The sequence below is a fragment of the Nitrospina sp. 32_T5 genome, assembly GCF_052156635.1.
Classification (GTDB): domain Bacteria; phylum Nitrospinota; class Nitrospinia; order Nitrospinales; family Nitrospinaceae; genus Nitrospina.
Genome location: NZ_JBQKUO010000001.1, coordinates 1 through 56748, shown reverse-complemented (window position 1 = coordinate 56748; position 56748 = coordinate 1). Strand labels below are relative to the sequence as shown.

General features: G+C 58.3%; 49 protein-coding genes and 1 other RNA gene (1 of these 50 only partly in view). 28 read left to right on the top strand and 22 right to left on the bottom strand.

Annotated features, from left to right (window positions below):
* A protein-coding gene (locus ACTRW9_RS00250; RefSeq protein ID WP_442427857.1) for a hypothetical protein crosses the window boundary here: on the top strand, positions 1–761 show its 3' portion. Its footprint begins 115 nt before the window's first position; only the last 761 of its 876 coding nucleotides appear in the window; its start codon lies beyond the left edge, outside the window; it ends in the stop codon at positions 759–761.
* 21 nt (positions 762–782) lie between these two features.
* Here ACTRW9_RS00250 and ACTRW9_RS00245 read toward each other — a convergent pair whose 3' ends face one another.
* The 4 genes from ACTRW9_RS00245 to recG all read right to left on the bottom strand — a co-directional run bounded on the left by ACTRW9_RS00245 (position 783) and on the right by recG (position 7199).
* Entirely contained in the window at positions 783–2213 is a 1431-nt protein-coding gene (locus tag ACTRW9_RS00245; protein ID WP_442427856.1) for an esterase/lipase family protein, read from the bottom strand.
* Positions 2214–2319: 106 nt separating this feature from the next.
* Complete coding sequence (locus ACTRW9_RS00240) at positions 2320–4512, bottom strand: M1 family metallopeptidase (RefSeq protein ID WP_442427855.1); 2193 nt, start codon at positions 4510–4512, stop codon at positions 2320–2322.
* A gap of 15 nt (positions 4513–4527) precedes the next feature.
* A complete protein-coding gene (locus tag ACTRW9_RS00235) occupies positions 4528–4899 on the bottom strand; it encodes a NusG domain II-containing protein (protein WP_237099058.1) in 372 nt (123 codons plus the stop codon).
* Between the two features lie 86 nt (positions 4900–4985).
* Complete coding sequence (gene recG, locus ACTRW9_RS00230) at positions 4986–7199, bottom strand: ATP-dependent DNA helicase RecG (RefSeq protein WP_442428482.1); 2214 nt, start codon at positions 7197–7199, stop codon at positions 4986–4988.
* 106 nt (positions 7200–7305) lie between these two features.
* Here recG and ACTRW9_RS00225 point away from each other — a divergent pair, with 106 nt between their 5' ends.
* Complete coding sequence (locus tag ACTRW9_RS00225; protein WP_442426387.1) at positions 7306–9519, top strand: RelA/SpoT family protein; 2214 nt, start codon at positions 7306–7308, stop codon at positions 9517–9519.
* 23 nt (positions 9520–9542) lie between these two features.
* Here the strand turns inward: ACTRW9_RS00225 and rpmB are convergent, their stop codons facing one another.
* Positions 9543–9770: a 50S ribosomal protein L28 gene (rpmB, locus tag ACTRW9_RS00220; protein ID WP_005009135.1), complete on the bottom strand. Its 228-nt coding sequence runs from the start codon at positions 9768–9770 to the stop codon at positions 9543–9545.
* 181 nt (positions 9771–9951) lie between these two features.
* Positions 9952–10281: a flagellar biosynthesis anti-sigma factor FlgM gene (flgM, locus tag ACTRW9_RS00215; RefSeq protein WP_442426386.1), complete on the bottom strand. Its 330-nt coding sequence runs from the start codon at positions 10279–10281 to the stop codon at positions 9952–9954.
* A gap of 260 nt (positions 10282–10541) precedes the next feature.
* On the opposite strand from flgM, the gene ACTRW9_RS00210 reads away from it, so the two are divergent.
* Both ACTRW9_RS00210 and ACTRW9_RS00205 read left to right on the top strand, forming a co-directional pair.
* A complete protein-coding gene (locus ACTRW9_RS00210; protein WP_442427854.1) occupies positions 10542–10973 on the top strand; it encodes an NUDIX domain-containing protein in 432 nt (143 codons plus the stop codon).
* Between the two features lie 14 nt (positions 10974–10987).
* A complete protein-coding gene (locus ACTRW9_RS00205; protein WP_442427853.1) occupies positions 10988–11908 on the top strand; it encodes a M28 family peptidase in 921 nt (306 codons plus the stop codon).
* A gap of 9 nt (positions 11909–11917) precedes the next feature.
* Here the strand turns inward: ACTRW9_RS00205 and ACTRW9_RS00200 are convergent, their stop codons facing one another.
* Together ACTRW9_RS00200 and ACTRW9_RS00195 are read right to left on the bottom strand one after the other, a co-directional pair.
* Positions 11918–13282 carry a tetratricopeptide repeat protein gene (locus ACTRW9_RS00200; RefSeq protein WP_442427852.1) on the bottom strand — a complete coding sequence of 455 codons (1365 nt, stop codon included), beginning with the start codon at positions 13280–13282 and terminating at the stop codon, positions 11918–11920.
* Between the two features lie 190 nt (positions 13283–13472).
* Positions 13473–13889: a DUF4399 domain-containing protein gene (locus tag ACTRW9_RS00195; RefSeq protein WP_442426382.1), complete on the bottom strand. Its 417-nt coding sequence runs from the start codon at positions 13887–13889 to the stop codon at positions 13473–13475.
* A gap of 436 nt (positions 13890–14325) precedes the next feature.
* On the opposite strand from ACTRW9_RS00195, the gene ACTRW9_RS00190 reads away from it, so the two are divergent.
* The 9 genes from ACTRW9_RS00190 (at position 14326) to ACTRW9_RS00150 (ending at position 23998) form a co-directional block, all read left to right on the top strand.
* Positions 14326–15237, top strand: coding sequence for an Mrp/NBP35 family ATP-binding protein (locus ACTRW9_RS00190; RefSeq protein WP_442426381.1), 912 nt, complete (start codon positions 14326–14328; stop codon positions 15235–15237).
* A 293-nt stretch (positions 15238–15530) separates the two neighbouring features.
* Positions 15531–16526, top strand: a complete 996-nt coding sequence (locus ACTRW9_RS00185; RefSeq protein ID WP_442427851.1) for a DsbA family protein — start codon at positions 15531–15533, stop codon at positions 16524–16526.
* A 138-nt stretch (positions 16527–16664) separates the two neighbouring features.
* Entirely contained in the window at positions 16665–17135 is a 471-nt protein-coding gene (locus ACTRW9_RS00180) for a protein-disulfide reductase DsbD domain-containing protein (RefSeq protein WP_442427850.1), read from the top strand.
* A 51-nt stretch (positions 17136–17186) separates the two neighbouring features.
* Positions 17187–19820 (top strand): CBS domain-containing protein, encoded by a 2634-nt coding sequence (locus ACTRW9_RS00175; protein ID WP_442427849.1) that lies wholly within the window; start codon positions 17187–17189, stop codon positions 19818–19820.
* Positions 19821–19898: 78 nt separating this feature from the next.
* Positions 19899–21236 (top strand): NCS2 family permease, encoded by a 1338-nt coding sequence (locus ACTRW9_RS00170; protein WP_442427848.1) that lies wholly within the window; start codon positions 19899–19901, stop codon positions 21234–21236.
* Positions 21237–21335: 99 nt separating this feature from the next.
* The gene (locus ACTRW9_RS00165; protein WP_442427847.1) at positions 21336–21872 is read left to right on the top strand and encodes a hypothetical protein; all 537 of its coding nucleotides are present in this window, start codon (positions 21336–21338) and stop codon (positions 21870–21872) included.
* Positions 21873–21887: 15 nt separating this feature from the next.
* Positions 21888–22460 carry a hypothetical protein gene (locus ACTRW9_RS00160; RefSeq protein ID WP_442427846.1) on the top strand — a complete coding sequence of 191 codons (573 nt, stop codon included), beginning with the start codon at positions 21888–21890 and terminating at the stop codon, positions 22458–22460.
* 29 nt (positions 22461–22489) lie between these two features.
* On the top strand, positions 22490–23692 hold the full coding sequence (locus ACTRW9_RS00155; protein ID WP_442427845.1) for a WD40/YVTN/BNR-like repeat-containing protein: 1203 nt from the start codon (positions 22490–22492) through the stop codon (positions 23690–23692).
* 45 nt (positions 23693–23737) lie between these two features.
* Complete coding sequence (locus ACTRW9_RS00150; RefSeq protein ID WP_442426374.1) at positions 23738–23998, top strand: MoaD/ThiS family protein; 261 nt, start codon at positions 23738–23740, stop codon at positions 23996–23998.
* A gap of 98 nt (positions 23999–24096) precedes the next feature.
* Here the strand turns inward: ACTRW9_RS00150 and ACTRW9_RS00145 are convergent, their stop codons facing one another.
* From ACTRW9_RS00145 to ACTRW9_RS00130, 4 genes are all read right to left on the bottom strand, one after another.
* A complete protein-coding gene (locus tag ACTRW9_RS00145) occupies positions 24097–24342 on the bottom strand; it encodes a hypothetical protein (protein ID WP_442426373.1) in 246 nt (81 codons plus the stop codon).
* A 53-nt stretch (positions 24343–24395) separates the two neighbouring features.
* Positions 24396–25991 (bottom strand): S41 family peptidase, encoded by a 1596-nt coding sequence (locus tag ACTRW9_RS00140; protein ID WP_442427844.1) that lies wholly within the window; start codon positions 25989–25991, stop codon positions 24396–24398.
* Between the two features lie 7 nt (positions 25992–25998).
* A complete protein-coding gene (locus ACTRW9_RS00135) occupies positions 25999–26622 on the bottom strand; it encodes a DsbA family protein (protein ID WP_442427843.1) in 624 nt (207 codons plus the stop codon).
* Between the two features lie 77 nt (positions 26623–26699).
* Entirely contained in the window at positions 26700–28049 is a 1350-nt protein-coding gene (locus tag ACTRW9_RS00130; RefSeq protein ID WP_442427842.1) for a multiheme c-type cytochrome, read from the bottom strand.
* 204 nt (positions 28050–28253) lie between these two features.
* Between ACTRW9_RS00130 and ACTRW9_RS00125 the strand changes: the two genes are divergently transcribed.
* On the top strand, positions 28254–29108 hold the full coding sequence (locus tag ACTRW9_RS00125) for a PHP domain-containing protein (protein WP_442427841.1): 855 nt from the start codon (positions 28254–28256) through the stop codon (positions 29106–29108).
* A gap of 37 nt (positions 29109–29145) precedes the next feature.
* Here ACTRW9_RS00125 and ruvB read toward each other — a convergent pair whose 3' ends face one another.
* The 4 genes from ruvB to ACTRW9_RS00105 are packed head-to-tail and all read right to left on the bottom strand — an operon-like array spanning position 29146 to position 32121.
* Positions 29146–30186: a Holliday junction branch migration DNA helicase RuvB gene (gene ruvB / locus ACTRW9_RS00120; RefSeq protein WP_442428481.1), complete on the bottom strand. Its 1041-nt coding sequence runs from the start codon at positions 30184–30186 to the stop codon at positions 29146–29148.
* A 10-nt stretch (positions 30187–30196) separates the two neighbouring features.
* Positions 30197–30793 (bottom strand): Holliday junction branch migration protein RuvA, encoded by a 597-nt coding sequence (gene ruvA / locus ACTRW9_RS00115; RefSeq protein WP_442427840.1) that lies wholly within the window; start codon positions 30791–30793, stop codon positions 30197–30199.
* Positions 30794–30797: 4 nt separating this feature from the next.
* Positions 30798–31307 (bottom strand): crossover junction endodeoxyribonuclease RuvC, encoded by a 510-nt coding sequence (ruvC, locus tag ACTRW9_RS00110; RefSeq protein ID WP_442427839.1) that lies wholly within the window; start codon positions 31305–31307, stop codon positions 30798–30800.
* Positions 31308–31365: 58 nt separating this feature from the next.
* Positions 31366–32121 carry a YebC/PmpR family DNA-binding transcriptional regulator gene (locus ACTRW9_RS00105; protein ID WP_442426365.1) on the bottom strand — a complete coding sequence of 252 codons (756 nt, stop codon included), beginning with the start codon at positions 32119–32121 and terminating at the stop codon, positions 31366–31368.
* Positions 32122–32320: 199 nt separating this feature from the next.
* On the opposite strand from ACTRW9_RS00105, the gene ACTRW9_RS00100 reads away from it, so the two are divergent.
* From ACTRW9_RS00100 to ACTRW9_RS00085, 4 genes are all read left to right on the top strand, one after another.
* Entirely contained in the window at positions 32321–33034 is a 714-nt protein-coding gene (locus tag ACTRW9_RS00100) for a 4Fe-4S dicluster domain-containing protein (RefSeq protein WP_442427838.1), read from the top strand.
* A complete protein-coding gene (locus ACTRW9_RS00095; protein ID WP_442427837.1) occupies positions 33031–34710 on the top strand; it encodes an FAD-binding protein in 1680 nt (559 codons plus the stop codon). Before ACTRW9_RS00100 ends, ACTRW9_RS00095 begins: the two co-directional genes overlap by 4 nt.
* Before the next feature lie 75 nt (positions 34711–34785).
* Positions 34786–35091, top strand: a complete 306-nt coding sequence (locus ACTRW9_RS00090) for a hypothetical protein (RefSeq protein ID WP_442427836.1) — start codon at positions 34786–34788, stop codon at positions 35089–35091.
* Positions 35092–35103: 12 nt separating this feature from the next.
* Complete coding sequence (locus ACTRW9_RS00085; RefSeq protein WP_442427835.1) at positions 35104–35640, top strand: nuclease-related domain-containing protein; 537 nt, start codon at positions 35104–35106, stop codon at positions 35638–35640.
* 15 nt (positions 35641–35655) lie between these two features.
* On the opposite strand, the gene ACTRW9_RS00080 is transcribed toward ACTRW9_RS00085, so the two are convergent.
* Entirely contained in the window at positions 35656–35847 is a 192-nt protein-coding gene (locus ACTRW9_RS00080; protein WP_442427834.1) for a hypothetical protein, read from the bottom strand.
* A gap of 211 nt (positions 35848–36058) precedes the next feature.
* Here ACTRW9_RS00080 and ACTRW9_RS00075 point away from each other — a divergent pair, with 211 nt between their 5' ends.
* From ACTRW9_RS00075 to ACTRW9_RS00045, 7 genes are all read left to right on the top strand, one after another.
* Positions 36059–36628 (top strand): hypothetical protein, encoded by a 570-nt coding sequence (locus ACTRW9_RS00075; protein ID WP_442427833.1) that lies wholly within the window; start codon positions 36059–36061, stop codon positions 36626–36628.
* A gap of 261 nt (positions 36629–36889) precedes the next feature.
* Complete coding sequence (yajC, locus tag ACTRW9_RS00070) at positions 36890–37285, top strand: preprotein translocase subunit YajC (protein ID WP_442427832.1); 396 nt, start codon at positions 36890–36892, stop codon at positions 37283–37285.
* A gap of 17 nt (positions 37286–37302) precedes the next feature.
* Entirely contained in the window at positions 37303–38859 is a 1557-nt protein-coding gene (gene secD / locus ACTRW9_RS00065; RefSeq protein ID WP_442426357.1) for a protein translocase subunit SecD, read from the top strand.
* An 18-nt stretch (positions 38860–38877) separates the two neighbouring features.
* Entirely contained in the window at positions 38878–39786 is a 909-nt protein-coding gene (gene secF, locus ACTRW9_RS00060) for a protein translocase subunit SecF (RefSeq protein WP_442427831.1), read from the top strand.
* Positions 39787–39928: 142 nt separating this feature from the next.
* Positions 39929–40672 (top strand): zinc ribbon domain-containing protein, encoded by a 744-nt coding sequence (locus ACTRW9_RS00055; RefSeq protein WP_442427830.1) that lies wholly within the window; start codon positions 39929–39931, stop codon positions 40670–40672.
* Positions 40666–41043: RNase P RNA component class A (gene rnpB / locus ACTRW9_RS00050), an RNA gene on the top strand. Before ACTRW9_RS00055 ends, rnpB begins: the two co-directional genes overlap by 7 nt.
* Before the next feature lie 194 nt (positions 41044–41237).
* The gene (locus ACTRW9_RS00045; protein ID WP_442427829.1) at positions 41238–42248 is read left to right on the top strand and encodes an ankyrin repeat domain-containing protein; all 1011 of its coding nucleotides are present in this window, start codon (positions 41238–41240) and stop codon (positions 42246–42248) included.
* Between the two features lie 60 nt (positions 42249–42308).
* Here ACTRW9_RS00045 and ACTRW9_RS00040 read toward each other — a convergent pair whose 3' ends face one another.
* From ACTRW9_RS00040 to ACTRW9_RS00025, 4 genes are all read right to left on the bottom strand, one after another.
* Entirely contained in the window at positions 42309–43709 is a 1401-nt protein-coding gene (locus ACTRW9_RS00040; RefSeq protein ID WP_442427828.1) for an alpha/beta hydrolase, read from the bottom strand.
* Between the two features lie 202 nt (positions 43710–43911).
* On the bottom strand, positions 43912–45687 hold the full coding sequence (gene aspS / locus ACTRW9_RS00035; RefSeq protein WP_442427827.1) for an aspartate--tRNA ligase: 1776 nt from the start codon (positions 45685–45687) through the stop codon (positions 43912–43914).
* Between the two features lie 107 nt (positions 45688–45794).
* The gene (locus ACTRW9_RS00030; protein WP_442427826.1) at positions 45795–47264 is read right to left on the bottom strand and encodes a 4Fe-4S dicluster domain-containing protein; all 1470 of its coding nucleotides are present in this window, start codon (positions 47262–47264) and stop codon (positions 45795–45797) included.
* Between the two features lie 44 nt (positions 47265–47308).
* Complete coding sequence (locus ACTRW9_RS00025; RefSeq protein WP_442427825.1) at positions 47309–47812, bottom strand: hypothetical protein; 504 nt, start codon at positions 47810–47812, stop codon at positions 47309–47311.
* A gap of 376 nt (positions 47813–48188) precedes the next feature.
* On the opposite strand from ACTRW9_RS00025, the gene ACTRW9_RS00020 reads away from it, so the two are divergent.
* Positions 48189–50015, top strand: coding sequence for a radical SAM protein (locus ACTRW9_RS00020; protein ID WP_442427824.1), 1827 nt, complete (start codon positions 48189–48191; stop codon positions 50013–50015).
* A 140-nt stretch (positions 50016–50155) separates the two neighbouring features.
* Here the strand turns inward: ACTRW9_RS00020 and ACTRW9_RS00015 are convergent, their stop codons facing one another.
* Complete coding sequence (locus ACTRW9_RS00015) at positions 50156–52015, bottom strand: hypothetical protein (RefSeq protein ID WP_442427823.1); 1860 nt, start codon at positions 52013–52015, stop codon at positions 50156–50158.
* 245 nt (positions 52016–52260) lie between these two features.
* Here ACTRW9_RS00015 and ACTRW9_RS00010 point away from each other — a divergent pair, with 245 nt between their 5' ends.
* Together ACTRW9_RS00010 and ACTRW9_RS00005 are read left to right on the top strand one after the other, a co-directional pair.
* Positions 52261–54900 (top strand): tetratricopeptide repeat protein, encoded by a 2640-nt coding sequence (locus ACTRW9_RS00010; RefSeq protein ID WP_442427822.1) that lies wholly within the window; start codon positions 52261–52263, stop codon positions 54898–54900.
* 400 nt (positions 54901–55300) lie between these two features.
* Positions 55301–56521 (top strand): hypothetical protein, encoded by a 1221-nt coding sequence (locus tag ACTRW9_RS00005; RefSeq protein WP_442426345.1) that lies wholly within the window; start codon positions 55301–55303, stop codon positions 56519–56521.
* Positions 56522–56748: the final 227 nt, after the last annotated feature.

Sequence of the window (56748 nt, the reverse complement as noted above, 5' to 3'; positions counted from 1 at the left end):
CCTGCGGCGCCGCGTGCTACGTGCGATTCAACCCGTGGCTGACCCGCGGCCGCGAATGGGGCGGGTTCGTCGATGTCAAAACCAATGCGGCTGAGGTATACCACCGCACCGCCGGCGCCGAACGCAGGTGGGCGCACAAACGTTCGCAACCGTTTTCCATCTTCCTTTCCAGTTCCACCGAACCCTGGCAGGCTGTGGAAAAAACCTATCGCATAACCCGGTCGCTATTGGATGCCCTTCTCGACGCGCCGCCGGATGAATTGATCCTGCAAACCCACACCACGGGCATCCGCGAAGACCTCGCACGCGTTCAGGCGCTGTCGAAGCTTTGCCGACTTCGTGTGCATGTATCCATAGAAGGCGATACCGGGCGTTTGCCCGGAATGCCGCCGCCTCCATCCAGACTGGAAGACCGTATTCGTCTGTTGCGGGAGTTGTCGGATGCGGGCATCGATGCGGTGGCCTGCATGGCTCCTCTATACCCTGTAAACGATCCGGATGCGTTTTTTGAAAAGCTGGCAAAGACGGGAATCGTGGGGGTGGTGATCGATCACTTCATAGAGGGTGACGGCACACCGGACGGGGCGCGGACTTTGAAAACCCCGCTTCCCATCGCCATGGCACGGGTGAATCCGGACTCCATATATAAGGAATACCGCGACCACATGGCGGCCATCGCTGTTCGCTACCTGCCGGTCGGTATCTCGTCCGAAGGATTTGCCGGAGAATACCGCCGGACCCTGCCTTCCCCGGGGAGTTGATTCTTCCTCGGGGTTCCGCTCTCAGTGTTTGCGCGGTTTCACGCCGATGTGCACGTAGTTGTTGAACCGGTTGACGCGCAGTTCGATGAACGTCGTCGTGTTCTCGTAGAAGAAATTCTTCGGTGGTTTCAACGTGCCGCTGGTGTCATGGATGACGATGTTCTCGAGGTCCTTGTTTTCGTACTGGATTCCATCGTCCACCTTCGGCACGTGCACGCGCATGCTGAGTGCGGGCTTGGCTCCCAGTGCTTCCTCCGCTTTATTTAAAAATGCACGGATTTCCTCCAGGTCCACCAGGAACCGCCGGAAGCTGGCGTCGGTCTGGTTGGTGTGGAAGTTGGCTGTCAGGATTTCGTGCACCTCCTGGCTCAGGTCCTGTTCCAGTTTGTCCATTTTGGAATCGTCGGCGAGCCCTTTCTTCGACAGGCGGTGAGGACGGAAAATGAAAAACTCCACCGTGAAGTCCTTGATCGAATCGCCCAGGTCGTCCACCGCGTGCAGAACGAACTGCTGGAACCGCGGCTTTTGTGTTTTCTGGTAACAGCTTTCCGTGTACTGCTCGAGGTCTTTGATGAATTTTTCGAAATCCTTGGATGTCTTCGTGGTGAGCGCCCTCAGGATGAGCCCGCCGACCATCCCCTTGTCGCCGGTCTTGGGGGAGGTGGGTTCGACGATGGAACCATGGTCCACGCCCGCAATCACGCCGAAACCGAAATCGTCCGGCGGATTCTGGTACGCCCAGTCGTGGTGCTGTCTCGCCGGGTCCTTGCCGGAATGGGAAAAGTCGAGCACCAGCTTGGCGGTGTCGAGAGAGGTGCCGGCGATGACCACGGTGCCGTCGGTGCCCGGTTTGTTCACCCAGCCGCGCAGGCCTTCGTAGTCTTTCAAGCCGACGAGGATGGTCGTCTGGATCTGCTTGCGGTTGTAATAAGGTTCCTCCCGCAACACATCTTCGTGCGCCAGGTCCCACTGGTAGGGACTGGCCAGCTCCAGGCCGTTCAGCAGGTTGCGCCCGACTTCCAGCATGTCGCCGATCTTCCACCTTCCTTTAAACAGGCTCCCCATGAACGATTTGCCGCGGTGCGCCAGCGGCGAGCCGAAGTTCGCCGGGGCCAGCATGACCAGCCGTTTCACCGGGCACTGGTCGATGCGGTCGTGGTAGTACTGCCAGATCCAGTGGCGGATCACCAGCCCGCCGGTGGAATGCACGATCACGTTCACGTCCTTCAGCTTGTTGCCGTCAGCGTCGATGAGGCCGTTTTCGATCATCTGGTCGTTCAGTCCGTCCACCACGTCGTTGAAGGTGATATTGTCTTCGCGCGATTCGTAATCGGCGTAAAGGATGGTCTGCACCGTGCCGACCTTGTTGTCGACCAAAAACTGTTTGAGTTTTTTGAACGAGTTGGAGCAGTCGCTCCAGCCGTGGATGATCAGGGTGGTGTCTTTGGCCATGGTGGAGTCCTTTCCGGAACAGTTGAAACGGTGAGGGGCGCCGCTTTGGAATGCGGAAATTATACTTCAGGAAACGGGGAAGGCCAAATTTAGTTGGCCCGTGCGGTCATTCCGGCCGGGTGGGGGTGAGTGGCGGGCGCGGCGGAAGGGTGTAGTCGCCTGTAACGAAGGTGGTCATCAGGGCACTGCGGTCGCCGGGCCAGACCCCTTTTTCCTGGTTGTCGGGGGCGAAACCGGAGAACACGAGGTACCCGTACTTCCCGTAGTGAGGCAGTTTGCGAATGAGTCCCGGAATCGCGGCGGCGGTGTGCGGGATCACCCAGGTCACGGAGTGCCCGGGGTTTTGCGGGTTCGGCAGGGTGAAAATAAAACTGTTCTCTTCATACATATACAGTTTGCCGTTCACGGTGATGCCGAGTTCTCCAGGATAGACGCCGAACTCCGCCAGCTTCGGCAGGAGGGCCTGAGCTTTCAGGTTGTGGCGGCCGAACACCCACGTGGCAGCGCTGCCACTGAAATCGTAAACCTGGTCGAGCACCATGTCGGACAGGTTGTCCACCGAGGTGGCGAACTCGTGAAAGCCTTCGATGAGGTCACGCGACGACACGCTGGGCATCACCGCCACGGCCTTGCCGTCGCCGTAGGTCTGGCCGATGCTGGCGGGCACTTCCCTGCGGTCGAGTTTGCGGAACACGTCGTAATACGGATCGAGCATGACTGCCTTCGGTTCGCCGTCCACGAACACGGTGACGTGTTGCACCGGTTGGGGATCGATGGACACCAGTTCGATCTTCGGTTGGTCTGCGCCTTCGTACCACACCGCCACCGGCAGTTGAAACGCGAACAGGGGGCGGGCCTGCTTCTGTTTAATTTCCAGCGTCAGGCGGTAAGCGTCGGGAAACGGTTCCACCGTGGTGTGGACCAGTTCCAGTTCCGGTGCGCCCTTCTCCTCGATCCACTGACGGAAGAACGTGTCGAGGTTTCTCCCGTGATACAGTTCGAAGTGAGCGCGCAGGTGTTCGAACCCGGCGCGGTGAAATCGTTGTGTGAAATAAAAATCCGCCAGCGCTTCCAGGAAGATCCTGTCGCCCACCTCCAGCCTCAGCATGTTGAGCACCATCAGCAGTTTGCCGTAGCCGATGGCCTGCGACGCCATGCTGTGCCGTGACATGAATTTCGCGATGGGGATTTCATTCTGCGTGTTGACGTAGTTCAGGTACTTGATTAGCTGCTGAAAGCGGTAATCAGGCCCATGGCCGTCCAGCTGTTGCAGGAGGTGGTCGGCGAGGTAGGCGGTGAGCCCCTCCGACCAGTTGCCGCCGGTCGCATCCACATACACGCCGTTGCCCCACCAGTTGTGCAGGATCTCGTGCGGGAACGAGGTGTGCAGGATGAACGGGAAACGGATGATGCGCGAACCCAGCAGGGTGAACGACGGCATGCCGTAACCGGTCTGCACCGAATTCTCCACCAGCGCGAACTTGACGAACGGATACTCGCCCAGCAGGCGGTCGTAAAAGCGGATGTAACCTTTTGCCGCATCGAGGTACTTCTGCGCCAGTGTTTCGTCCGGAGAGCGCAGGAAGGCGTAGAGGGTGACGTCTTCGTAGCGGTCCTTGTACTCGATGTAGCGGTCTGCGACGATGTAGATTTCCTGCATCGGGTCGTCGCACTGCCACAGCGTGTGGCGCGGACCGTTGTGCGTGGTCTCGCGGATGCGTTTGCCCTGGCTGATGACTTTCAGGTCGCGGGGCGTTGCCACGCCGAGTGCGAAGGTCATGAGCGACTCGCCCGACTTGCTTTCCAGCCGCGGATAAAAGTAACTCTCGGAAGAAAGAAAAATCCCCGTATCTTTTTCACCCTCTTCACCGGGCACGGCTTCCCTCCCTGAATCGCTTTCCGGCCGCAGGGGGTCGTGATACCGTCCTTCATAACGAAACAGCACCTGCAGGAAATCCGGCCACTTCTTCCCATCCGGCTTTTGGATGACGATGTGCTGGCGCGGCGGCAGGTCCCCGGCGGCGTCCTCCACCTTCGTCACCTCGGTCTTCCATTCGCCCTGGTGCGGGATTTCGACTTTAATGATGTTGTAAGCCGCGTGCAGGGTGAACGTCAGCGACTCGCCGGACAGCGAGTTGGGGTAGAGGGTGAGGGTGTCCTCGATCCGGGCGTGATGCCGATCCGGGTCGAGCGTCACCGACAGCTTGTGATTGATGGGCCGGTGGAACGACTGGGCGAATGCGGAAACGCTTGCCGAAAGGCAGACCAGAATGAGGGTGAAAGTGAGAAGACGTTTCATCTATAAGAATCAGGATCAGGACACCACGGCGTCGATGCCCCGGTAGGTGCTTCCGAGAATGCGCACCACCACGCGGTTCGGCAGGCATGCGGCGATGCGGTCGGCATACTGAATGTACCCGGACTTGATGCACAGTTTGCGACTGCAGGGCGATTTCAGGATGCGCGCCTTGCCGTCCTGAATCTGCACTTCCGTCTCACCCAGCGGACCTTCCACGTGGACGAGCTGGTTTTTCTTGAGAGGCAGGCGCTTCACCTCCTTCTGGCTCACCTCGATGACCACCCAGTCCCCGGCGGTGCGGGTGTAGTCGATCCCCGAAAACAGGGCGAGGTTGGCCGCGAACAGGCAGGCGATGAGAATTTTGTCGGCGCGGGTCGGTTTCAGCATGATTCGGTGTTCAATCGGTTAGTCCGTTTAAGTGTATCACGGGCCGGGTCAGGGGAAAACCGCGAGAAAGGGGGGCTTGGTGTCTTTTAAAGAATATTGAGCAGGTCCAGCCGTCCGCCCAGCTTGTCTTCCAGGGTTTGACGAAGCGGCTGGTGGCCGGGATCCTTCAGCCAGGGATCGCGGTCGATCAGCGCGAAGGCTTCCTTGCGCGTGGTCTGGATCATGCGAAGATCGCGCACCAGGTCGGCGAAGCGAAGCGTCGGCATCCCCGCCTGCCGTGTGCCCAGGAAGTCACCGGGACCGCGGATCTTGAGGTCCTGCTCGGCGATGACGAAGCCGTCGCCGGATTTCAGCATGGCGTCGATGCGCGCCTCCGCGTCTTCCGACAGGGGCGGGTAGGTGACCAGCAGGCAGTGCGAGGCGTGGCCGCCGCGTCCCACCCGTCCGCGCAACTGATGCAGTTGAGCCAGGCCGAAGCGTTCGGCGTGCTCGATCAGCATCACCGTTGCATTGGGAACGTCGATGCCGACCTCGATCACCGTGGTGGCGACCAGAATATCCACCCGGCCTTCGTTGAACGCGGCCATGATGGCCTGCCGTTCCTCTTTTTTCAGCTTGCCGTGGATGAGCGCCAGCCTGAGATCAGGAAAGCGCTGTTCGAGGTCGGCGTGCACCTCCTGCGCCGTTTTGAGCGGCATCGTCTCCGACTCCTCGATCAACGGACACACCACGTACGCCTGCCGATCCTGTTTGATTTCGCCGCGTAGAAACTGATACGCCTCGTCCCGGTGCTTTGCATCATAACTGCGCGTGACAATGGGCTGGCGGCCGGGCGGCATTTCATCCAGGATCGACACGTCCATGTCGCCGTACAGGGTGAGGGCGAGCGAACGCGGGATGGGCGTCGCGGTCATGATGAGCACGTGCGGGGCGGTGCCCTTCTTGCCAATGGCTTCGCGTTGCAGAACACCGAAGCGGTGCTGCTCGTCGATCACCACCAGGCCGAGGTCGTGGAAATCCACATCCTTTTGAATGAGGGCGTGGGTGCCGACGGCGATCTGGGTTTGACCCGTGCGGATGCGGTCCTGTATGGCCTGCTTCTCCCCCGCGGGCAGGGCGCTGGTGAGGAGGTCGAGTTTCACTCCCAGTTTTTCGCAGTAAGGCAAAAGGTTCAGGTAATGCTGTTCCGCCAGCAGTTCCGTCGGCGCCATCATCGCTCCCTGCAAATTGTTGTCCACGGCAGTGAGGAGTGTGGTCAGGGCGACCAGGGTCTTGCCGCTTCCCACGTCGCCGTGCAGAAGGCGGTGCATGGGGCGGGGTTTTTCAAGGTCGTCCATGATTTCGCCCAACGCCCGTTTCTGCGCTCCGGTGTATTCGAATTGCAGGAGCTTGACGAAGCGGTGGATCAAGTCGCCGCGGGTGGCCAGGGGGCGGCCGGGCACCTCCTGCCAGGCGTGTTTGCGTTTGAAAGCGAGGCCGACCTGCAGGAGAAACAGCTCCTCGAACACCAGACGGACCTGTTGCCGCGTGCGGAACAGGTGCAGGTGATCGGCGCGCGTGCCGGGGGGCGGAAAGTGTGTGTCCTGGTAGGCCTGCACGCGCGGAGTGAGTTTGTTGCGCTTCATCACGTCGGCGGGCAGGTATTCCTCCAGCAGCGGCGCGTAGAGGTCGACCAGGGTTTTCATGATGGTGCGCAGGGATTTCTGATGCAGGCCTTCGGTGGTCGGGTACACCGGAACGATGCGCCCCATTTCGAGCGTGGCCGGGGCGTTGTCTTCGGTGATCTCGACGTCCGGGTGGATGATTTCCAGCCCGGCTCCGAGGTAGGTGTTGTCTTTCGCCTTGCCGGAGACGATGCAGGTGCGGCCGATGGCGAAACGTTCCTTCATATAGGGCTCGCGGAACTGGAACCACTTGCCGCGCAGGGTGCCGGTGTCGTCTTCGAAGATGACCTCGAACACCTTGCGCCTCCGCCCCAGCCGTATCGTCCCGGCGTTCAGGATGGTGGCGCGAAAGGTGGCGAACTCGCCGGGCCTGAGCTCGCCGATGGTCTGTACCCGGCTTCGGTCCTCGTAGCGGTGAGGCAGGAGGGCGAGACCGTCCTCGACGCAGGCGATCCCCAGTTTTTCCAGCAATCCCGCCCGCTTGGGCCCGACTCCCTTGACATACTGGATGGAGTCGGAAAGCGACGGTTTTGGAGGTGCAGATTTGTTCTCGGCCATCGTGATAGTGCGGTTCTGAGTTTGGAGGAACGTGTCCGGCTGTTTGCGGCATCGTACCTTATGAAAAGGCTTCCTTATAAATGTTAATTGACTGGACCCCACGCCGGAAGTATCTTAAATAAATGTAAAAGCAATGATTATAAGCTCTTTGTAGGGGTTCCCGTCCGGGAAATCTCAACCGTGTATGCGTAAACTCAGCGAAATCACAGAAGCCGTCCAGGCCTACCATTCCACGGCCAACGTGGACATCATTCTCGACGCATACATTTATTCTGCCAAGGCCCACCGCGGGCAGAGCCGCCGTTCCGGCGAGGCGTACCTGTCGCATCCGATCGAAGTCGCCTACAACCTGACACGGCTGAAGATGGACGAGCGCACCGTCGCCGCCGGGCTCCTGCACGACACCATTGAAGACACCCTGGCCACCTCCGATGAGATTCGCGAACTGTTCGGCGACGAGATTTATGGACTGGTGGACGGGGTGACGAAGATCGGCGAGATCGAGTTTTCCAGCCACGAGGAAAAGCAGGCGGAGAACTACCGCAAAATGATCCTTGCCATGGCGCGGGATATCCGCGTGGTGATGATCAAGCTGGCCGACCGCGCCCACAACCTGCGCACACTGGGTTCCCTCGACGCCTCCCGTCAGAAACGCATCGCCCGCGAGACGCTGGACATTTACGCGGCGCTGGCCAACCGCCTTGGCATCGGCTGGCTCAAGGCCGAGCTCGAAGACGGGTCGTTCAAATACCTGCATCCCGAACAGTACCAGGCCATCGTCAACCGCATGCACAAGGGGCAGGAAGAACGCGACCAGCTGGTGAAAAACGTGTACACCCTGCTGGAAAAGGAACTCAAGACCGCCGAACTGGAAAGCGCCGTCACCGGACGTTCCAAGCATTACTACAGCATCTATAAAAAGATGGTGACCCAGAAGATCGACCTGGAAGACGTGTACGACCTGATCGGGGTGCGCGTCATCACCGACAGCGTGAAGGACTGCTACGCCGTGCTCGGGCTGGTGCACTCATTGTGGCGACCGATCCCCGGCAAGTTCAAAGATTACATCGCCATGCCCAAGCCGAATATGTACCAGTCCCTGCACACCACGGTGAACGGTCCCAACGGTCAGCGGGTGGAGGTGCAGATTCGCACGAAAGAAATGCACCGGGTGGCGGAAGAGGGCATCGCCGCGCACTGGCAATACAAGGATGGGGGAGGGCTGGCGAAAAACCTCGACGACCATTTGAGCTGGGTGCGGCGCCTGCTGGAAGACCAGAAAGAAATCAAGAACCCGAAGGACTTTTTGAGTTCCTTCAAGGTCGACCTGTTTTTCCAGGAGGTGTACGTATTCACACCGGAAGGCGACGTCATCGCCCTGCCGCGTGGGGCGACACCGGTCGACTTCGCCTACCAGGTTCATACCGACATCGGCAACCACTGCCTCGGCGCCAAGGTAAACGGCAAGATGGTGCCGCTCCGCTACAAACTGAAAAACGGCGACCGCGTCGAAATCCTGACCTCCCAGCAACGCCACCCCAGCCGCGACTGGCTGGGTTTTGTCAAAACCTCGAAAGCCCGCAACAAGATTTCCAACTACATCAACAGCCGCGAACGCCAGCAGAGCCTGGAACTGGGGCGGGAGATTCTTGAGGCGGAGGTGCGCAAATACGGGTCGGCGACGGGAGACCTGTTAAAAGGCAAGGCGTTGGACGAGGCTGCGCATGCCTGCGGCTACAACACGCTGGACAGCCTGTTCACGGCCATCGGGTTCGGCAAACTGCCGGCGCACCAGGTGGTGGAAAAGCTGCTGCCGAAAGAAACGCTGGAGGAGTATCGCAAAAAATCCACCACCGTCAAGGTGGCACGCAAACCTACATCGAAAGATAAAGACATCGGCATCAAGGTCAAGAACTTCGGCGACCAGATGATGATCCGTATTGGAAAATGTTGCAACCCGGTTCCCGGTGACCCCATTATCGGTTACATAACGCGCGGCCGCGGCATCTCCGTGCATCACAAGGAGTGTCCCAGCGTCGAGGCCCTGACCAACGAAACCGAGCGCATGATCGAAGTGGAATGGGATACCGTCCACAAGACGCCGTTTCAGACGCCCCTTGCCATCGTGGGGGAGGACCAGCCCGGTTTGCTTGCCACCATCAGCAGTTTGCTCGCGTCACTGGATGTCAACATCACCCGGGCGAATGTGGTGCAGGCGACGCACAAGCGTGCGTTTTTCGAGCTGGATGTGGAGATCTTCGACCTCAGCCATCTCAAGAAAATACTGGAAGCGCTGAAAAAGACGAAGGGCGTGATTCACGCGGAGCGCGTGAAGGAGTTCAAGAAAAAGGGTACGGACAAAAAACGGAAAGTGGGGGAAATCGGGAAGCAAAACTAGACGGGAAGGGGTCTTCCCGTCGTTCAGCCGGTGGCAGCCGTCTGGGCAGGCCGTTTGCTGGCCGGGACCTTCATTACCTTGCCCGCTTTCAGGCAACGGGTGCACACCTTCATCGTTTTAACCGCGCCTTTATGCACCACACGCAGTTTCTTGAGATTGGGAATCCACCGGCGCCGCGTCTTGTTATTGGCGTGGCTCACGTTGTTGCCGACCAAGGGACCCTTGTCACAGATTTCACATCGCTTGGACATACCATGCTCCTGACTTACAGCCGTTAAATAAAAGAACGTAAGTTACCACAGGCCCCGGAGAACGGCAAGGGGAAGATTCCAAAAAACAGGGAGGTGACCTGGATTTTCCTTATCCTGACCCCCGGGACACAAAAAAAGCCCGGCTTGGCGGCCGGGCTTTAAAACGAGGACAAGTTGGGGCTTATTCCAGAAACTTTGATTCGGTCAGGATTTCCTTCAAAATGCTTTCGGCCAGCACCTCGCTGTCCACATGAAACGTGCCGTTATCCACTTCGGATTTAATGCGGTTGATCTTTTCCGTCCGCACGTCGGGAGAAGTCTTGGCCACATCCAGAGCTTTCTGGATGGTTTGCGCTTTGGCGGAGAAGGCAATCTGTTCTCCCCCGGCGCTGGAAGCACGGGAGGAGGCGGTGGATGTGGGATCCGCCGGGTTGCTCTTGACGTTGGGTCCCTTCACCTTCTCCGGGGATACCTTGTTTCGGATTTTGAAATCGTCGCCCTGGATTTCCATGATAATCTGCGCTTTCCAGAATTTTTGAGTTGTTTTCCGGGGCCTGCCTGCGTGTTGTTTTGCCCCGCAGTATTATTATCGGTATCCGGTGAATAAACTTAAGGGCTTTTTTTGAGGGGCTGGGAGAAAACCCTTTTGTTCATTTAAGATATCTGTATTATAAAGGGTTGTCAAGGCACGACCCGGATCGGAAACATTCTTTACGATATGCCGAAATTTTTCTGGAGAGCCGGGAAGTTTGTTTATAGCTGCGAGTTTCAATGAGTTATAAAAACCCAGCTGTGGCGGTGGATTTGATCATCGAAGTCGAAAACCGGGGTATTGTCCTGATTGAGCGTAAAAACCCGCCCCATGGGTGGGCCCTGCCCGGTGGATTCGTCGACTACGGAGAGTCATTGGAAAACGCCGCCATCCGTGAGGCCCGCGAGGAAATCCAGCTGGATGTCCGCCTGCTGGGGCAGTTCCACAGCTATTCCCGTCCAGACCGCGATCCCCGCATGCACTGCATTTCAACGGTATTCCTGGCCCGCGCGGCAGGGGAGCCCAAAGCCGCGGATGACGCGCGAAACTGCGCCTTGTTTCCGCATGACCGCCTTCCGGATGAATTGGCGTTCGACCACGCGGAGATTCTGCGGGATTACCTGTCCAACCGCTGGGGTACCTCCCACCCGGCAGATCCCGAACCTTCCTGATCCCGAGGCATGGTATGCGGCGATCACTATGGTTGGGGGGATTTTTCATGCTGATAATGGCCATTCTGCCCGCCCGGCTTCCGGGTGAACCCGATCCCGTTCAAAAATACCGCCCCATTTTATGGGATCACCTGACGGCGTTGTGCGAAATCGGGCCCCGCTATCCCGGAAGCGAGGGGCACGCCAAAACCCGGGCCTACATCAGGAAGTTGGCGGAGCGCTATGCCGATTCATGGAAGGAGCAGGCTTTTGTCGCGCGGGTGGGTTATGCGGAAGAACTGCCGCTTTACAATTACGAACTCACCTTCAAGGGCACGGGAGACAAGCCGCCCATCCTGTTGGGTGCGCATTACGACACACGTCCTTTTGCCGACGAGGAATCCGATCCCCAAAAAGAAGCCCGGCCCATTGTGGGGGCCAACGACGGCGGGTCCGGAACCGCGGTTCTTTTGGCGATGGCGCAGTACTTTCATGAAAACCCGCCGGAGCGCACGGTCAAGCTTGTGTTCTTCGACGGAGAAGATTGGGGGCGGAGGGGGTCCGATGAGTATTTTCTGGGATCGACCTACTACGCCGAGCAGTTGAAAAAGGAAGACAAATCCACCTGGCCTGCGCGGGTGCTCGTTGTGGACATGGTGGCGCAGAAAAACCTCAAGATTTTTAAAGAGCAGTATTCTTTCCGCAGTTCCCCGAGTTTCATTGAATTCGTGTTCGACACGGCCAGGGAACTGGGTGTGGACCAGTTTGTCCCCATGCTCCGTTATTCCGTACGGGACGATCACCTGCCTTTCATCTACATGAAAATTCCTTCCGTGCTGTTGATCGATTTCGATTACCCGCACTGGCATACCCTGGAGGACACGCTGGACAAATGTTCCGCGGACAGCATGCTGGCGGTGTTCCGGGTGGTATTGGAAACGGTCAGGCGGGTGTGAAGCGTGGGCTCAGGGCCGGGAGTCGAGGGCTTCCAGCTTGTTGCGGGCGTCTTCGTTCTGCGGATCGATCTGCAGGATGATGCGCAATTCGCGCCTGGCTTTCTCTTTGTCGCCCTGTCTGGAATGGATGTCGTGCAGGCTCCAGTGGAGAGAGAGGAAATCGACACCCATGCCCACGGCGGTGTGATACGCCCCGATGGCCTTGTCCCATTGACCGAGACCAAAATAGGCGTTACCGAGGTTGAAGTGCGCGACACCGAATTCCGGGTCCAGCGACAAGGCGCGCTTGAGAAACGGCACCGCTTCCTCGTAACGCTCTTTTTTGTTGAGCGCCGCCCCCAGATTGGATAGGGCCTGAATGAAGTTCGGGTGGATGTGGATGGCTTCGCGGAATTTTTCGATGGCCTTGTTCACGTCCCCCCGGCGGAAATACTGACCGCCCAGGTTGGACAGCGCTTCCGGAAACCGCGGATTGAGTTTGAGCGCTTTTTCGTATTCGGCAATGGCGGCATCCATCTGCCCCAGCCCGCGATACGCCACGGCGAGATCATAACGGGCGGGCACGAAACCGGGATCGATCTTCAACGTTTTTTCAAACAGGCCGATGGCCGCTTCCGCATCGCCCAGCGCGTACAGGGTGAAATTGCCCCGGTAATACAACACCTCCTTGGTGTTCTTGTCGCGCTCGCGCAATTCATCGAAACTCAGAAGCCGGTTGTCCTGCAGGAAGGGTTTGACGAAGTCGATGGGCACGGCGAGATTGAGCGCACGGCCTTCCAGCGTGGCGATGCCGACCACCTGGTTGTCCCGGTTCACCACCGGTCCGCCACTGAACCCGGGCTCAAACGGGGTGGTGGCATAAATGAAGGGGTGATCCGGAAGGGCCTGCGGATGCACGCCCAGTACAAAGCCGTAGGTTTGCACCAGGACCCCGTGCAGTCCCTGCTCCACCATTTCCACCGCATGCGAAGGGTATCCCAGGGCGCTCAGGTAATCGAAGGTTTTCAGGCTGTTGGAATTGCCGATCTCCAGGGTGGAATACAGGTCGCCTTCCAGTTTCAGCGCCGCCACATCGCGCAGACGGTCCACGTTCAGCACCCCTTTCACGGTCACCTGGGTTCCATCCGGGAACACCGCGCTCATGCTGGCCGCATCGATGAGAACATGGTAATTGGTGAGCACGGTGCCGTCCGGCCGCACAATGAACCCACTCCCCGTGGACACCGTTTCGCCCTGTTGGTTTTTGGCAATCAACATGACGATGGCATTGCGATTGACCTCGTGCGCAGCGGTTGGCGCCACGGTGGACAGGCATAGCAATACCGCGAAACATGCCGTGAGCAGGAATGAAACGGGTCGGGAAAAAGAACGCATAGAAGACCGGTCTGCCGCTGGGTGAGCGGCGTTTGATGGCTGACTAAAGGTTTGAAAACCCAACTTGAATGAATAAATTGTATCGGCTGGGAATAGCGATTACAACCGATTTCAGGAGGAAGGGAGCAGAAACAAAACACCCCCAGGCACCGCAACCCCAGGTGGGGTGGCGGGCATGGGGGTGGAGGTGTTACTGAACGTTGACAATCACCGTCGCGGTGATCGGAGGATTGTACGGGACATGATTTCCCTGGGCGAACAAGCCCCGGATGACATGCATGCCCGGCTCCAGGCGGATCTCCTTGCAGGTGGAACCATCACCCATATGGATGTGCTGGGCGTCCTTGCCGATGGGCTGGCTCAGGTCTTTGGGAAGGTCGGTATCCACCAGAATGTGGTGATGCCCTTTGCCTTCATTGACCCCCTTTTTGGCGGGTTCCACGGTGACGTTGTGCGTGACCAGGCACACCTTTACCGGGTTCTGCACCGTGGCGCCGTTGGACGGCTCGCTGATGGCGATGGCGCGGGTTCCCGCCAGGGCGGTGCCCGCCGTCAGGACCAGAAGGCTCAGCAACGTGACATGCAACTTGAAAAACAGCTTGCTCATTTAATCCTCTCCTTTTCTATCTACCAAGTCTATTGGCGATTGTGATTGCAGGATCGGCCCGGCTGAAACCCGCCGTGACGGCTGGCTTTCCCCCCCGGATGCCGATCCGGCCGAATGTTCGGCAAATGAAATACCAAAAGAGTTGTGTGGAATGGTGAAAACCCCCGGGAGTGGGGATTTTCCGGGTTGGGATTCAACCCGTATGTCTGCATTTAGATCAAAATCAACTCAAATGGTTTCGTAATCATTCCAAAGATTGCCGGAATTGACCAGAAAAAAACGGGATGGGCTTATCATAATTCCCAAACGGTCCCGGTTTTATCTCTTTTCCTGTTTCCAAAAAGATTATATACTTTCAGAATAATTCAATGTTTTGAGACGTTTTCCCGCGCAGGGAGCCCCGCTCCCCGCCCGTCCATACGTTTGGGAGGTTTTAATGGAATTACCCGTAACCGGAGAGTGCCGCCTGCTTCACACCTGCGAGATGTGTGAGTACAACAACGACAACGATTGCAAGGCGGATCACAACGAGCACAACCGATGGCTGGTCAACGACCGGATGAACGCGATCAAATACAAGATCATCGTTGGCAGCAACAAGGGGGGAGTGGGCAAAAGCACGGTGACCACCAACCTCGCCATCGCGCTGGCGGAAAAAGGATTCAAGGTGGGCCTGGCCGATGCCGACCTGCACGGACCCAACATCCCGAAACTGATCAATGCCGAATCCGTCCGCCTGCGGGCTCACGACGACGGCATTTCGCCTTACGAAACCAAGAACGGTCTCAAGGTGGCCTCGCTCGGTTTCCTGATCGAAGACCCCAACATGCACATCGCCTGGCGGGACGCGGTGAAATACGATTTCATCATTGAACTGCTGGGCAACATCAACTGGGGCGAACTGGACTACCTGCTGATCGACCTGCCGCCGGGTACCGGAAACGAACAGATCACCATCATCGACTTCATCGGCGAAGTGGATGGATGCGTGGTCGTCACCACCCCGCAGGACCTGGCCCTGCTCGACGCGCGCAAGATGATTTCGTTCGCCCGCGACAGCAACGTGCCCATCGTCGGCATCATCGAGAACATGAGCACCCTGGTCTGCCCGCACTGCGAAGGCGAGGTGGATGTGTTCCGCAAGGGAGGCGGCCAGAAACTGGCGGAGGAACTCGTCCTGCCCTATCTGGGAAGCATTCCACTGGATGGCGAAGTGGCGGAGCGTTCCGATACCGGTGACCCCATCGTTCTCGCCAAGCCGGACTCGAAAGTCACCAAGGCGTTTCTCAACCTGGCGGAAAACACGCACAAGTTCCTCAACCCAGAAGATGCCTTGAAAGCCAGTTGAAATCCGCGATACCATAAGATGTGAATTCGAAACAGGGGCTTCGGCCCCTGTTTTGTTTTATCCGCTTTTTTTCGGTACCGGGCGAAAAAAGTAAGCCGACAATCCATTTGCGATTGCTCTTGCGATTGATGGATAATGAATAACAGACGGAGGTTCACGTTATGGGGACGGACCTTCCAGATTCATCTCCTTCCCCTGCAATTGATTCAAGAAATGATATGCGCCCTTCAGTAAAAATTTCGTTGGTTCTCGCCCTTCCATGGATTCTGGTTCTGTTCTGGACTCACGGTCCGATGGCTGAAGAAACCCAGCCCGACGTTCCCAACTTTCACAACAACCCCCGGGTTGCTGAAGTGGGTGAACACGACATCCACCTCGACGATCTTAAAAATCCGCAGATTCAGGACATGATGCAACGCCTGCACAGCATGCAGAGCATACTGCTCAAGCAGAAAACCATCGAGCTGCTGCAGGACGAGCATCCCGAGATTCTGGAAATCCGCGCGGCACGAATCAATCGCGAAGACATCATCCGCATGTACCAGGAAGAGATGGGATTGGATGATCTCGAAGGCCTGAACTCCTCCGCGGTGCAGAACATGATCCGCAATTATGTGGAACGCCTGCGTCAGGATGCGTATCTGAAAGAGTTGAATCAGCGTTACGAGTTTGCCGTGAACAAGGGATGGGTGAAGGATTACTTCGAAGCGCCAAACGACTTCAAACTGGTGGCGGGCATCGGCACGGCCATGCTGTGGTTCAAACCCGATCAAAAGGAGCCGCGGAAAGTGTTCCTCATGGAGTATTCGGACTTTCTGTGCCCGTTTTGCAAAAAAGTGCAGACGACGCTGAACCACCTGCGCCAGACGTATGGCGACACGGTTCAGTTCGGCTACCGTCACTTTCCCCTGCACAAGGAAGCCTTCGCCATAGCCGAAGCGGTGGAATGCGCGCGGGCACAGGGCCGTTTCTGGGAATATCAGTCGGCGGTATACAAGGATCCGCAGGCGTTCAAGAGTGAAGATGCCTTGATCCGCACGGCACAGGATGTGGGTGTGGACAATCTGAAAGACTTCAAGGCCTGCATGATGGAAGGCCGTTTCCGGGACCGGGTGGAACGGGATTTCCGACAGGGTATTGAAATCGGCATTCAGGGGACGCCCACCTTCATCATTGGTACATACAATTTCACCGAATCCACCATCCACGGCGAGATGTTTTCCGGCGCCGTGTCCAGCGAGCAATTTGTCCGCACCATCGAAAAATACATCCAGCTCTCTAAAAACTAACACTCATTCGTCCGTCTTCCCGGGTGCACGGCGACCCCGACGTTCACGATGCGCTCTCAATTCCAAAACTCAGATGAACCCCTCCCTAGAATTCGAATTCCTTGCGCGGTTTCGATTTTCTGCGCCGTTTGCCTGCTGATGCTTTGCGGATTCAAACCCGTCCAGGAATTTTTAAAAGACCGGGCCGAGCAGATCCAGATCGACATCCACGCCATGGCGGAAAAGGACGTGGTGCAGCCCGGGGAAACATTTAAAATTTTTGTCGTGGCTGTGCCGAAGAAAGGCTGGCATTTCTATTCCATGCAGGCCAACGGAGAAGATCCGACGGTCGCCACACGCCTCAAGATCAAGCAAAGTTCATTTGATGCAGTTGGGGACTGGGCGGAAACGCCGCCCACGCTGGTCAAGGATGAGGCCCTTGGGCGCTGGGTGAAGGTGCACAGCCACCGCGCCGAGTTTTCCCGTGTGCTTTCGGTACCGGAGGGCCTCGCAACCGGAACGCATGTGGTGCAGGGCACGATCACCTACCGCATTTGTGACAACAAGGTCTGCGCCCTTCCTCAGGACCGTCCGTTTACGTTTCATGTTATAGTGAAAGCGAAAGAATGACGAAACCCCGGACCCGACCCGGGTTCTTTTGTTTTCGGTCACGGCCGCCCCATGGAAATCATCACCACGCATATCAGCGCGGACTTTGACTGTGTGGCGGCGATGGTTGCCACCCAGAAACTGTATCCCGGCGCACATATGGTGTTCTCGTCTTCGGTCGAGAACCCCGTGCAGGACTATCTGCGCGCGTTTGGCAATCCCTTCCAGTTCACGCGCGCGAAGGATGTCGACCTCGACCGGGTCACGCGCCTGATCGTGGTCGACACGCAGGATGCAAACCGCATCGGCCCCTTCAAAGCCCTCCTCGGTAGAAAAGACGTCGAAGTCCACGTCTACGACCACCACCTCGATATGGCGAAACCTCTGCATGCCGACAAGGCGGTGGTGCGCAAACGCGGTTCGTCCGCCACCATCCTGTGCGAAGAACTGGCCGAAAGGGGCATCGAGCTGACGGAATTTGAAGCGACGCTCATGATCCTCGGTATCTACCAGGACACGCACTCGCTGGTGTCCTCGTCCACCACGCCGGAAGATTTTTACGCGGTCGGGCAGATGGTGAAGCTGGGCGCAGACCTGCAGGCCGTTTCGGAATTCGTTGAGGCGCGGCTGAACCAGGAGCAACGGGATGTGATGAAGACCCTGAGTCAAAGTTTGGAAGTGGGCACTTACAACGGGGTCCAGATCGCGCTCGCGCAGGCAACGGTGGAATATTACATCGGGGACCTGGCTGTGGTCGTGTCGCGGCTGCTGGAACTGGAAAACCTCAATGTGCTCTTTGCGCTGGTGTGCCTGGACAACCGCGTGTACGTCATCGGGAGAAGCCGCACGGAAGAAGTGAACGTGGGGCGCATCCTGAGGGAACTGGGCGGTGGGGGGCACCCGAATGCGGCCTCGGCCAGCACCTCGGACCGCACACTCATCCAGACCCGGGAACAGCTTGTGTCCGTCCTTCATGAAAAAGTCGAACCACTCAACCGCATCCAGCATGTCATGCATTCGCCCGTGGTCTCCGTTCAGGCGAAGCAGAGCATCACCGAGGTGGAACGTACCATGACGCGGTTCAACCTCAGCACGCTTCCGGTGCTGTCCAACAAAAAACCGGTGGGGCTGATAACGCGCCAGGTGGTGGAAAAGGCCATTCATCACAAGCTGGGGCGGGAACGGGTGGAGGACTTCATGGCGCACGAGTTTGCGGTAACGACTCCCGACGCATATTTCAAGACGGTGGTTCCCAGCATCATCGAGGCCAAGCAGAAGGTGGTGCCGGTGGTGCATCCCAAAACGGGCCACATGATGGGCATCGTCAGCCGCGGCGATCTTCTGCGCCTCCTGCATCAGGACATGGGGCGCTACGCTCCGGAGCCCTACGCAGCGTTGCTCGATCAAGGCGACCTTTATGTCAAAAACGTCAAAAGCCTGCTCCGGGAGCGGCTTCCAAAGTCCGTCATGACGCGCCTCCATGAGGTTTCGCAACTGGCGGACGACATGGGCGTTTCGGTGTACGGCGTGGGTGGCTTCGTTCGCGATTTGCTCCTGCGCATCGAAAACCTCGACCTCGATATCGTGGTGGAAGGGGACGGCATGCAGTTCGCCCGCAAACTGGGGAAGGAATATGAAGCCCGCGTGGTGGCTCATGAAAAGTTCGGCACGTCGGTAGTCATTTTTTCCGACGGGTTCAAAATCGATGTCGCCACCGCTCGCATGGAATATTACACGCATCCCGCCGCCCTGCCGACGGTGGAGATGAGCTCGATCAAGTCCGACCTGTTTCGCCGCGATTTTACGTTCAATGCGCTGGCAATCAAGCTGAACGGCAAGGATGCATTCACGCTGATCGATTACTTCAACGGTCAGAAGGACCTCAAGGACGGGGTGGTGCGCGTGCTCCACAACCTGAGTTTCGTTGAGGACCCCTGCCGTGCGTTCCGCGCCGTGCGGTTCGAACAGCGGCTCGGGTTCACCATCGGCAAGCAGACCGAGTCGTTTCTCAAGCGCGCGGTGGCGAAAAAAATCGTGCACAAACTGAGCGGCACGCGTTTGCACAACGAACTCATGCGTATGCTGGAAGAGAAAAAACCGATCCGCTGCTTCGCCCGCATGAAAGAGCTGGGGCTGTTGCAGGTCATCCATCCCCGAATGATGAAAAACAGCAGGAACATTCAGATCCTGGAGCGCATCGAGGAAATATTCGCATTGTCCAATGTCATCAAACTGGTGGAACGGCCGGATGTTGGATTCGTGTATTTTCTGGGTGCGTTGTACGGCATGAAAAATGCCGACCTCAACCAGCTTGCCACGCGGCTCAGCCTGCCGGCAAAAATCAAGACGCGGATGAAGGGGGATCTTGCCAGCTGTGAATCGGTCCTCAAGACCCTCAAACGGCGGCGCAAGTTCGATCCGAGTGAGATCTACAACCTGCTTTCGGAGATGTCCACGGAAGCCATCCTGCTCATGATGGCGGTGTCCAACAGCGATCGTATCAACAAGCACGTTCTCATGTACTTCACGCAGTACAATCCGTCGGCGACGCTGTCGCTCACCGGCGATGACCTGATCCAGATGGGCATCCGGCCGGGTCCTGTTTTCAAGACCGTGTTCAAGACGCTCCGCGACGCGCGCATCAACGGACAGGTGCGCAACCGGGACGACGAGGTGGCGCTGGTCGAAAAAGAGTTTTTGAATTGAGACCCGGCTCTTGCCCACCCACGCCTTTTCAATTTGGATGTTCATGATCCCATCCCACCGTAGCCTGAGACTTCATCGATGAGCCGATGGCTTGCATTCCTCGACCGTCGTTTCCGCATCAGTGAGCAGGGCAGTACGCCGCTCACCGAAATGCGCGCCGGGACGGTGACGTTCCTCACCGCGTCGTACATCATTTTCGTGCAACCGGCGGTGATGGCGCAGGCGGGCATGGACTTCGGCGCGGTGATGACTGCGACGTGCCTGGCCGCGGCGCTGGGGTGCCTCATCATGGGTCTCGGCGCCAATTACCCCATCGCGCTCGCGCCCGGAATGGGCATCAATTTTTATTTCACCTACACCGTCGTCATGGGGCAGGGCATCCCGTGGCAGGTGGCGATGGGCGCGGTGTTCCTGTCCGGTGTCGGGTTGATCCTGCTCACCGTACTCCGCTTCCGTGAAGTCATCATCAACAGCCTGCCCAACGACATCAAGGTCGGCATTTCCGTGGGGATCGGCCTGTTCATCGCCTTCATCGGCTTCGTACAGGGCGGGATCGTCATGGCGCACCCCGGCACCCTGGTGCAACTGGCCCCCTTGAATTCATTGCCTGCCATGTTCACCGTGGCGGGGGTGGGATTGATTGGAATCCTGCTCCAGAGAAAAATCAAGGGCGCCATCCTGATCGGCATGGGAGTGATGACGCTTGCCGCCCTGCCGTCTGGCCTGGTGGAATTCCACGGCGTGGTATCCCTGCCGCCGGATCTGGCGCCGACGCTGTTGCAGTTGGACATACGGGGTGCGCTGGACCTGGGACTGCTCACCATCGCCGCGGTGTTCCTGTTCGTCGACCTGTTCGACACCGCGGGCACGCTGGTGGGGGTGGGTCACCAGGGCGGGTTTTTGAAAGACGGGCGTCTGCCGCGCGTCAACCGCGCGTTGTGGCCGGACTCGGTGGCCACCACGGCGGGATCGGTGCTGGGCACCACCACCGTCACCTGCTACATCGAAAGCGCGGCGGGCGTCGCCGAGGGCGGACGGACGGGCCTTGCCAGCGTGGTGACGGCACTCCTCTTTCTGCTCGCCCTGTTCCTTGCGCCGCTGGCGAAAATGATCGGTGGCGGCTACCACCTCGACCACGATACCATTCTCTATCCCATCACCGCGCCGGTGCTCGTCATTGTCGGCGCCATGATGGCGGGGAACGTCACGCGCATCGACTGGAAATCCTGGGACGAGGCCCTGCCTGCGTTCCTCATCATGATCGGCATGCCGTTGACCTACAGCATCGCCGACGGCATGGCGCTGGGATTCATTCTCTACCCCGTAATCAAGGTGGCCTGCGGCAAGGCCCGACAGGTGCACTGGATCATGTATGTGATCGCCGTCATGTTCCTCCTGCGCTACTTCACCGTATAAAGGGGAGGGCGGTTTTTGGCTGCCGGACTTGTGATATACTTGGAGCCGTTTTAAGCAACAAACCACGCTGAACGCGAATCTGGAAAGGAAAGGCCCCACTTGGCAAGCGTTGAATACCTGATCAAGCAGTTTCTGAGTCCGGACAAACGGACTCTCGACCTCAGCAATTACCACATTGGCGACAAAGGCGTTGAGCAGCTGGTCGAATCATCGCAATTGAAGCGCGGCAAGCTGCGCACCCTGCGCCTTCCGAACAACGACATCAGCGACGAAGGTGCACGGGTTCTCGCGGAATGCGAGCACTTCAAGAACCTGCGCGAACTGGAGTTGTACGGCAACGTCATCAGCGACGACGGGGTGAGAGCCATTGCCACTTCACCTCATTTCGTCAAGCTCAAGAAGCTGGGGCTTTACGGCAATTTGATCGAGGACGAGGGCGCCATTGCCATTGCCGAGTCGGAGACTCTGACCAAGGTCACGCACCTGTTCATCACGGCCAATCGAATCCGCAAGGAAGGGATCGAGGCGCTCAAGAAGGCCCGGTGCCGCACCCGCCTGTGCCACCTCCATGTGGACGACCTTTCCGATTTTGCGTTTGACGACGACGATGAGGATGAAGACGAAGACGACGATTGACCGGGGGGAGGCTCCATGAAGCGCTGGCCGATTCTGCTGTTTGCGTTTTTACTGGTTCTTGGGTTCAGTCCGGTTACCCAGGCACAGTTCTTCGATCGGGAGGACGTGTTCTCGAAAGAGGAAATCGATTACGAGAAGGTGTTCAAGGAAGGGTTGTCCGGCGGAGGACGCACCCTGAAGTTGAATGGCAAGAAGATCGGCGACAAGGGGCTGGCCCTTCTTCTCGAAAAGGATTTCCTCAAAAAAGTCACCAAGCTGGATCTACGCTACAACGAAATCTCCGAACGCGGCGCGGCTATCCTGGCCCAATCCCCGGCGCTGGCCAATGTCAAGAAACTCGAATTGCGGCACAATTACCTTTTGGACAAGGGAACGGTGGCGCTCGCTTCATCCAAAAACATGCCGAAGCTCGAAAACCTCGGTCTCAGCTTCAATGAAATCCGCGACGAGGGCGCGCTGGCGCTGGCCGAATCGCAGAGCTTTCCCAAATTGAAAAAACTCGATTTGCGCGGCAACTTCCTTGCCGACACCACTAAAGACACACTTCAAAAAAAACTCGGCCACCTCAAGTCGCTGAAGCTGTTCTGATTCCGCCTTTTCATGGAGGAGGCTGTTGAATGGCACGCACCACTTCGCAAAAAAAAGCGGTCCGCAAAGCCACGTCTGCAACCAGCAAAAAGAAAGCGTCCCGGTCTCGCGAATCGAACAAGCTGGTTGTGCTGGTCGGGACCCGCAAGGGAGCCTGGCTGTATCACGGTGACACCAAACGCAGGACCTGGAAATTGAGTGGACCTCACTTCCTCGGCCAGATCATAAACCACATGGTGCTCGACCCGCGCGACGGCAGGACCCTGCTTGTGGCCGCGAGCACGGGTCACCTCGGACCGACGGTATTCCGCTCCACCAATCTGGGACGCAAATGGGAAGAGGCGGCCCGGCCGCCGGCATTTGCCAAATCCGATAACGGCCGCTCCGTCGATCACACCTTCTGGTTGCAACCGGGGCATGCCAGCCAGCCCGGTGTGTGGTACGCGGGCACCTCGCCGCAGGGCCTGTTCCGCACGGAAGATTCCGGCAAGACCTGGGAGCCGTTTTCCAGTATCAACGACGATCCGCAGTTTCTGCGCTGGATGGGGAGCGTACAGGACGGCACGCCCGACGGACCCAAACTGCACTCCATCCTCATCGACCCGCGCGACCCGGACCATTTCTACTTCGCCATGTCCAGCGGCGGCGTGCACGAATCGTTGGATGGTGGCAGAACCTGGGAGGCGTTGATAGATGGACTGGATGTGGTCGATGGATTCGACCGCAGTGATCCCATGTTTCACGACCCGCATTGTGTGCGCCTGTGCCCGAGCAATCCCGATCGTCTTTACCAGCAGAACCACTGCGGCATTTACCGCCTGGACCGTCCCTCGAAAACCTGGGAACGCATCGGTAAAAAAATGCCGAAGAAGGTGGGCGACATCGGATTTCCCATGGTGGTGCACCCGCGGGATGACAACACCGCATGGGTGTTTCCGATGGATGGCGCCACCGTCTGGCCGCGAACCGCGGTGGAGGGCAGACCCTGCGCTTACGTCACCAGCAACGGGGGCAAAACCTGGAAACGCCTCGATAACGGTTTTCCGGAAAGCCAGGCCTGGTGGACGGTGAAGCGGCAGGCGATGACCGGGGACCACGCGGACCCGGTCGGTTTGTATGTCGGGACCACCAGTGGTGAGTTGTGGATGAGCCGCGACGAGGGAAACAAATGGACCTGCATGGCGCGCCACCTGCCGGAAATCTATTCCGTGGAAGTGGCGGAGGCGGGTTGACGGGCCGAACCGGCGTCCCTCTCCACTTTTAAACGAGGCAAAACCATGAGGGTGCGGATTCCCAGCCCGCTTTTCTCGTACACGAACCACAAGGACGTGGTCGAAGCCAGGGGCGCGACTCTGGCCGAGGTCCTGAACGATCTCGACCGCCGGTTCCCCGGACTTCGGTTTCGGGTGGTGGACGAGCAGGACCGGATGCGCCCGCACATCCGGTTCTTCGTCAACGGCGAGCAGGAGTTCGACTTGAACCGGCCGCTCCAACCCGCCGACGCCATCGACATCGTGCAGGCGCTCAGCGGGGGCTGATCCGTCGAGCGGCAGCTGGGGACTGAGCCCCTCCAGCCTGGCACCACCCTTCCTTACAATATTTTCAATGAGAACCCGGCCCCGAACAGGCCGGTGTGTCAGGCAATGTGGGTGATGCCTGAATCTTCGTCGAAGACGAAGGTGCCGCCTTCCGGGTCGCGGTAGTTGATTTCCTTCACTTCCCAGAGATGCTTCTTCATCACATCGGCTTCCGCGACGTGATAACGGCCGTTCTCCTCCCGTTGCAGGAGCAGGTACTGATTGTTGTCGTTGGACACGATGGTCCACGTTTTGAAATCGCTTTGCACGATCCCTTTTTCAAAATCGATATTGATGATGTTCATTCTCTTTGATCACTCCCTGGAACAAACACGTTGATTGAGAAACAGGTTTGATGTCAGTAATGAATGTCGTTGGCCAGCTCCCTCGCCTTGGCCAGAGCGTGGCTTTTCGAGGGGTGCTGGATATCGCGGACCACCAGTTTGGCAAACTCCACGAGGGGATCGGTGGAACCGGTGATGGTATAGCCTTTTTGCTTGAGATAGTCAATCAATTCGGCTTCCTTGAAGTGCGTCGCCAGATCCCGGGCACGCTGGCCGGGCTCCTTCATGGGCCCTTTGGGCTCGCGTTGGCCATTTGCCTGGTCGCTTTCAGGAAGGTCCTTTTCGACGATGATTTCCGGCGTGATCCCGTGCTGGTTGATGTCGATGCCCGACGGCGTGTAGTACTTGGACGTGGTCAGGCGCAGGCCGGAACCGTCGCTCATGCGGAAAATGGTCTGCACCGATCCCTTGCCGTAAGAATTTTCACCCAGGATGAGCGCCTTGCCGGAGTCCTTCAGCGAGCCCGCAACGATCTCCGATGCGCTGGCGCTCTGCTTGTTGATGAGCACCACGAGCGGCAGGTGCGTCAGCGTGTTTTTATACAAGGCCTGGTAGGTCTGCATGTCGTTGCGGTCGCGGCCCCGGGTGTAGACGATCAATTCCCCCTTGTTCAGGAAGTGACTGGCTACCTTGACCGACTGGCTGAGCAGGCCGCCGGGATTGTTCCGCAGGTCCATGATGAAGGCGGTGACCCCTTCTTCCAGGGCCTGGTTCAACGCCACCTGCAACTGGTCGTTGGTCTGCTTTGAAAAACTGTTGATCGACAGGTAGCCGACCCCGTCGCCCATATTTTTGTATTCCACCGTTTCGATGGAGATGATTTCGCGCGTCAGGGTGATTTCCTTCGTGGAACTGGTGGACGGTCGGAAAACCTGGATCTGCACTTTGGTGTTGGGGTATCCGCGCAGGCGCTCGGCCAGTTCGTTGATCTGCATGCCTTCCACGGTCTGCCCGTCCACCTGGCTGATGACGTCCTTAGGCAGAATGCCTGCGCGCTCGGCGGGCGAATTCTTGAGCGTCCGCACGACCGTGAGTTTGAGGTCCTGCATGGTGATCACCATGCCCACGCCACCGTATTGGCCCTCCGTGTCGCGCATCGACCGCTCGAAATCGCTTTTGTCCATGTACAGGGAGTAGGGGTCGAGGGAACTCATGAGCCCGATGATGGCCGCCTGCTCGATGTCCTTTTTCTTCAGCTTGCCCTGGTATTCGTTGGCGAGAAAGTAGTAAACGGACCGGAACGCCCCCATATTTTCATGACGGCTGAAGCTGAGACGATAGCTCAGGCGGGTGTTGTTGTGCTTCAACACATGCCCGGAGTACACGTTGGTCACGGTCAGGGTTTTCTCCGGTGCTTTGGCGATCATGCCCTGAATGCTGGATTCGAACAGGGTTTTGTAGTCGGGCGGGTACACGTAATTGCCCGCCACGAGGTCCAGCACCTCCTCGAAAACTTCCAGGTCGTCATCGAAAAATCCCGCGTGGGCGGAGGTGGGCAGGGGAGACGGGCCCGGTGCGGGATTCCACGGTGCGATCAGGGCGAGGCTCAACGCCAGCGCGCCCAGAACGCCCAGCCATTTGCCGATGCCTGTCCGTTTGCCCGTTTTCATTGTGCCATCACTGTTTCAGAAGGTCGTTGAAAATCACGATCAGGTTGTCCGTCATCTTTTTCACATCGCCGCCTGAAAGGCTGGGCGTCACTTTCAACGTTTCGTTGATGATGATGGTCGGCGTCTCATCCACGCCGAACTCCTGTGCCCGCTGCAGGGACTGTTGCACCTTGTTGCGGATGCGCGGGGATTTCATTCCCTCGGTCATGGCCTGCTGCATGCCGAAATCCTGAGACAGCATGCTGATCACCCGCGGCTGGAAAACATTCACACCCAGCTGAAAATTGGTGTCAAACATCGTTTGGGTGAACTTTTCCTCCATGCCCTGCTCGTCGGCGATGTAGAACGCCATTGCGGGGTAGGGGGTCTGCTGGCCCCAGTAGATCGGTTGCTTCTTGTGCAGCAGCTGACCTTTGAACTGTTTGTGCAGGCGTTTGGATTCTTCCAGGAATCCGTAACAGTGGCCGCAGGAGTAATTGAAAAACTCCATGATTTCGATCTGCTTGATGTTTTCCAGGTTTTTCAGGTCGCCGATGATCTTGTAATGTCCGGCGATGTTCGGTCCGTCGGCCAAAGCCGGTGTGGCGATGAAGCTGGCAACCAGGATGAGAAGCGGGATGAATCGTTTCATTGAATACTCCATGTACGCGTGAAATCGGTCTATCAATTATAGTAGCAAACGGCCCGAACGGGGACCGTTAAAATTTCTTAATGGCGGATTTTCGGCCAGTAGGTTTCGTAGTTGAAGTTGGGGCTGTGCTTCGGCACGTGGCATTGCGAGCAGGCCCCGCGCGCCTCTTCGGCGAACTTCCCCTGCGGGGCCCGGCTGTGATCCAGCCGTGCACCGTGACACATTTCGCACTGCACGTTTTTCAATTCCGGCGTGTCGATTTCGCTGATGAACCCGCCGGGCTTTTCAAACCCCGTGGTGTGGCATTTCAGGCATTCGGGATCGAACGACTTGTTGACCTCTTTCAACGTGGCGTAAGCGTGGGCGTGGCGCGAACCCGACCACGTTTCATGCGTGTCGGCATGGCAGGTTTTGCACGTGGATTCCGTGGCGTACACCTGCGTGCGGTCTTTCGCGCGCTTGGCTTTCAGTGTTTCGAAGAACAGGGCCTCGATTTCCTGGTTGTACTCGTCGTGCAGGGCGGTCATTTCGGCATCGTCCGGGATTTTCGAGTCCAGTCGCACCATGCGGTGCTTATAGGTTTTATTGCCGCCGTCCACCGTGACGCGCAATTCCCCCATTTTCTGGCCCAAAGGCGCGGCCTGCGCGAAAATCTTGCCGTTCTTTTGCACCGATTGCATGTCGATCTGGTCCGACTCGTCCTCGATGTGGCCGTTGATGACGACATCGACGCCGTCAAGATCGAGCAACCCCAATGCCTTCTTGCGCTTCATATGGGTGAGGAGGACGACGAGGTCGGGTGGTCCTCCCTGTTCGATCTCCTTCAAGAGTTCGCTCACCGCTTTCGCCGGGTCCTGCATGGTGATTTGGCTATGGCCGGAGACGTAGAACAGGTCCGGGTCGGCCACGGCGAGCACCGCCACCCGCAAGCCAGTATAAAAATTTTTGATTCGATACCGTTTTAGGTCCATGCCCTCGATCTGCATGTTGGAGACGAGCCACGGAATGCCCTCCTGCTTTTTCAGGAACTCGTTGCCGTAAAGCAGGTCGCGGTCGCCCAGAGTCACTGCGTCGTAACCCATGCGGGACATGGCGGCCATCAGGTAGCGTGCCTTGATGCGGCCCTGCCGGGTGGATTCCTTGAAGTTGTCGCCGAGATCGACAAACAGGAGATCATCTCCCTCCGGAACCACGTTTTTCAAGTAACCCATCCTGCGTTCGATGCCGCCCTGGTCCTCTTCTTTCGCACAACCGCAGGGTTTCAACTCGCCCAGCGTGTTGCCGGAAAAAACGATCAGCACTTCCCGTGGCGGGGTTTCCATCTGCGGATTTCCGGACGCCGCATGGGACTCCGGCAGGGGCGAACAGGCGGCGAGCGCCCAGCCCAACCCGGCCAAAATGAAAGACAATGCTATTCTCATCAGCATGCGCAGGGTGTTTCCATAAAGGGATCAATGGGTTAAATGTATCGGAATTCCGGCTCCAAGGCAAACCTCTCAGCGCACTCCTGCATCTTATTTAAAGCGACCATCGCCACCCCGCCGAGGTTTATTTGGACCCCGCTTCCAAACGCGGTACCATGAAATCATACTCATCACAGGCACTTCATGACCGAAAAGTTCGAAATTCACATGCATAGCAACTACTCCGACGGCGAATTCTCGCCCACGAGACTGGTGGACATCGCCCGCAACAACGGCGTCTCCATTCTGTCGCTCACCGACCACGATACTTTCTCCGGAATTCCGGAATTCATTGACGCTGGAGACAAGGCGGGATTGATTGTGTTTCCGGGGATCGAGATGACCGTCAAGTATGGTGACCTGCAGCTGCACGTGCTCGGATATTTCAAGGACCTGGCCAGCATTCGGAGCGCGTTGTGGGACCGCGTTGAGACCATGAAAGCGCAACGCGAGGAACGCATGCGCACCATGATTGACAAGCTGAACAGCGTGGTGCCGGACCGCTTTCAGGGACAGATCACCTTCGAGAACGTGCAGAAGGCGGCGGAGGGTGTGCTGGCCCGGCCGCATCTCGCCCGCGAGATGGTGCGCCTCGGCATCGTGAAGCACACCGGAGAAGCGTTCGAAAAATACCTCGTGCAGTACAACGTCCAGCGCGAAAACATCCACGTCGATGAAGCATTGAAACTCATGCGCGAAAGCGGCGGCGTGCCGGTCATCGCGCATCCGGGGGAGCGTACCTACGCGCTTCACCGCCCGGACAAGGGCATCGGTTTCGACGACATCCCGCCGCGGCTCGAGGAATTGAAAGCGATGGGACTGATGGGTCTGGAGGCGATCTATCCCTACCACGAAAAGACCGGCAAAGTGGATTTCTTCCTCAAGCTGGCGGAAGACCACGGCATGATCGCCACCGGTAGCCGCGACTTCCACGGCTTCAACACGCACCAGACGCCCGACCTGCTGGGCACGACGAAGATGGAACCGGCCTTTCTCGACCGGTTCCGCCAGGCCTGGGGCTGATTGCCCGCACAACCTTCAATAAAAAATTTCCGATAAATCAGAACAGCGGTTTTTGTGGTGTGTCGCTGGTGGACGACGGCGTGAGGCCGAAGTGGTGGAACGCGGCATCGGTCACCACGCGGCCGCGCGGGGTGCGGTGCAGGAGGCCGCACTGGATGAGAAACGGTTCGTACACGTCCTCGATGGTATCCCTCTCTTCATTGATCGATGCGGCCAGGCTGTCGATGCCCACCGGCCCGCCCTTGAATTTCTCGATCATGGTGAGCAACAGTTTGTGGTCCATCTTGTCGAGGCCGATGCGGTCCACTTCCATCATGGCCAGCGCCTGCTCGGCGATGGGGCGGGTGATGACGCCGTCGCCCTTCACCTGCGCGTAGTCGCGCACGCGGCGGAGCAGACGGTTGGCGATGCGCGGCGTGCCGCGCGATCGTTGCGCCACCTCGCGCCCGCCGTCTTCCGTCATGTCCACTTTCAAGATTTCCGCCGAGCGGTGAACGATTTTTTCCAGGTCTTGCGGCGTGTAGTAATCGAGCCGGTGCACCACGCCGAAGCGGTCGCGCAGGGGCGAGGTCAGAAGACCCGCCCGCGTCGTCGCGCCGATCAGGGTGAACGGTGGCAGGTCGAGTTTGATTGAGCGGGCGCTCGGGCCCTGGCCGATCATGATGTCGAGTTTGAAGTCCTCCATCGCCGGATACAGGATCTCTTCAATGATGCGCGGCAGGCGGTGGATTTCGTCGATGAACAGCAGGTCGCCTTCCTGCAGGTTGGTGAGGAGCGCCGCCAGGTCGCCGGACTTCTCGATGACCGGACCCGACGTGCTGGTCAGCGCGGCCCTCATCTCCGAAGCGATGATGTTGGCGAGCGTCGTCTTGCCCAGTCCCGGCGGGCCGTAGAACAGCACGTGGTCGAGCGTCTCGCCGCGCATCTTGGCGGCGGACAGGAAGATGGCGAGGTTCTCCTTCACCTTGTCCTGCCCGATGTATTCCGCGAACGTGCGCGGGCGCAGGCTGGTTTCGAACTGCGCCTCCTGCGTGTCCAGCGTGTAACGGGTTTCGGGATTCTCGCGGTCGGGTTCCATGGGCATGAGGTCAGGCCAGGCGGTTGAGGCTTTCCTTGATGAGGGTTTCGAGCGCCGGGGTGTCCGCCTGTTCCTCCCAGACCTGTTTCAACGCTTTTTCCGCGTCGCTTTTTTTGTAACCGAGGTTGATGAGCGCCGAGAGCGCGTCTTCCAGCAGACGGTGCGTCGTGCCCGTGGCCGGCGATTCGCCTGACACCTTGTCCATCTTTGCCAGCTTGTCTTTCAATTCCAGCACCAGCCGCTCGGCGGTTTTGCGTCCCACCCCCGGCACGGTGCTGATGCGGGCCACGTCGTTTTTGGCGATGGCGTCCAGCAGCTCGTCCACCGGCATGCCGGAAAGGATGGCGAGCGCCAGCTTCGGTCCCACCTTGTTGATGCCGATGAGCGTTTCAAAAATCTGTTTCTCCTCCTCGCGAAGGAAGCCGTAAAGCTTGAACGTGTCTTCCTTGTGGTAGCTGTGGATGAGCAGGGTGACGGGCTGTCCCGTCTCCGGCATTTCGTAGTAATTGTTGAGCGAAACGAAGGCTTCGTAGCCGACTCCGTGCACGTCGACGATCACGGAAACGGGCGTCTTGCGGGCGAGGGTGCCGTTCAAATGCGCGATCATGGTTTCATCTCCTGGAGGACAGGGCTTCTTTCAACCGGTTGGAGGTTCCGTGGTTGTGCAGGTGGCAGATGGCCACCGCCAGTGCGTCCGAGGCGTCCAACGGCTCGGGTTTGCTTTTCAAGCGGAGCAGGGTGGTGACCATGTCCCGCACCTGGTTTTTGTCGGCGCGACCGTAACCGACGATGGACAGCTTCACTTCGAGCGGCGTGTATTCGGCGACCGTCAGGCTGGCGTTGACCGCCGCAAGCAGGGCCACGCCGCGCGTCTGTCCGAGTTTGATGGTGGACTGGGCGTTGACCGCAAAAAACAGGTCTTCGATGGCGACGACCTCCGGCTTGTACTCGTCGATGACGCGCGTGAGGTCGTCGTATATGGCTTTCAACCGTTCGGGAAAGGGGGTGCGGCTTTTCGACTTGATGCTTCCCCAGTGGATGCTTTTCAGGGTGTTGCGGTCTGACTCGACGATGCCGTATCCGGTGCAGTTGCTGCCGGGGTCGATGCCGAGAACACGCATGAGTGGTTTCCCCGTAGGTTGAGTTTCCGTTCCGCGCCGGGAGGAGAGGTCCGGGCGGTCAAGCGCTTTCGTCGATGGCGGCCATCACCTCTTCCGGGATGTCGAAATTGGAATAGGCTTTCTGCACGTCATCGTGGTCGTCTAGCAGGTCCATGAGTTTCAGGACCGCGCGTCCGTTCTGTTCGTCCACCGGCACGGTGTTCTGCGGGATGGCGGTGATCTCCGCGAATTCGGTCGGAACGTTTTTGTCTTTCAGCGCCTGGTGCACGGTCTCGAAGTTTTCCATGGAGGTGGTGATCTCATACTGCTCGCCGGTGTTCTGCATGTCGTCCGCCCCGGCTTCCAGCGCCAGTTCCATCATCGTGTCTTCATCCATCGCGTCGCTTTTGACGAGGATCAATCCCTTTTTCTCGAAGATCCAGTTGACGCATCCGTTCTCGCCCATGTTGCCGCCGTTTTTTCCAAGCATGGCGCGGATTTCCCCGACGGTGCGGTTTTTGTTGTCGGTCATGACCTCGATGAGGATGGCGACGCCGCCGGGACCGTATCCCTCATAAGTGATTTCTTCGTAACTCGTGCCTTCCAGCTCGCCCGTGCCTTTCTTGATGGCGCGGTTGATGTTGTCCTGCGGCATGTTCTGCTCTTTGGCCGCGGCGATGGCGGTGCGCAGGCGCGGGTTGGCGTTGGGATCGCCCCCGCCGAGACGCGCGGCGACGGTGATTTCTTTAATCAGTTTGGTGAAGATTTTGCCGCGCTTGGCATCGGCGGCACCCTTCTTGTGCTTGATGGTGGACCACTTGGAATGACCGGACATGTGCTTAACTTCCTGAATGAATTGACTCTTCCCGGCTAAAATAGCACAAATTCAAAAACTCGGCAAATAAAGGTCGAGTCGGAAAATGGCTGGAGGTTTCGCATTGCAATGGAACGCGAATGCCGTTACCGTGGCGCGGTTGCGCACACCGGAAGATTGGGTATAACATGGTGTAACTAAAACGTTTGTGAGTTCTGATATGGACGATCGCACTCAGGATAAAGCCGGACCCGAGGCCCCGAAAACCAAAACCGTCGAGATCCTGTGGAACGGACGCGATCCGATCCAGGCGCGGGCCGGGGCGACCATCGTGCACGCCCTGTGGAATGCGGGCCAGGGAAAACTTGTGCGTACGGGATGTGTCGGCGGCGTCTGCGGCGCCTGCACGGTGACGGTGCGCCTGCCCGACGGTCAACCCAGCCGTACGGAACTGGCCTGCATGTGTCCGGTTCAGGACGGCATGCAGGTGTTCCCCTTCGCGGTGGATGCCATCCCGCCGGTGGAACCGAAAGCCGGCGCGACGGCTGACGACCTGCGCGCCGCGTACCCAACCCTCGACCGCTGCACCAAGTGCGGCAGTTGCACCGTGGCGTGTCCGATGTCGATCCCGGTGATGGAATCGGTCCTGCGTATGCAGAAAGGCGAGTTCGACCAGGTGGCGGAAGACTTCACAACCTGCATCCACTGCGGCCTGTGCCGTGCGGTGTGTGAGGACAAGGTGAAACCACACAACATGGGAATCTGGGTGCGGCGCTCCCTCGGCATGAGCGGCGACCCATCGGCGCTGGAAGAAAAAATCGCGTCACTGCAACAGGACGACGGACAGGCGGAGTGGGATTACCTGATGAACGCCGATCCCGGGGAACGGTTGGAACGCGCCAAAGAAATTCGCAGGAACGGGAGGCCGGCATGACCTTCGACTGGGCGGCGGAATCGATCGAACACGTCAACCGAACCCGCGCCGCGCGCAAGGACGAAAACCTTCCGGATTTGAGCGAGGACAATGCGAATGCATTGATCCGCGCCCATCACCCGGATTACGTTGGCGCCGAACGGCGGGTCAAGGTGGGGCCCAATGCCAACAGCGGTGAGTTTCCTTTGGAGCTCGCGGCATTGTTGGAATCGGACAGCCCCCTGCCCGCGGATTTTGCACCGAAGGTGGACATCGAGACCGATGTGCTGATCATCGGTGGCGGCGGTGCGGGTGTGGCGGCGGCACTGGGACTTGAAAACTCCGGGCTCACCGTGCACCTCGCAACGAAACTCCGGCTGGGTGATTCCAACACGGTCATGGCCGAGGGCGGCATCCAGGCGGCGCTCGGTCCCGACGACTCCCCCCAACGCCATTTTGCCGACGCGTATGTCGGCGGTCACGGCAAGAACGACCCTGACCTTCTCAAAATTCTGTGCGAATCCGGTCCCCCCAGCATCCAGTGGCTGGTACAGCTCGGCGTGCTGTTCGATCCCGGAGACAACGGCCTGTTCCGCCTGAAGGCGGGCGGCGGCACCTCCGTGCCGAGGGTGATGGCGTGCCGCGACTACACCGGGCTCGAGATCATGCGCGTCCTGCGCGACGCGGTGATGGGCGGCGGTACGAAATTTCTCGAGAACGAAGCGGCGGTGGAACTGGTTGACGACGGCCACGGCCAGGTGACCGGTGCGGTGTTGTGGAACACGGAGACGGGAAAGCTCACCACCGTGTCGGCCAGGGCGGTGATCCTCGCCACCGGCGGCAGCGGTCAGTTGCGTTTCCAGAATTTTCCCACCAGCAACCACATGGGCGCGACGGGCGACGGACTCATCCTCGCCTACAGGCAGGGCTGTTCGCTGGTGCACCTGGAAAGTTACCAGTACCATCCGTCCGGTGCGGCGTACCCGGAAGCGCTGGCGGGGCAACTGGTAACCGAATCCATCCGCGCCAGCGGCGCGCAGATATTGAACGCCAACGGAGAGCGGTTCGTGAACGAACTCACCTACCGCGACGTGGTGGCGGCGGCGATCATAAAAGAAGCGGCGGAAGGCCGGGCCGTAACCACGCCGCACGGGCGCCAGGGAGTGTGGCTGGACACTCCGATGATCGATCTGTTGAAAGGCGAGGGCACGCTGGCGAAGCAGTTTCCCGGCCTCATTCACCGGTTCAAACGGTACGGCATCGACCCCGTTCGCCAGCCGGTGCTCATCTACCCGACGCTGCATTACCAGAACGGGGGCGTCAAGGTGGACACTCAATGCAGGACCGAGCGTCCCGGCCTGTGGGCGGCGGGGGAGGTGACCGGCGGCCTGCACGGCACCAACCGGTTGATGGGCAACTCGCTTCTTGATATCATTGTGTTCGGAAGGCGCGCCGCCGAATCCGTGCAGAGCAGCCTGCCGGAACGGAGCAGTGTGACGCTCTCCGCGCTCAACCGGTTTCGCGAAGCGCTCCAGAATCTGCCCGAGGCGAACGGCCGAACGGCGCCGCAATTGTATCCGTTGGCTTCCAACCTGAAGTTCGAAGCCGCACCCGCACCCGAAGCGGTGGCGGAACCGAAGGCGCAAGGCGGCGCGTTCAACCTTTCGGAACCCCCGGACCCGTTTGCGGGCCGGTGATCAAAAGACAACCCAGTTAGCTGGCATTCCTCAACCCCGCGGCGCACCCGCCGCCCAGCCGAAACGGATCCCGTCATGACCGACACCGAATCATCCGCATCCAATCACCCTGTAAAGCGTGTCACCGTACGCCGCGGTCGCAGGCAGTGGCGCAACGTGCCGACGCGGGCGCTGGCGGTGGCCATCCGCCAGGGCAAACTGCGCCGCGACGACGAGTTTTCCCTCGACGGCACGCGCTGGAGCCGACTGGACGCGAACCCAAAGCTGGCTGCCCTGTTTCCCGAACCGGCGGGGGCGAACGTGTTTCATCCTGCCACGCCGCCGAAAGTGGAAGCGCAGTTGGACGAACTCGCCCGCCTCATGCGCGACATCAATCAATAAACCCGGAAACGCATGGAACCCATCTCAACGCTTCTCGTTTTATTGCTGGTGGGAGGCGGAATCTGGTTTTTTCTTAAAAAAGGCAAGGGGACCCTTGTGCCCGGCCCCAATGTGGTATCGGTCCTGAGGCAACTCGGCAACGAATATAAAATCATCGAGAATGCCACCGTGCCCACCCCGGACGGCATCATTCAAATCGATTACCTGGTGGTATCGCCGTACGGCCTGTTTGTCATCAATGAGCGTAACGATTCCGGCCGTGTGCGTGTGCAGGCGGGTCAGCGCGAATGGGAAGTTCGCGGCATGGGCGGCGGGCTCATTTACAACCCGCTGTGGCGCAACCGGCAGGCCATCAACCACATTGAAAACAAGCTGGGCGATCTGCCCATCGCGTCGCTGGTGGTGTTCCCGAATGCGAAACTGGAAGGGATTCCGGACGGAGAGGTGGTCACCGGACGGCAATTACTGCCTGCCATCCGAAAGGCACGGCACGAGGTTTTGAGTGAGGAACAGCAGGAGTCGGTGCTGACGTGGTTCGGCGGACGGTGAAGATTGGGACGGAATTCAGACGATGAGGTCGATCAGGCTTCCCGTTGAAGACCCCTGGGAACCGCTGACCGTGAGGTTCAGCAGGTTGAGCAGGGATTGCGTTTGTGCTTCCGAGGCTTTGAGGGCCAGTTTCAATGCCTCTGTGGAAGTCTGTACCGCTTGTGGCGCGTCACTGGCGGCAGTTGAGGTGCTTATGGAATCAACCATAATGCGAGTCCTTGGATGTGGATAAAATCTTCCCTTATCTCTGCTTTACGGCAGGTTGTGAGAAAACTTGAGGGTTTTTTTGTCGGAAATATAAAAAAAGCCATGTTTTTTGGCCGGGGGCAGCATCCGGACCTTGGACGGGGCCGGGCCTTGGGATACAATTCCTTTTCATAAAATTATTTACAGACTGGATTTTGAAGGAACGAGCATTATGAAGATGCGTTGGACGTGGTGTTGGATTACCTGTGGATTGATCCTGTCGGCCCTGGCTGGCCCGGCGTGGGCGGGGGACGATTTCAAAACCGGCAGCAAGTTTTATAAAGGCGGGGCGCCCAAGAACTGTCCCATCGAAAAAACCACCATCTGCACCATGGAGATCTGGCTGGAGTTCAAGCACAAGAAGAACAAAAAGCAGTTGTGGCAGGTGCTCAAGGACAAACACATCAAGGTGCTGGGCCACACCATCCAGTTCTGGCGGCCGCGCGGCGGGCATCCGCCGACCAACATCGCCATCGGTGGCGGTCTCAGCGCGGAAGACGCCCGCTGGGCCATCGAGTTCGCCCTGAAGTACAATGACAACATCGACGGCCTCATCTTCCAGCGCCTGAATCCGCCGCATTACGTGGCCGTGGCCACTTCCGCCTGGGACGCCAAATCCGAGACCAAGATCACCCCCGAACAACTGGAGCAGTTGCGCGATCCCAAGCTGACCACCCCGGAGTTCCACGCGCTGTACGTGGAACTGACCGGGGAGAAGGAAAAGGGGATGCCTTTTTATTAATTTGCCGGAGCTTCTGCAAACCGACGGGGCCCGTTTTAACGCTTTGGTCGGTCCGTTGGCTTTCCTGTGAAAAGTTTGACAAATTTTTATGGATTTGATAGAAGCAACACTTCTGGCACCGATTGGGTCCCACCGGTTCAAATATTTGTTTTTTCGTATAAAAGGCAGGGACGTTATACAAGGGACGTATCCCGGGCGTCCACTTCCAGGTTCTCTGAATCCTGTCCACCACTTTCATATCTATAAGGAAGGTCCGGCACCATGCCTGATTTAGGTTGGATCCACATTCTCGTTGCTCAGGCGGAGGGGCAGCAACCCGAGCCCCCCGGCGGCGCGCTTTCGTTTCTGCCGCCGCTCATCATCATGTTCCTCATTTTCTATTTCGTGCTCATCCGCCCGGAACAGAAAAAGCAGGCCAAAGCCCGCCAGATGCTCAACGAGCTGAAGGAAGGCGAGAACATCATCACCCTGAGCGGCATTCACGGCACCATCAAGAAGATCAAGGATGACGTGGTGACACTCCAGGTCGCGGACAACGTGCGCATCAAGATCGAGCGTTCCGCCATCGGCCGCGTCAAGGGCACCGGCGAATCCCGCCCCGAAGGCAAAAAAGACAAAGATAAAGACAAAGACGAAAAAGACAAAGACAAAGAGTGAGTTTCTGACGGCCTGATATGTTTCGCGATCTCAAATGGAAAATCCCGCTGATCTTTGCCGTGCTTTTGGGCGCGGTGTGGCTGGCGTACCCGGTGGATGAGAAGATCAACCTCGGGCTCGACCTGCAGGGAGGCATGCACCTGGTGCTGGAGGTGCAGACCGAAAAGGCGGTGGAGAGCGCGCTGGAACAAAGGGCCGACGACATCAAGCGCGCCCTGCAGGATGAGGACATCGAGCTCGAACGTGTGTTCGCCCTGCAGGAGGACATGACCGTCCACATCATCCTGGTCGATACGATCGACACCCCCACCACGACCGAAGCGGTCAAGAGCTATCCCAACATGAAACTGCTGGGCACGGAGCGGGACGGGCTGGAACTGATCTACCAGGTCACAAAAGAAGAGATCAAATTCATCAAGGAAAACGCGGTTCAGCAGGCGCTGGAAACCATCCGCAACCGCGTGGACCAGTTCGGCGTCTCGGAACCCGCCATCCAGGTTCAGGGCGAGCGGCGCATTCTGGTGCAACTGCCGGGCATCGAGGAACCGGAGCGGGCCATCAACCTGATCGGCAAAACCGCGCGGCTGGAGTTCAAGGCCGTGGATGAGTCGATGAGTCCCCAGCAGGCTCTGAATGAAGGCGCCCCCATGGGGAGTGAGGTGCTGTACCAGCGCATCGAAAACGAGGAAACCGGCGAAGTGACCAAGGAGCCTTTCCTCATAAAAGAACGTCCCATCATGACCGGTGACACCCTCACCGCCGCGGAAGTCCGCTTCGACAACCAGTTCAACGAACCGTACGTCGCGCTCACCTTCAACAGCCTGGGCGGCCAGCAGTTTTACCAGCTTTCAAAAGACCACCTCGGCAAGCGCGTTGCCATCGTTCTCGACAACAACGTCTATTCCGCGCCGGTGATCCGTGAAGAGATTCCCGGTGGCCGCGCCCAGATCACGGGACGCTTCACCACCAACGAAGCGCGCGATCTGGCCATAGCGCTTCGTGCAGGCGCGCTGCCGGCGCCGGTGGTCATTCTCGAAAACCGCACCATCGGCCCGTCCCTCGGCCGCGACTCGGTAGAAGCGGGCGTGACCTCGATCGCCGCCGGATTTGTGATGGTGCTGATTTTCATGATGATCTACTACCGCCTGTCGGGCGTGATCGCGGTGACCGCGCTGTTCCTGAACCTCGTGTTGTTGCTGGGGGCGCTTGCGTATTTCGGCGCTTCGCTCACATTGCCGGGCATCGCGGGCATCATACTGACCGTCGGCATGGCGGTCGACGCCAACGTGCTGGTCTTTGAACGCATTCGCGAGGAAATCCGGATCGGCAAACCCGTCCGCGCCGCCATCGACGCGGGCTTCGCCAAGGCACTCAGCACCATCGTGGACGCCAATGTCACCACGTTCATTGCGGCGATCGTCCTGTTCCAGTTCGGAACCGGCCCGATCAAGGGGTTCGCCATCACGCTCTGCATCGGCATCGCGGCCAGCATGTTCACCGCGGTGTTCGTGAGCCGCACCATTTTCGATTCCGCCATGGCGCGGAAAAAGATCAACACCCTCAGCATCGGCTAGAGAGACCCAAACAGGCATATGGAACTGATCAAAAAAGAAACCCGATTCGATTTCATGGGCAAGATCAAGGGAGCCATCATGTTCTCCGGCCTGTTGATCCTGATCAGTCTCGCCTCCATCGCCGTGCAGGGGGGACTCAAGTACGGCATCGACTTCTCCGGCGGCACGCTGGTCCAGTTGCGGTTTCCCACTCCTCCATCCATCGACAGCATCCGTGCCGGATTGAAGGATGTCGGACTGGGCGACAGCACCATCCAGGAATTCGGCACGAAGAACGATATCCTCATTCAGCTCGAAGGGTCCGAAGAACAATTGCAGGAGATCGGCTCGCAGGTGACCAGTGCACTGGAAAAAAGCCTGGGCATCACTGGAATCGAGGTGGAGCGCGTGGAGATGGTCGGTCCCAAGGTGGGTCAGGACCTGCGGCAGAAAGCGGTGCTGTCCATCATCTATGCCATCATCGGCATCGTCATTTACATCTCCTGGAGGTTTGAGTTCCAGTATGCAATCGCCGCCATCATCGCGCTCATTCACGACGTCACCATCACCATGGGCGCGTTTTCGGTGATGGACAAGGAGTTCACGCTGGTCATCGTCGCCGCCTTCCTGACCATCATTGGTTATTCGTTGAACGACACCATAGTCGTGTTCGACCGCATCCGCGAGAACACCCGCCGGCGCGGCAAGGAAACGCTGGCCTCGTCTATCAACACCAGCATCAACCAGACCCTGAGCCGCACGCTTTTGACTTCCGGCACCACCCTGCTCGTGGTGCTGGCCCTGTTTTTCCTGGGCGGCGAGATCATTCACGACTTCTCCTTCGCTCTGCTGGTGGGCATCGCCATTGGCACGTATTCCTCGATCTTCATTGCCAGTGTGTTTCTGGTGTTCTGGGAAGCCCGCTCCAAGCGCCCGAAAAAAGCCTGACATCGGCCCATCCCCGTCTCCGGTTCCACCGATCCGGTCCCGAGTTCCCGCTTCCGGGATATAAGTTGCAATGCCCGCAAGGTGCGTGCTAAATTTGATCCCAAGACAGACATTCGTTAAATACCCATAAATACGGCGTTCCATGAACCCTCAATTACAAAAACTGGTCATTATCCAGCAGATGGACAACGAAATCGCCGAAATTCAGGAACTGGTGGACCTCATCCCCAAACAGGTCGCGGCGGGGGAGAAGGAACTGGAAGGCAAAAAAGGCGCGCTGAACGCCCTTCAGCAGGAAATCGAAGAGCTCAAGAAGAAACGAAAGCAGTGCGAACAGGATGTGCAGGCGGAGCAGGACCGTATCGCCAAGACCAGGGCCAAGCTGCCCACGGTGAAAACCAACAAGGAGTACAGCGCCATCCTCGCGGAAGTGGACGCCATCAAGGTCAAGATCGACGGCATCGAGGAAAAGGAGCTGGAGGTCATGGAGGCGCTTGAGGAGAAGGAAGCTCAGATCCCGGACCTCGAAAAGGAGTTCAACGGCGAGCGCCATAAGTTCGACGAATACAAAAAGAAAAAAGAAGAAGAACTGAGCCGCACCCAGGCGGAATTGCAGGGGCTTCAGGACAAACGCCAGGAGGCGGTCCAATCCGTCGATGCCAGAATGGCGGCGCATTACGAAAAACTGCGCAAGGCCCGCGGCGTGGCGGTGGTGAAAGTCGAAGGCGAGGTGTGCCAGGGATGCCATCAGCAGATTCAGCCGCAGGTGGCACTGGAGGTGCGGACGTCTCCCGACAAAATTCACCAGTGCCAGTTCTGCGACCGGTACCTGTATTTCATTCCCAAACCGGAAGAAGAGGAAACCGAAACGGCGGTGTCGAAGTAAACCGGATGATCGCCGTCCCGCGCCAGCGGGAGGGAGGAAAGTCCGGGCTCCACAGGGCAGGATACTCCGTAACGCGGAGTGGGGGCGACCTTAAGGAAAGTGCCACAGAAAACAAACGGCCCACCCGCAGGTTCGCCTGCGGCGGCAAAGGTGAAAAGGTGGGGTAAGAGCCCACCAGTGCCGCCGGTGACGGCGGCAGCTGGCAAACCCTATCCGGAGCAAGATCAAATAGGAAAGCGCATGAGGGCGGCCCGTCCGATGCTTTCGGGTTGATCGCTCGAGCCTGTCGGCAACGGCAGGCCTAGATTGATGATCATCGCTCCGTGCTCCGGCACGGAGAACAGAACCCGGCTTACAGGTTTACTTCTTGCCGTCCAGCTTCCGGTCGGCCGCGCCGTTTCGGCGACTTCTTCTTCGATTGCATTTTCATTCCCGGCTGTGGCCCCGGCCACAGGGACTCCAAACCAGATTGTTCCGGCCCCGGGACGGCCAATCTCTTTTTCGGTTTCAATCCAATATGCATTTCCCTTTTTTTCGTTCCAGAAAGTATATCTTTGTTTTGGCCATGATACTGTTTGCGGGCGGGTGTATGATCCTGCCGACGCAAACCCTCGAGCAGGCGGTCATCTACAACAACCAGAAGGAAGTGCGGCGTCACCTGAATGAAGGCGTCGAGGTCAACAAGCCCGGCACGGAAGGCAAAACCCCCCTCCACTTTGCTGCTGAAAAAGGCCGCGAGGAGGTCACCCGTATCCTGCTCGACCGCGGCGCCAACGTGAACGCACGCGACAACGACAAGCGCACGCCTCTCCATCTGGGTTCGTTTGAAGGCAACGAAATAGTGGTGAGAACCCTGCTCGAGAACGGCGCTGACCTGGATGCCATCGACGACAACGGCCGCAACGCCCTGCACCACGCCGCGCTCAACGGACGCCAGCGTGTGGCGCTCAGTCTCATCAACCGCAAGCTGGCGGTCGATCAGGCGGACAACAAGGGGTACACACCGTTGTACCTGGCAGTTCTGGGAAACGAAACGGAGATGGTGAAATTCCTGATCCAGAAGGGAGCCTCGGTGAACCCGCCGGGGCCGTCGCCCATCATGGCTGCCGCCCGCCAGGGCAATGATAATATTGTGGGCATCCTTCTCACCCATCGCGCTCCGCTGTACGGTCCGCCGCAGGCCGAGGACACGCCGCTCCACATCGCCGCGCAGAAAGGGCATTTCCACGTGGTGGGGGTGCTGCTGGACCGGGGTGCGGATGTGCATCGCAAGAACAAGGCGGGCAAAACGGCCTTGTATTATGCGGTCGATTCCAACCACAGCACGGTGGCGGAAATGCTGATCGACAAAGGGGCGGATCCCAACCAGCAGGTGCCGGAAGGCAGTCTTCTGCACGTCGCGGCGGAAAAGGGAAATTACAGCGTTGCCGATACGTTGATCGAAAAAGGCATCGACTTGCGCGCCAAAAACGGGAACAACCAGGAACCACTGGATGTCGCCATCGAACACGCCCACCAGAATATCGCCGACCTCATCACCGCCGAACTGGTGAAGCGCAAACAAGCTGGGCAATGATCACGCATTAAAAAAGAAAAAGCCGTCCCGGTCGGGACGGCTTTTTTTATGTTTAAGAGGTCAGGGGATGAATTCCCAGAAGGTCAAGCCTTTGAGGGAACGTTTCACCAGTTTGCCGCGCTGGTAGATGGGACTGCCGCGGATCAGCCGGTAGATGTCCGAGATCACCGACTTGTTGTCGCCGAAGTAGGAGTGCCCGATCAGGTTGGTGTCCAGGCGGGAGACGTCGATGGAATCCAGCCCGGGCAGGGTGAGGATGCCGCCGGTGGAGTCGCCCGCCCGCCGGTACCCGTTCACCTCCCGAGAGATGATGAGCGCCTGGTCGCGGCTCGATGCGTACAGCGTGGTGCGGGCCGTGATGCGTTTGAACTCGGAGAACAGTTTTTCGAACTCGATCTGGTCGATGTCCGGCGCGGCGAGGATGACCTCGTTGAAGATCGGGCTTTCCTGTTCCTTCATCTCCAGTGCGAGGTCGTGCAGGGCGTTGGTGAGTGCCACGCTCCCCATGCTGTGCGCCACCAGGTACACCGACTTCGCCTGTGTTCCCTTGTGCAGGGTTTTTAAAAACATGCGAAGGTCAATAGCGGCGGCACGGATGCGGTTGGCGTCCTTGATGTAATCCTGTGCCTGCCCGTTTGACGGCCAGCTGAAAACGACCGATGTGCCGTCGAATTCCAGGTCATAAGCCAGTTGTGCGGCGCGCTGCACGGCGTATTCGAAGGTGTTGTTGAAGCCGTGCACGAAAACCAGCATTGCCGGGTGCTCGGCCAGACTGCCGTTCAACCGTTCCAGGAAGACTTCCCGGGGCAACCTTCCCGCGTTTCTCAGGATCACGTGTTTTTTGGGATCCTCTTTTTCCAATTGAACTTCGAAGATGGTCAGCGGCGTGGTGAGGCTTCCTTTGCTGCGCATCTTCGGGTCGGTGGGCACGGAGATGGTGGCGACCCCGTACTCCAGTTCGTCCGCCGCATCGCCGCCGTAAAACTTGGGGGAGATCTTGACGCCAGTGTACTTGCGCGTGGTTCCGTAAAAAACGTTTGTTACGACAAATCCTTTTTGCTGCTTGGCCGTGTCCTCAAACAGCGGCATGGTGGAACCGATCTCCTCGGTGCCGCTCGGAGCGTGCACTTCCGGCTGTTCGAACTGCGGTTCTTCCAGCGACCCGATCTCAGCTGAAACCGTGGGGTGTCCGGTTTCTTCCATTTGGGGTTTCGAGGGTGAGAATGATTCTGTTGATTTCTTCTCAAACGCTTCATCGCCGGGAAACTTTTTCTTGAGGGCGGCGACCGAATCCGACTTCGTCTTGGGTTTGCTGGTTTCCGTTTTCGATTGCGAAGTTTCCGTAGCGGAAGAAGATACGGGGCTTTTGTTGATTTGCCACGATCCGGTCTGCGTGCAGGCCAGCCAGAAGGGGACGACTGCCAGCAGGCAGATGATTTTGAATACAGGTTTGGATTTCATCGGGACACTCCTTCTGCATGCGGGGTGACGGATGAGGTCAGGACGCGGCCCCATTATAAGAAATTGGCGGGGAATTGTAAGAGGATTCCTGTGAGGAACCGCTGAGATGGATCTGGAATAGTGCCCACGGACCATCGCCGTGACTACCGGGCAGTAGCCCATGGCCTCCCCACGTGGCGGGGCCCTCCCGGCGGGGCCGGGGTCAGGAGAGGTCGAACTTGAGTTTGAGTTCCTTGAGTTGTTTGGGGTCGATGGCGGAGGGAGCCTGCGTCATCAGGCACGTCGCCTTCTGCGTTTTGGGGAAGGCGATGACGTCGCGGATGCTCGCGGCACCGCAGAGGATGGTGGCGATGCGGTCCAGCCCGAAGGCGATGCCGCCGTGCGGCGGCGCGCCGTACTGCAGCGCTTCGAGGAGGAAGCCGAACTTCGCCTGCGCTTCTTCTTTGTCGATACCGAGCAGGCCGAACATTTTTTCCTGAACCTCCTGATTGTGAATACGGATACTGCCCCCGCCAATCTCGCTGCCGTTCAGCACGAGGTCGTACGCACGTGCCCGCATGGAGCCGGGGTCCGATTCCATCTTGCCCAGATCCTCTTCCATGGGTGAGGTGAACGGATGGTGCATGGCGACGTAGCGTTTTTCGGTCTCGTCCCATTCCAGCAGGGGGAATTCCGTCACCCACGCAAAGCGGATGAGGCTGGTGTCGATCAGGTTCAGGTGCTTGCCGATGGCGAGGCGCAGGTGCGCCAGCGAGTCGGCGACGATGCGCGGCGTGTCGGCGGCGAACACGATGGTGTCTCCCACCTCCGCGCCCAGCTTCGCCATCATCGCGTCCAGCATTTCCTTCTTGAAGAATTTGGCGATGGGCGACTGCAGACCGTCGGCGTTGACCTTGATCCATGCCATGCCCTTGGCCCCGTAAGTCTTGGCGACCTCGGTCAGGTCGTCGAGCACCTTGCGCGACAGCGCTTCCGAACTTTTCTTGGCGTTCAGCGCCCGCACCTGCCCGCCGTTCTTGAGCGCTTCGGCGAACACCTTGAAGTCGGTGCCCTCGACTTCTTTGGAGAGGTCGACGATCTCCAGATCGAACCGCAGGTCCGGCTTGTCCGAGCCGTAGCGGTCGATCGCGTCCTGGTATTTCAGGATCGGGAATGGCGTCGGGATGTCGATGCCCTTCACCTCTTTATAAATGGTCTTCATCATCGACTCGATCAACTGGAACAACTGAGGCTCGTCGATGAACGACATCTCCATATCGATCTGCGTGAACTCCGGCTGACGGTCCTGGCGCAGGTCCTCGTCGCGGAAGCATTTGGTGATCTGGAAATAACGGTCGAGCCCGGACACCATCAGGATCTGTTTGAACAACTGCGGCGACTGCGGCAGGGCATAGAACTTTTCCGGGTTGAGGCGGCTCGGCACCAGGTAGTCGCGTGCGCCTTCCGGCGTGCTCTTGGTGAGCATGGGCGTCTCGACTTCCGTGAAGTCCGCTTCATGCAAAACGTTCCGCACCACGCGGGTGATGTCGTAGCGCGTTTTCAGATTGCGTTGCAGGTCCGGCGAGCGCAGGTCCAGGTAACGGTGTTTGAGACGCAGGGCTTCGGAGACTTCCGCTTCCTCCCAGCCGGGGAAGGGGGGCGTCTCGGATTTGTTCAGGATGGCGAGGTCGGCGACATACACCTCAATGGCGCCGGTCTCCAGTTTCGGGTTCACCATGCCTTCCGGGCGTTTTCTCACGGTGCCGGTGACGGCGATGACGTAATTGCCACGGAGGGACTGCGCTTCCTGGTGCGCGAGCTGGTCGATCTGCGGATTCAGCACAACCTGGGTGAGGCCGCGCTTGTCCCAAAGGTCGATGAAAATGAGCCCACCGTGGTCGCGGCGGGTGTGCACCCAGCCGCACAGGGTGACGGTTTTATCGAGGTCGCCCTCGCGCAATTCATTGCAATGGTGGGTCCTTACGAATTTCTGGGTCATGGAAGCGGTGGTGGAATCGGTTTAAATGGCTGAAAAATTGAAGCCAACAAGTTACTCAAATTGCCGCGCGGTTGCAAGGGGATAATTGCCGGAGTTCGGGGGGGAGCTCACGGTTCTTCGGAACGCGTTCCGTCCGGCGTGGTGGAATCCTCCCCGCCTTCCTCCGGAGGTTCCTCAGTGGCGGTGGCCGTCTCCTGCCGGGCCTGCTCGGCTTGCAACTGCTGACGGCGGGCTTCCAGTTCCGCTTTCTGCTTTTCGCGTTCCTTCTTGCGTTGCTGGTACTCGATGACCATCTGCGGTTTCACCTTGATGGCGACGGGGATGTTCACCGTGCCGCAGGACCGCACGCACACCCCGCAGCCGGTGCACACGTCCTTGTGGATAGTGGGCCGGTTCTCGCGGTCCTGCGTGATGGCCCCCGGGATGGGGCAGTCGATCAGGCACTGCTGGCAGAAACCGTCGCCGTAGGCCTGGCATTTTTTCTTATCCAGAATGGCGTACCCCATCTCGACGTCGCGCGGGCCGCCCGGCACCGGCAACAGCGCGCCTTCCTCGCAGGCGGCGATGCACGGCAGGCCGTCGCACATGACACACGGCACCTTGGCCGGATCGATGTACGGCGTGTCCATGATGAGGAAGCCCATCTTTTTCGGCACCTTCAGGATGGCGTCCTTCGGGCAGGCGTTGACGCAGTCACTGCACCGCGTGCAGGCGTTCAGAAACTCGCGCTCGGAGATCGCCCCCGGCGGGCGCAGCAGGGGAGGGCGCTTGGTGATCCTGTCGAAGGCGGTGTTGACCTTGTCGATCTTGCCCTGGATGTTGTCTACCGTCGGCTTGGCAAAGAAGTGGACACTCTGCCGGAGCATGTAGCGCCGATCCATTTCCTTGTCATCCGGATCGCGTTCCTCCTCTTCCTGCGGGATTTCCGTTGAAGCGTCGTGTGCTTCCAGTTCCGCCGATCGCGCGGTTGTGTCTTCGGCTCCTGTCGGTATCGCCACGCCGTCTGGGGATTCCCCTTCCACTTTGACAGTGGGCTTTGGCGGGGCTTTCGGTTTGGGTTTCGGCTTCGGTTTGGCTTCTTCGAGTTCCAGGGAAGGATAAAAGTATTCCTTCACGCGGCGGAAGAACCCTTTTTTCGGCTTCGGTTCTTCCTCGACCGCCGTATCGGATGCAGGCTCTGCGATGGCGTCCGCAACGGCTTCCTCCGCACCCGAATCGGCTGCCGCCTCGGCGACGCCGGTCTCGCCGGTCTCGATGCCCTCTTCGACTTTTGCTTTTTTCTTCTTCTTGCGTTTTTTCTTTTTGGTGGGGTTTTTTTCGGCTTCGAGGCGTTCGGATTCGTCCGAGTATTCCTTCAACCGGTTGAGGTGGGAGAACAGGCCGCGGCGGGAGAATTCGGATTCCTCAATGGGTTTCTTCACCGCATCCTTGAAGCGGCGGACCGCTTCAAATTCCATATCGCTGGAAGTCAAGTCGCCGCGCTGGTCCTCGGAGACGTGGTCCTCGTTGGTGCGGATCTTCGGGGGCAGCTTCTTGCCCTTGAATCTTTCCTTGTTGAGGCGGTAGCGGAGCGACATGACGGTTCTATCCTAAAGCGGAAACCACGATAAAGGAACGGAGCTCAATCGGCGGGGTCCCAGCCCATGTCCCGGGCGATGTTCTTGTAATCGTGCCAGTTCTGCGCGTCGGCATTTTCCAGCATGTATTCGTCCGTGGCCAGCACCAGCGGATGTCCTTTGTTGACGAAGGACTGCACCGTAGGGAACCGCAGGAGGAAAATGGTGACGGCGATGCGCGCGAGGTCGCGGATGTCCGGTTCGTCCATGATCTGCTTGATGATCTCATCGGCGTTGTCTGCGGTGACGTTCTGGAACAACTCCGAGGTTTTGCCCTCCAGATCCGGATGCGTGTCGCAAATGTTGGCCGCTTCCAGCTGCAATTCCAGGATGCGTTCGTAATCCTCTTCGTCGAACTCGCCGTCCATCTTGCCCTGTTCCCAGGCGGACCCTTCCTTGTTGCGGTTGCCCGGTTCGTCTTTACGTTCGGCGGTTTCACAAAATGCCAGATTTGCTTCGTCGAGCATGATCTTGGCTTTGATTTCGGGGTTGGTATCGTTTCCTGCCATGATTCTGTTTTCCACTCCTCTTCGCGGGTGTTGCCGGTTTCGGATCCGGCCTGCGGCCCTGCGCCCTGCGGGACGTCAACGGGACCCAAAACAAACCGTTAACTCGGGACTCTTCAATAAAACCCATCCTAGCACAAGTGCTTGGCCCGCCGGAATCAAAACCCGGTGCGGGGGACAGGGGGGTGGCCACGGTCCGACGGGGGCCGAGGGACCCGGAAAATTCCATGAATTTTCCATATCCGGTCAGAATTGATCCTCCAAATATGATAGCATATGGCCGATACAAAATAGGAAGTGGAATCACTTGATAAACCTATCCTTTCCGGTCGGCGCCCGATCGCGGGGCGGTTTGGATTTTCATACATTCCGACAGGCCATGAATAAAAAAGTGATGCTCATCTTTCCGCCGGAATGGGTGCCTACAGCCCCTTATCTGGCTTTGCCCAGCCTGGCGGCGGTTCTCCGCCAGAACGGCATCCCCACCGTGCTCAAAGACATCAACGTCGAGGCGTTCGACCATTATTTCACCCGGGATTATCTGGAGTTTGTCCGGGAGCGTATACAGGCTCGTCTGATGCGCTTGATGGAAAAAGAGCAGAAAGAAGGGCTGACAGACGAGGAACGTCAGCTCAAGGAAGGGTTCATCCAGTACACCTACGTGGACATTCCGCACCATGCGAAAAAGGTTGAGCGCGCCAAGGAAATCACCCGGGGACCGGAGTTCTATGAAGTGGAAAAGCTGGAATGGGCGCTCAATGCCTTCCGCGAGGTGATGGAGTTCATCTCCATTTCCTATTACCCGGCTTCGATCAATTTTTATCCCATCGAGAGCAACCTGAACGTGTACCGGCCGTGGGTGTCGGAAGACCTGTTCCGCGCCCCGCACGACCGCGACGTGAATATTTACATCGACCTGTGCGAGCGGCTGGTGTACCCGGCGATCGATGAGGAACAGCCGGACGTCGTCGGCATCTCCATCGGCACGCCGGTGCAGTTGATGGCGGGCATGACGTTCGCCCAGCTCATTCGCAAAAAGTATCCGAGTATTCATGTCACCGTCGGCGGCAACATCACCACCCGCCTGAAGGACGAAATCGCCAAAAAGCCGAAATTTTTCGACCGCGCGTTCCACTCGCTCGTCGCCTACGAGGGCGAACACGCGCTGGTGGAACTGGTGCGCGCGCTGGAAGACGGTCGCCCGCTCTCCGACGTGCCGAACCTGATCTGGAAGGACGAAACCGGTCAGGTGCGGGTGAACGACAAGCTCCACACCGAGCGCGTCAACGAACTGCCGATCCCGGATTTCGACGGCATGCCGTTCGACAAGTATTTCGTGCCGGACAAGATCCTGCCGTACCTCGGCACGCGAGGCTGTTACTGGGGCAAGTGCACCTTCTGCGATCACGGCGCGGGGTACATCGACCAGTACCGCGCCAAGCACGCCGACCGCATCATCGAAGAGCTGAAGGAGATGAAGGAGAAGTACCAGGCCAAGCACATTTTGTTCACCGACGAATCGTTCCCGCCGGCACTGTTCCGCAAACTGCCGCCGATGATGATCGATGCCAAACTCGACCTGTTCTGGACGACGCTGATCCGCTTTGAGGAATCCCTGCTGGACCCGGAATGCTGGGAGATGGCGGCGAAGTCCGGCTGCCGCAGTCTTTACTTCGGGCTGGAGTCGGCCAACGAGCGCATCATCAAACTGGTCAAGAAGGACACCAAGATCGACGTCGCCATCAAGAACCTCAACGAGGCGAAGCGCGTTGGTATCTGGAGCCATGTCATGGGCTTTTTCGGGTTCCCCAGCGAAACGCAGGAGGAAGCCGAAGACACGCGAAGGTTCCTGCTCGACAACCAGGACATCATTCACTCGGTGGAGATGTATTTCTTCGTGCTCTACAAGCACGCGCCGGTGTGGGACATGATGGAGGAGACGAAGATCGACGTGCAGGTGAACCCGGAACACGACCTGGCGCTCGACTACTACTACACGCCGGAGAACGGCCTCTCCATCCCGGAAGCGATGCAACGCTACGAGCAGTTTTACCGCGACGACTACGATCCGTGGGCGCTGCGCGTCAACGCCCGCGAGCACGTGTACCTGTACATCACCCACTACGGCACCAACGACCTGCCGCAGCTCTACGTGCGCAACCATCCCGAATCCCAAACCCAGATGGCCCCCGAAGTCATCCTGTAGTCGGCCACGCCAATGGGGGAGTAGGGCTGAGCCCGGAGGCGGCGGATGAATTTGGAAATGGGCGTTGAGCAAAATCCTGCCGGTTCTCCCTTCGGAGAAGGTGGAAGCCCCCAGCAGGTTTGCCGTAGCGAAATCTTTCCTTATTTCTTTTCCACGAAGAAGACGGTGACGTCCGGGTTGGCCTGGTTTTCGGGGCACATCTTGAGGTGTTGCTGGAAGAAGGGCATCTCGACGATGCGGTCGGCGTTGAGCACGTTCAGCCCATACGCATCGAGCAGCCCCTTGAGCGGCCACGGTGCCACCAGAAACGCCAGCCCGCCCGGCGCCAGCACCTGGACCACCGACATCAGGATCTTCTCGCAGATGTCGCGGTCGGTGTGGTAGAAAAACGGGACCCATTTGTAGACCAGGTCGTACTGTTCCTGGTACGCCTTCTCGACGTGCGTTTCTTCTTTCAGGAACCGCACCCGCCTCACGTTCTCCAGCTGGTTGCGGGACGCCGCGTAGTTCCACAACTCCTGCGCGTTTTTCTGCGCGAACTCGGGATCGCTGTACAGCACCACGTATTCCCGGTCCCGCGTGCAGTCAATGCATCCGGCGATGACCGTGTCGAACGTGTGCACCAGCACGCGCTGAACTTTTTCGAGCCGCTCGGGCATGTCGTCGTGCTGCTCCATGTAGTGCAGGATCTGGTCCACCGCCATCGGCTGGAGCGTCGGTTCGTGAATTTCCTCGTCGCCGTCCGGGTACACGGGCACGGTGAACAGCACCTTGACCGGATCGATGGTCGGCAGACCGTCGCTGAAAAAATGCCGCCAGCCGAACGGGTGCGCAGGCGGGGATTTGGGCTGGCTGTCCTCCACCGTCACCTGCCATTCGGCATCGAGCGCGATCTCGCGCGTGTCCGCGCCGTCGTGCAGGATCACCCTGCCCCCCATCACCTCCAGGTACCGCTGGCAGGGTCCACTTCCCTGCGCCGTGTTGATGTACGGCACCGCCACTGCGTCGTCCACCACCGACACCTTGTACAGGAACCCGTCCTGCACCGTGACGCTGACGTTGTGCTGGTCGTGGAAATAACGCCACGGCGGATTGGCGCGCGGCGTCCACTCGATTTCATGCGAGCGGTCGGGGTTGAGAAATACGTTCAGGATGTCCTCGCTCTTCGGGCCCTTCGGCTCGAAAAATGCGTTGAAGATGTTGAACGCCTCTTTCGACGGATAGGTCGGCAGGCCGCGGTAACGGAGCGGCGGCAGTTCTTCCTCACGCGACTGGTCTTCATAGAGACCCCAGATGAACTCGAAGGCCGCGCCGCCGGTGCCGGGCAGGGTGGACTGGAACAGCTCGACCACCGGGATCAGGTCCAGCCGGTCCCAGTTGACGGTGAACATGTAGCTGATGAACACGGTCTTTTCCCAGCCGCCCTCGATGAGGACGTACAGCCCGTCCTTGAACAACTGCACGTCGTACTCCCCTTTGCCGACTTCCACGAAGTTTTCGTCGTGGTAAAAATACTTCACCTCCGAGTAGGGCACCCGCCACGCCTGCGACGCGCCTTTCCGCAGGTCGTCCAGCGTCATGCGTTCCCACCCGGGCATGCTGGAGATGTTGATGCGGTTGGTGTATTTCTTGGCGCGCGGCCGGATGCCCACCCACTGACGGCAGTCCAGCTGCATACGCACGTGCTTGAACCGCGACTCGCCGGAGGCGGCGTCCGCCTGCCATTCCACCTCGTGCAGGGTGTGGCCCTGCGGGTCGGTCATGAGGAACCGTTTGCCTTCCTGCGTGTAAAAGACCCGATGCCCGGTGGGGTAGCGCTTGATGCGTGTGGTGGCGGCGGAAGGGGTTTCGCCCGCATGCCAGTATTCCGACCCGTCTTCCGCCGTGTGCCGAAGACCGGGCAGGGATTGTTGAAGCGATTCGAGTTCCGCCTGGCTGGTGGCGAAGGCCACGTTGCCCGGCCGCTGGAGTGCGTCCAGGAAAGTTTTGGGGTCGGTCACGGGATTGCCTTTGAACAGGTTAAATTTCCGGCGATTATAGGGAGGGGCCGGGGGTGTGTCAATCGCGCAACCGGCTTTTGAGGGTCTGCTGCCGCGGCTTTCCGACAGTGGGGGAGCTTTTATTGACACCCCCCTCCGGGCTCTCTATAATCCCTTTTGTTTCCAATGAATTCAGATTTTTACATCCGGTCTGGAGACTTGCCGGATGCGGGGTGCTTTTTCTTTATAAATCAGTGAGAGGTTGCATGGAAACCAAGGAATCCCAAAAGAACGACCCGCGCGGCGAAGGCCGCAAATACGAAAAGATGGGCCTGTCCTGCCTGCAGAAAAACCAGCTCGTGGAAGCCGAATCTCATTTCATGACCGCCCTCGATCACATGAAGCAGGCGGGCGACGAACTGGGGCAGGCCTACGTGCTTGGCAACCTGGGCAACCTGAATTTTCAAAGCAAGCGTTTTGACAAGGCGGAGGAGTTTTATTCCGAATCGCTGACGCTCATGGAAAAGCTGAATGACCGCATGGGCATCGAAAGCACCCTTGGCAACCTCGGTCACGTCAATCTATACAAAGGCGATCTCGACAAGGCGGAGGAGCATTACGCGAAAGTGCTCAAGCTGGTGGAGGAAGACAAAAACGTGCAGGCACAGGTCCTCTACAGCGAAAACCTGGGCAACATCGCCCTGCAGAAAAAGGATTTCGCCGCGGCGGAAAAATATTTTGAAACCGCGCGCTCGGCCCTGCTGTCGCAAAAAGAAGACGCCGACAAACTGAGCTTCGTCGAAGAACAGCTCAAAGCCCTGCGCGCTCACCCGGATTACCTCGCCTCGAAAGAAGAGGCCGCCTGGCCGGAGATCGAGAGGCTGAAAAAGGAAAACCGCACGCAGGAACTCATCCAGAAATACCAGGATCTGGAAGAGATGTTCTACCAGGCCCAGCGTTTCGACAAGGTAACGGAAATCACCCGGAAAATCGTGGAGGTGCTGGAAAACCTCAACGATAAACAGTCCATCGCCATCAGTTACGCCAACCTGGGCGGGACGCTGATGCAGGAAGGTGTCTCCGGCAAGCCGGAATACCTCGATCCGGCGGAAGAGAATTTCCTCAAGGCCCTCGAATACATCGAGGAGAACCAGGACCAGAAACGCAAATCCTACCTGCTGGGCAACCTGGGGGTCATTCAACTGCATAAAAAGAACCTGGACAAGGCCGGGGAGTATTACGAACAGTCGCTCAAACTGATGATCGACCTGCGCGACCAGCTGGGCGAGGCCCGCGGCTACGCCAACCTGGGCCGTGTGGAGAGCCTGAAGGAAAACTGGGACGGGGCGATTGGGCAGTTCGAGAAGTCGCTTGAGATCATGGAGAAGCTGGAAAACCGGCCGGGCATGGCCCAGCAGTACGAGGCGCTTGGCGAAATCTACCTCAAGAAGGAAGACCTTGAGAAAGCCGAAGATTTTCTGCAACGCGCACAGGCCATGTACGAAGCGCTCAAGGACACGCAGGGCCTGGCCATCGTGCAGGACCGGCTGGTGTACATCGTCAGCCATCCCAAAATGCTGGAGAAGCGCGAGGCGGAAATTTCAAGTGACCTGAAAGACGCAGAGAGCAGGCAGGACGACAACCGGCGCATCGCCGCGCTCAAGGAACTCAGCAACGTGTATTTTCTGGCCAACGACCTTGACAAGGTGCAGAAAACGCTGGAAGACGCGCTGGCGATCCAGGAAAAGATCAAGGACGAAGGCGGGCGCAGCAACACCCTGGCCAATCTGGCGAGCGTGTGCGAGCAGAAACAGGAGTTGGAGAAAGCCGATTCCTTTTACGAACAGGCCATCGCCATCCGGGAAGAACAGTCGAAGGAGCACCCTGGCCTGCCCGATCTGTACAGCAATCGTGTTCATGTCCTGCTTCAGCTCAACCGGCTGGAAAAAGCGGAGAAGGTGGTCAACCAGTCGCTCAAGGTCAACCGCAAACGCAACAACACGAAGGGGCTCATCAGCGATTACCGCAATCTCGGAAACCTGAGTCTGCAGAAAACCGACTGGGCCGCCGCCGAGAAAAATTACCTCGCAGCGTTGGAGCTCAACAAGCAGGCCGGAAACAAACGCGAGATGGCGGAGGATTACCGCAACCAGTGCAACCTCTACCTGCAGAAGGAAGACTGGAAACAGGCGGAGAAGTACTGCAAAAACGCCCTCGAGATCGCCGAGTCACTGCAGGACATCCGCAACGCCTGTTACGATCACCGCACGCTGGCCACCATTTACAACGGACTCAACGAGCGTGCCAAGGAGGAGCCGCATTACAAGGCCGCCCTGGAGTATTCGCGCAGGATGAACGATCCGAAAGAAATATGTATCGATCTGCGCAATGTGGGCAACATCAACATGGAAAAGGGGTACACCGAGAAAGCCGAACAGAGTTTGATGGAAGCGCTGGACCTGTCTCAGAAATACCTCGAGAAAAGCGAGCAGGCGGAGAACTACCGCAGTCTCGGCAACTACTTCTTCCGGCGCGGCAACCATCCCGAAGCGGAAAAGCATTACCTGAAGGCGCTCGAATACACCCGGGAGTTGGACGACAAGGTGGGGATGGCGAAAGACTGCACCTTTATGGGCAACCTCAAATTCCGCAGCCAGAATTACGAGGAAGGCGACGCGTACTTTGTGCAGGCGTCCGACTTGTTCCGGCAGGCCAAGCACATTCCCAACCTCGTGCAGTTGTACATGACCGTCGCCCGGCTCAACCTGGCGGAGTCGCGCAAGGACGAATGCGAAAAGTACCTGAAGCACGCCGAGGAGGTGGCGAAGGAACTGGGCAATCCGGAGAAGTTGATGGCGTCCATCGAGCACCTGCGGAAAATGACCGAGCGCATCGACAAGAAATAAAAAAAAGCGGTGCAAACGGGTTCCGGGGGAAGGCAACCGCCTCGCCAGACCCTTTGACCCATGGAAGAGAATGGGCGCTGCAAAATTTGAGAGTTTCATCGAAGGCTTGGAAATGAGGTTTCCTGTCAACCCTGAAATCCAGGTTTTCTGATATTGAGGTTTTGAGTCCTTAATAGGTTGACTTAAAAGGGGTTATGGGTAATTTCCCCGGCCTGTATATCTGAATTTAAAGGTGTGTTCCCCCGTCTGGTTTGTTTTCGCAGGCGGGCTTTTTTCAAGGGTTGGGGGCGTTTCCATAATGCCTTGACAATTGGCCCGGCATATATAAAAATCGCAGGTACTAAACACGTCTTGGGTTTTTAAATAGAAGGGTTTAACACTTCCGCGGGAATGAAAGACCATGAAAGTTACTTATAGTCCGCAGTTGATGGAGGAATCCGTTTTTCGCCATTTGAACCACCTGGAACGATCCGGATTTCGCGCCGAATACGATGAATTTCATTCCTTGGCTGACCCCATCTACGAACTTCCGGAAGACGACCGGGAAGAAGCGTTTGAAAAGGTCAATGAACTGTTTTTCCGGGAAAAATTGCGCCTGGGCGATCATGTTTTGAAGGCCCTGGAGGTGTGCGGTTTGATTCCCAAGCGCAAGCGCCAGGACAGCCGCCAGCCTGCGGCCGTCGCCGAGCTTCCCGGTGGGGCTTCCTCATCGGCGTCCGGGGAGTCAGAAGAGGATTCTGAAAGCGAAAATGAAGAAGGCGAAGCCGTTGCCACAGGGGAAGAAGCTGAGGCCGTGGGCATGAATGCCGAGGAAGCTTCTCTGGAAGACGACACCCCGGCCTCCAATATCGAGGAGGTGGAGCGCCACGTCGAATACGAGGACGAGGGCCGCCAGTTCGAGGAAAAGATCAAGGAGATCATGGTCAAGCGGGCCATCAACAAGGTGGACGAAGGCTCCAACGTGCTCAACCGCGTCTCCGGCCTGCCGGTCATCGAGATGCGGGTCCTGGCCAGCCGCTTTGCCAACCCCGAGGAGCATGAAGAACTGGAAGCCTTCCTGATCCACGAATTCATGCACGCCCGCGACATGATGGACCCGGAGTTCGACTACGAAGACGCTTTCATTCCGGGTAACCCGTCGGTCAAGAACCTCATCACCGCCCGGTTCCGCCTGCTGTGGAACGTTTACGTGGATGCCCGGCTGGCCAAAAAGAAAATCAAGTCGGTCATGCCCAAAGAAGCGCGTTACCGGGAATTCGACAACTACTACCGAAAAATACCGGAAGAACAACGCCGGGGTATTTTCGAAGGCCTGTGGAACACGGAATCGGTCACCCATGAGGAACTGCTTTCCATGGCTACGGACCTTGAAACCCTGATCAGCAAATACATTGATTACACCGAGGACTTCACCCCCGAGGACCAGGAATACATCCACCTGCAGGGTTCCCCCTGTCCGTTGTGCAAATTCCCGACCTACAACTGGGTGGACGATCCGGCAAGTGTCTGCGACGAGATGGTGATTGAAGCCATCCAGATCGATTTTCCCGATTGGGAGAGCAAGGACGGGGCCTGCGACCGCTGTATCGAGGTGTACGAACTGCGTGCGGGAACGTCCTGATAAAGGATTTCACTTTAACCGTTGCGGTCTGGTAAAATCTAGGGATCGCATGGAGCATTGACAACCCAGGGAAACTGGTCGAATCGGGACCGGTTGCAAGGGAGGTTACAAGATGCCTGAAGTCTATAACTGGCAGTTGGGTCGCATGATGACCTATGTGTACGAGGAGAAGCATCCGAAGGAGCAGTTCACGTTCGTATTCAATACGAATCGTTGTATTGCGTGTC

What these genes read in the sequence shown, in the direction of transcription:
- ACTRW9_RS00245 (WP_442427856.1), bottom strand. Translation starts at nt 2,213, where the DNA reads ATGGCCAAAGACACCACCCTGATCATCCACGGCTGGAGCGACTGCTCC.
- ACTRW9_RS00240 (WP_442427855.1), bottom strand. Translation starts at nt 4,512, where the DNA reads ATGAAACGTCTTCTCACTTTCACCCTCATTCTGGTCTGCCTTTCGGCA.
- ACTRW9_RS00235 (WP_237099058.1), bottom strand. Translation starts at nt 4,899, where the DNA reads ATGCTGAAACCGACCCGCGCCGACAAAATTCTCATCGCCTGCCTGTTC.
- ACTRW9_RS00225 (WP_442426387.1), top strand. Translation starts at nt 7,306, where the DNA reads ATGCGTAAACTCAGCGAAATCACAGAAGCCGTCCAGGCCTACCATTCC.
- rpmB (WP_005009135.1), bottom strand. Translation starts at nt 9,770, where the DNA reads ATGTCCAAGCGATGTGAAATCTGTGACAAGGGTCCCTTGGTCGGCAAC.
- flgM (WP_442426386.1), bottom strand. Translation starts at nt 10,281, where the DNA reads ATGGAAATCCAGGGCGACGATTTCAAAATCCGAAACAAGGTATCCCCG.
- ACTRW9_RS00210 (WP_442427854.1), top strand. Translation starts at nt 10,542, where the DNA reads ATGAGTTATAAAAACCCAGCTGTGGCGGTGGATTTGATCATCGAAGTC.
- ACTRW9_RS00205 (WP_442427853.1), top strand. Translation starts at nt 10,988, where the DNA reads ATGCGGCGATCACTATGGTTGGGGGGATTTTTCATGCTGATAATGGCC.
- ACTRW9_RS00200 (WP_442427852.1), bottom strand. Translation starts at nt 13,282, where the DNA reads ATGCGTTCTTTTTCCCGACCCGTTTCATTCCTGCTCACGGCATGTTTC.
- ACTRW9_RS00195 (WP_442426382.1), bottom strand. Translation starts at nt 13,889, where the DNA reads ATGAGCAAGCTGTTTTTCAAGTTGCATGTCACGTTGCTGAGCCTTCTG.
- ACTRW9_RS00190 (WP_442426381.1), top strand. Translation starts at nt 14,326, where the DNA reads ATGGAATTACCCGTAACCGGAGAGTGCCGCCTGCTTCACACCTGCGAG.
- ACTRW9_RS00185 (WP_442427851.1), top strand. Translation starts at nt 15,531, where the DNA reads ATGGCTGAAGAAACCCAGCCCGACGTTCCCAACTTTCACAACAACCCC.
- ACTRW9_RS00180 (WP_442427850.1), top strand. Translation starts at nt 16,665, where the DNA reads ATGCTTTGCGGATTCAAACCCGTCCAGGAATTTTTAAAAGACCGGGCC.
- ACTRW9_RS00175 (WP_442427849.1), top strand. Translation starts at nt 17,187, where the DNA reads ATGGAAATCATCACCACGCATATCAGCGCGGACTTTGACTGTGTGGCG.
- ACTRW9_RS00170 (WP_442427848.1), top strand. Translation starts at nt 19,899, where the DNA reads ATGAGCCGATGGCTTGCATTCCTCGACCGTCGTTTCCGCATCAGTGAG.
- ACTRW9_RS00160 (WP_442427846.1), top strand. Translation starts at nt 21,888, where the DNA reads ATGAAGCGCTGGCCGATTCTGCTGTTTGCGTTTTTACTGGTTCTTGGG.
- ACTRW9_RS00155 (WP_442427845.1), top strand. Translation starts at nt 22,490, where the DNA reads ATGGCACGCACCACTTCGCAAAAAAAAGCGGTCCGCAAAGCCACGTCT.
- ACTRW9_RS00150 (WP_442426374.1), top strand. Translation starts at nt 23,738, where the DNA reads ATGAGGGTGCGGATTCCCAGCCCGCTTTTCTCGTACACGAACCACAAG.
- ACTRW9_RS00145 (WP_442426373.1), bottom strand. Translation starts at nt 24,342, where the DNA reads ATGAACATCATCAATATCGATTTTGAAAAAGGGATCGTGCAAAGCGAT.
- ACTRW9_RS00140 (WP_442427844.1), bottom strand. Translation starts at nt 25,991, where the DNA reads ATGAAAACGGGCAAACGGACAGGCATCGGCAAATGGCTGGGCGTTCTG.
- ACTRW9_RS00135 (WP_442427843.1), bottom strand. Translation starts at nt 26,622, where the DNA reads ATGAAACGATTCATCCCGCTTCTCATCCTGGTTGCCAGCTTCATCGCC.
- ACTRW9_RS00130 (WP_442427842.1), bottom strand. Translation starts at nt 28,049, where the DNA reads ATGCTGATGAGAATAGCATTGTCTTTCATTTTGGCCGGGTTGGGCTGG.
- ACTRW9_RS00125 (WP_442427841.1), top strand. Translation starts at nt 28,254, where the DNA reads ATGCATAGCAACTACTCCGACGGCGAATTCTCGCCCACGAGACTGGTG.
- ruvB (WP_442428481.1), bottom strand. Translation starts at nt 30,186, where the DNA reads ATGGAACCCGACCGCGAGAATCCCGAAACCCGTTACACGCTGGACACG.
- ruvA (WP_442427840.1), bottom strand. Translation starts at nt 30,793, where the DNA reads ATGATCGCGCATTTGAACGGCACCCTCGCCCGCAAGACGCCCGTTTCC.
- ruvC (WP_442427839.1), bottom strand. Translation starts at nt 31,307, where the DNA reads ATGCGTGTTCTCGGCATCGACCCCGGCAGCAACTGCACCGGATACGGC.
- ACTRW9_RS00105 (WP_442426365.1), bottom strand. Translation starts at nt 32,121, where the DNA reads ATGTCCGGTCATTCCAAGTGGTCCACCATCAAGCACAAGAAGGGTGCC.
- ACTRW9_RS00100 (WP_442427838.1), top strand. Translation starts at nt 32,321, where the DNA reads ATGGACGATCGCACTCAGGATAAAGCCGGACCCGAGGCCCCGAAAACC.
- ACTRW9_RS00095 (WP_442427837.1), top strand. Translation starts at nt 33,031, where the DNA reads ATGACCTTCGACTGGGCGGCGGAATCGATCGAACACGTCAACCGAACC.
- ACTRW9_RS00090 (WP_442427836.1), top strand. Translation starts at nt 34,786, where the DNA reads ATGACCGACACCGAATCATCCGCATCCAATCACCCTGTAAAGCGTGTC.
- ACTRW9_RS00085 (WP_442427835.1), top strand. Translation starts at nt 35,104, where the DNA reads ATGGAACCCATCTCAACGCTTCTCGTTTTATTGCTGGTGGGAGGCGGA.
- ACTRW9_RS00080 (WP_442427834.1), bottom strand. Translation starts at nt 35,847, where the DNA reads ATGGTTGATTCCATAAGCACCTCAACTGCCGCCAGTGACGCGCCACAA.
- ACTRW9_RS00075 (WP_442427833.1), top strand. Translation starts at nt 36,059, where the DNA reads ATGAAGATGCGTTGGACGTGGTGTTGGATTACCTGTGGATTGATCCTG.
- yajC (WP_442427832.1), top strand. Translation starts at nt 36,890, where the DNA reads ATGCCTGATTTAGGTTGGATCCACATTCTCGTTGCTCAGGCGGAGGGG.
- secD (WP_442426357.1), top strand. Translation starts at nt 37,303, where the DNA reads ATGTTTCGCGATCTCAAATGGAAAATCCCGCTGATCTTTGCCGTGCTT.
- secF (WP_442427831.1), top strand. Translation starts at nt 38,878, where the DNA reads ATGGAACTGATCAAAAAAGAAACCCGATTCGATTTCATGGGCAAGATC.
- ACTRW9_RS00055 (WP_442427830.1), top strand. Translation starts at nt 39,929, where the DNA reads ATGAACCCTCAATTACAAAAACTGGTCATTATCCAGCAGATGGACAAC.
- ACTRW9_RS00045 (WP_442427829.1), top strand. Translation starts at nt 41,238, where the DNA reads ATGATACTGTTTGCGGGCGGGTGTATGATCCTGCCGACGCAAACCCTC.
- ACTRW9_RS00040 (WP_442427828.1), bottom strand. Translation starts at nt 43,709, where the DNA reads ATGAAATCCAAACCTGTATTCAAAATCATCTGCCTGCTGGCAGTCGTC.
- aspS (WP_442427827.1), bottom strand. Translation starts at nt 45,687, where the DNA reads ATGACCCAGAAATTCGTAAGGACCCACCATTGCAATGAATTGCGCGAG.
- ACTRW9_RS00030 (WP_442427826.1), bottom strand. Translation starts at nt 47,264, where the DNA reads ATGTCGCTCCGCTACCGCCTCAACAAGGAAAGATTCAAGGGCAAGAAG.
- ACTRW9_RS00025 (WP_442427825.1), bottom strand. Translation starts at nt 47,812, where the DNA reads ATGGCAGGAAACGATACCAACCCCGAAATCAAAGCCAAGATCATGCTC.
- ACTRW9_RS00020 (WP_442427824.1), top strand. Translation starts at nt 48,189, where the DNA reads ATGAATAAAAAAGTGATGCTCATCTTTCCGCCGGAATGGGTGCCTACA.
- ACTRW9_RS00010 (WP_442427822.1), top strand. Translation starts at nt 52,261, where the DNA reads ATGGAAACCAAGGAATCCCAAAAGAACGACCCGCGCGGCGAAGGCCGC.
- ACTRW9_RS00005 (WP_442426345.1), top strand. Translation starts at nt 55,301, where the DNA reads ATGAAAGTTACTTATAGTCCGCAGTTGATGGAGGAATCCGTTTTTCGC.